Genomic DNA, 46,676 nt, shown 5'->3' with positions numbered 1-46,676 from the left:
GGCATGAAGGTAACACCCGTTCCCATACCGAACACGAAGGTTAAGCTTCAATGCGCCGATGGTACTGCAGGGGTGACCTTGTGGAAGAGTAGGTTGTCGCCAGGTAATAATCCGCGATAGCTCAACGGTGGAGCACTCGGCTGTTAACCGATAGGTTGAAGGTTCAAATCCTTTTCGCGGAGCCATTATATTTAAAACAAAAAAGCTAATATTTAGCTTTTTTTTGTTTTGTAGAAAATAATAATATCACATAGTTTATTCATAACAAGGCATAAGTATTAATAATTTTAGATTATTAATGTTTATGTCTTATTTTATTGATGTTTATGCCTTGTTTAAAAAATTAAAAGATATATAAAGAATATTAAAATAAATACGTATATTATAACTAAAGTTACAAAAACTAATACTAAATATAGGAAAAGGGGGAGAATTAATGTCGGATTATACATTAGATATTTCAGGGGATATTAACTTAAGTGATTATAGTAGTATACATGATTATATGGGTTTAATTAAGCAAAATGATAAATTCACAATTACTTCAAAAATAAACGACCCTGAGGAAATGAAGATACTCTGTAAAATGCTAGAGAATAATTATTTTGACGTTGTAACACAAGGAGATATGAAAAATGGAGAGTATTATATAACATCCCAAAAGAAAAAATAAAGCTAAGTAGTAATAAGAATTTCAGCTTGTTACTGGTATTAAATATATATTACAATATAAAGCTTGAGTATAATTAGATATTAAATATTGAAATTATTTGGAGTGAGTGTTATGTTATAAATAGAAATAGAAAATTAAATGGAGTGTTTTGGTCTAAACTTATAAACGCTTATTGGGGGATTGGGATGGAAAATTTATTATTTACAAAGAATAGAAAAAGATTGTGGGATAAATTAGAGGAAAAGTCTATAACATTGATGTTCGCAGGTCAAGCTCCATATAAATCAGGGGACGAAACATACGCATTTACGCCGAATAGGAATTTTTATTATCTAACAGGAATAAATAGAGAGAAGATAGTTTTAATGTTAGTAAAAATAAGGGGTAAGGTTGAAGAAACTTTATTTATAGAAAAAAATGATCCGTTTATGGCTAGATGGATAGGGGCGAAAATTAGTGAGGATGAAGTAAAAGAAATTTCTGGTATTGAAAATATTAAATTTATAGAAAAATTCGAAGAAACATTTGCATCTATTTTAGATAGAGAGAAAATAAAAGATTTATGTTTAGATCTTGAAAGACAAGAATTTCATATATCAACCACCTCGTCACAAAGATTTGCTAAAGCAGCGTTGGAAAGATATCCTTATTTAAGAATAAAAAATGTGTATCATCAAATTGCGGATCTTAGAGTTATAAAATCAGAAGAAGAAATTGGATTAATTAGAGAAGCTATAGATATAACTGATAAGGGTATAAAATCATTGATGGAAAATGCAAAAGTAGGCATGAAAGAATATCAACTAGAGGCTTATTTTAATTTTACACTAAAAAGTAGCGGGGTAACTGATTACGCTTTCAAAACCATAGCAGCTTCCGGTAAGAATGCGACAATACTGCATTACGTTGAAAACAATAGTGAACTTGAAGAGGGTAAGTTAATTTTATTTGATTTGGGAGCTCAATATAAATATTATAATGCAGACATAAGCCGTACTTTTCCTATAAACGGAAAGTTTACAGAAAGACAAAAACAGGTTTATAACGTAGTATTGAGAGCTCAGGAAGCTGTTGTAGCAATTGCCAGACCTGGTATAATGTTTTCTGTTTTAAATGAAGCGGCTAAAAAGGTGCTTGTGTGTGGATGTATTGAATTAGGCCTTATTAAAGAGGCTAGTGAACTACCTAAGTATTATTTTCATGGTGTAAGTCATTATTTAGGGTTAGATACCCATGATGTAGGAAGTCGTGATGTAGAATTAAAGCCAGGAATGATATTGACTAATGAGCCAGGTCTCTATATAGAAGAGGAAAATATTGGAATTAGAATAGAAGATAATCTATTAATTACAGAGAGTGGATGTGAAAATCTTTCAAAACAGATTATTAAAACAGTAGAAGAAATTGAGAAGTTTATGGAAAAATAATTTTTTGACGTAAATTAATATCTTATAAATTTTGATTTAAAAGGGCTTATCTTAAGATTTAAGGGGGATAAGCCTTTCTATTATTCTGAAAAATTATTAGAATAATTTTATGAAAAACACTTTACTTTAGATTTATTAAATAATTTTATGATGTTATGTAAGAATTGCAACAAAATTGGGCATAATTAAAGGTAAAAGTAAATTGATTGCAAGTGAGGTATTATAATATGATGTTTAATAAATTTACGGAAAGAGCACAAAAGGTTTTAGTATATGCCCAAGAAGAAGCACAACAATTAAGGCATGGGTATGTAGGTACTGAACATATACTTCTCGGAGTTTTAAGGGAACAAGATGGATTATGTAAAAAATCATTAAATGATATGAAAATTTCCTCTGAGGCAGTAAAAAAATTAATAATAGAGTATGAAGGCGAAGGTGACGTAGAAATGCGTAGGAATGAAATACCCCTAACGCCGAGAACGAAAAGGTTACTGGAACTTAGTCTTTTAGAAGCAAGGAATTTAAGTCATAACTATATTAGTCCAGAACATATTTTACTTGCATTGATTAAAGAATCAGAGGGTGTTGCGTATACAATTTTGGCTAACTTAGGAGTGGACTTTAATAAACTTAGAAATGATATATTGAATAATTGGTGCTCAGAGGACAATCCAAAGGGAAGCACATCAAAAGGGAAACAAAAGAGTACTACGCCAAGTTTAGATCAATTTGGTAAAGACTTAACTGAAATGGCAAGAGAAGGAAAACTTGATCCGGTTATAGGGAGGGATAATGAAACTCAAAGGCTTTTAGAAATTTTGTGCAGAAGAATGAAAAATAACCCATGCCTTATTGGAGAACCCGGTGTAGGGAAAACAGCTATAGCAGAAGGACTTGCACAAAGAATAGCAACAGGCAGTATCCCTGAGATTTTAAAGGATAAAAGAGTTATAACTTTGGATATATCATCAATGGTCGCAGGTTCAAAATACCGAGGTGAGTTTGAAGAGAGGCTTAAGTCGGTTATGAAAGAGATATTAGTAGAAGGCAATGTTATTATATTCATAGATGAAATTCATACTATAATTGGAGCAGGAGGAGCAGAGGGAGCAATTGATGCATCTAATATATTAAAGCCAGCCCTTGCCCGCGGAGAGCTACAATGCATTGGTGCGACAACTATAGATGAATATAGAAAACATATTGAAAAAGATTCAGCACTTGAGCGAAGATTTCAACCTATAATTGTTGGAGAGCCAAGTAAAGAAGAGGCTATTCAAATACTAAAAGGATTAAGAGATAAGTATGAAGCACATCATAGAGTGAAAATTACTGATGCTGCTATTGAGGCCGCTGTTAGTTTATCACACAGGTATATAGCAGATAGGTATTTACCTGATAAAGCAATAGATCTTATAGATGAGGCTGGCGCAAAAGTAAGAATTCAGAATTTGACCACTCCTCCGAATTTGAAGAATTTGGAGGACGAAATAGATAAAATATCTAAAGAAAAAGCCGATGCTATATCAGTACAAGATTTTGAAAAAGCAGCTAGAATAAGAGATACTGAGAAACAATTGAAGGATAAATTATATGATTTCAAAAATAATTGGAAAACACAGAATCAGGCAGATGAACTAATTGTCTCGGAAATTGAAATCGCTAATGTTGTGTCTAGATGGATTCATATTCCTATAGAGAGATTGACACAAAAGGAATCAGAGCGGTTACTAAAATTAGAAGAATCGCTCCACGCGAGGGTAGTAGGACAGAGCGAAGCAGTCAAATCTATTTCAAAGGCTATAAGACGAGCGAGAGTAGGTCTAAATGACCCTAAAAGGCCTATAGGTTCCTTTATATTCTTAGGACCAACTGGTGTTGGAAAAACTGAATTATCTAAGGCTTTAGCAGACGCTATGTTTGGCGATGAAAATAATATGATAAGAATAGATATGTCAGAATACATGGATAAGCATACTGTTTCAAGAATGATGGGTTCACCACCAGGATATGTGGGGTTTGATGAGGGTGGTCAATTAACAGAGAAGGTTAGGAGAAATCCATATTCGGTTATACTATTTGATGAAATCGAAAAAGCACATCCAGATGTAGTTAATATTTTATTACAAATATTAGAGGATGGAAGGCTAACAGATGGTAGCGGCAAGACAATAGATTTTAAAAATACAGTTATTATAATGACATCAAATGTTGGGGCATCTACCCTAAAAAAGCAAAAATATTTAGGGTTTGATATAAAAGAGAATGATGAAAACTCAGAATATGAAAAAATGAAAGAGAATATAATGGATGAGTTAAAGCTTTCATTTAGACCTGAATTCTTGAATAGAATAGATGATATAATTGTATTTCATTCACTAGAGCAGGATGATTTATATAAAATAGTTGAAATAATGCTTAAGGTCGTTACCAAGCGCCTTAAGGAACTTGAAATTAATATTACCTTTGATGAGGAAACTAAAAAACATTTAGCTAAATCTGGACTTAATACTACTTATGGAGCTAGACCACTTAGACGAGAAATCACTAAGTTAGTGGAAGATAAGTTATCTGAAGAAATACTTAATGGTAATATTTTAAAAGGTGATAATGTAACTGTTATAATGGAAAATAGCAAATTGATTTTTAAGACTTTGCACGTTTAATGTTGTTTATATACATTTAAAAGTATATAATTATAATGGAATAATTATTAAAAAACCACTCTTGAGTGGTTTTTTAATTTATAGAAAATGACAATATTATAATAGAATGATTTTAAAATAATATTGTTTAGAATAAATATACATAGGAGTTCTAATATTATTATTAAGTAGGGAGAATATATGAGAGAAGAGAAAAGTAAGGAACTTATGGGAATATTAAAAATAATGGCACCAGGAACAACACTTAGAGAAGGGCTTGAAAATATTTTAAAGGCTAAAACTGGTGGACTTATTGTTTTGGGCGACGGTAAAGAAATATTAGATATTGTAGACGGGGGTTTTGGAATAAATGCAGAATATAGTCCTGCGTATATATATGAGCTAGCAAAAATGGATGGGGCTATAGTAATAAGCACGGATTTGAAGAAAATACTGTATGCCAATACCCAACTTATGCCAAGTTCTACAATACCAACATTTGAAACTGGAACAAGACATAGAACAGCTCAGAGAATAGCTAAGCAAACGGGGTATATTGTTGTTGCAATATCACAGAGAAGAACTATTATAACAGTATATAAAGATGATATAAAATATGTTTTAAGGGATAGTAGTATTATTTTAGCAAAAGCAAATCAAGCTGTTCAGACATTAGAAAAATATGTTTCTGTTCTTGAACGAGTAGTAAGTAATTTAAATCTGTTAGAGTTTCAAGATCTAGCTACCCTCTTTGATGTTATATCAGCAATTCAAAGAACGGAGATGGTTATGAGAATAGTAAGTGAAATTGAGAGACATATATGTGAACTTGGAAATGAAGGAAGATTAATTTCGATGCAACTAAATGAATTAATTAGAAGTGTTGAAGAGGATGGAATATTATTAATAAGAGATTATTGTCAAAGTGGTATGAGTTATACTCAAATGTATGGTCAAATTGAAAAGATGAGTTCAGTCGAATTACTAGACTTAGACTTTATATCTAAAATCATTGGATATGTAGGTGTCCCATTGGTTGATACTCTCATTTCTCCAAGAGGATATAGGATGCTCAATAAAATAGCTAGGATACCTGTAAATGTTATAGAAAATCTAGTTAAGCACTTTAGAGAATTGAAAGCGATAATGGAAGCTTCCTATCAGCAACTTGATAGTGTGGAAGGTATTGGTGAAGCAAGAGCAAAAACTATTAAAAATGGATTAAGAAGGTTAAAAGAGCAACTTACGCTAGACAAACAAATATAGCACAAAATGAGTTTTAACTTATCTTGTGCTATATTTGCTACCTCATAGTATATTTACCTAAAGTACTAATCTTGTTATATTCCTTTAAAAGAACATCATACAAATTTAAGTCCACAAGGTTACATAGAGAAGCAATATAAAAAAGATTGTTACCGAGTTCTTTTTCTATAACTTCTCTGCAGTTCTCGCAAAGACTACCTTGCATGTGATTATCGATTGAAGAACTAAGGGTGTCTAAATCCAAATCATCTACAGTGGCAGGAGTATTTTGCTTTTTTGCTTCAACGTTAATGCATCCACAATTGGTAACAGATTTTGCAACAGCGCGATTGACTCTTGCCCCAGACTCTTGAAGTTTAGTAACTATATCTAAAATACTTCTATGCCTTATCAGAGACTCATCTACGGAATTTTGAAAATTATCAAATATACAATCTTTCATTAAGTTCAACTCCTTGTAAAGATTTATCTAACTATACTATCTTAATTATAGGTTTTATATTATGTTTTTGTCAATATATTAAGTACGTATTTCACCCTATGAATATATAATAAATCAACAAGAGATTTATTGATAGGGGGACTGTTATGTTAAATATTGGCCAAAAAGTATTTCTAGCTGACTATGGTGCAGGTTATATTCAGGATATAGATATGAAGGAACACTCTAATATAAATAATAAATATATAAATATATATCTTTTGCTTGATGATATGAATTTTATGATTCCAATAGACAAAATTGTGAACCATAAAATAAGAAATGTTTTAAATGAAGTAGAGCTCCAAGAAGTTTTAAGTACAATATCAAATCATACTCAAGGAATAGAAAGTAATTGGAATAATAGATATAGAAGTAATAAGAAAAAAATCCAAAGTGGGGACACTTTAAAAATGTGTCAGGTAATTACAGATTTATATTATTTAAAGGGTCAAGATATGCTTCCACCAGGAGAAGTAAAGATTCTAGAAAGAGTTGAAGGAATGGTTGCAAGTGAAATAATGCTAGTGCTAGGGATAGATATGGAGCAAGCATTACGTAGAATAAGAGATTTAGTTTAACAAATTGTTAATTGTGTGACATATTTTATTGAAATACACAACTTTATAGTATATATTAGATAATAACAGGATATAAATTCAAATAAGTGTTAATAATTTAAAGGGAGGTGAAGTTTTTGTTAAAAAATATATTAAGAGGACTGTTTACGATCATAGGACTAATTTTAGGGTATTTAATAGGAGGTATGCTTCTAAGCACAAAATATTTAGGTGATCTTAATTATTTTAAAAATGGGATTCAGGGAATAATATTAGTAATTTTTTCTACTTTAGTTTTTGGGGTTATTCTATTTCTATTATCCCCTGTACTAGTATCTTTAATAATGAAATTCATGGATTATGTGGAAAAAAGCACACAAAAAATGCCGACTTCGCAAATTATATTTGGAACTGGTGGGGCAATAATTGGGCTTGTAATTGCATCTTTAGTTGCTGGATTATTTAAATATCAATCACCTATATGGAACATTATTGCGGTTATTTTTACAGTTATAATGGCGGCCTTAGGGGCAGATTTCTGTGCTAGAAAAAGAGATGAAATACAATCTTTCTTCACAAGCACTAAAAAAAGTAATGGTTATAAAGATAAGAAAGCCAAGGGATTTACTAATGAAAATCCAAAGGTATTAGATACATCAGTAATAATTGATGGTAGAATATTTGATATTTGTCAAACGGGCTTTGTTGAAGGGCCACTTGTAATTCCTACATTTGTATTAGAAGAGCTTAGACACATAGCAGATTCGTCAGATGGGCTTAAGAGGAATAGAGGAAGAAGAGGTCTTGACATATTGAATAAAATTCAAAAGGAACTAAATATTGAAGTTGAAATTTGGGAAAAGGATTTTCCTGAGATTGCAGAAGTGGATAGCAAACTTTTAAAGTTAGCTCAAGTATTGAATGGTAAAGTAATTACAAACGATTTCAACCTTAACAAGGTAGCTGAATTCCAAGGCGTTCCAGTTTTAAATATTAATGAACTTGCAAATGCAGTAAAACCAGTAGTTTTACCTGGAGAAGAAATGAAGATTCAAGTGATGAAAGATGGAAAAGAATCTGGGCAAGGAATAGCGTATTTAGATGATGGAACAATGATTGTTGTTGAAGGTGGAAGACGTTATATTGGTGAGAATATAGTTGTTATTGTAACATCAGTACTTCAGACCGCTGCAGGCAGAATGATTTTTGCTAAAAATAAGGATTCTTTAGTAAAAAGCTAAACATATTACGTAAGCGAGGGTTTTGATGAGTAGAAACTGTGCCATAGTTTTGGCAGCTGGAAAAGGAAAACGGATGGGTGAATCTATTAATAAACAATACTTACATATTAAAGGGTATCCCGTTTTATACTATACGTTAAAGGCTTTTACGCAGAGCGATTGTATTGATGATATTATTTTAGTGGTGGCAGATGGTGAAGATGACTACTGCAGAGAAGAAATAGTTAAAAAATATAATTTTTTGAAAGTTAAAAATGTAGTTATCGGTGGCAAAGAAAGACAACATTCTGTGTTAAATGGTCTGAGGGCCGTAACAAATTGTGATATTGTACTAATTCATGATGGGGCTAGGCCATTTATAAATGAATCTATTATTCAAAATGCAGTCCGTTATGCTAATTTATATGGAGCAACTGCTTGTGGAGTGATGCCTAAGGATACTATTAAGATGAAAGATGCTTCAGGGTTTTCTATGAAATCACCCAATAGAGAAATGTTTTTCTGTGTTCAAACACCTCAAGCGTTTAGGTATGAACTTATATTAGATTGTCATAATAGAATTAATAATGAAGATATTATGGTAACCGATGATACAATGGTGGTAGAGAGATATGGTAATAAAGTATATCTTTACGAGGGAAGCTACAATAATATAAAGGTGACAACACCAGAAGACTTAGAAATTGGAAAACAAATATTAGAAAAGGTAACATAGTTTAATAGTGGGAGTTGCTAATGAATGTTGACACAATCATATTTAATGTGTATGTTTATTAGTAACTATAAAGAATATTTTATACAAATAAATATAAGGCAATGATGAAGAATAGTAGAGACCAATTTACAGAGAGAAAATATTAAGCTGAGAGATTTTCAAAGGTTTTGAACCAGCTTTTGAGCTGTAGAAAAACTATCGGTACTATATATCGGTAAAGAATGAGTGTAGATTTAGGTGGTACAGCGAAGAATTCGCCCTAAAACGGGGTGAATTCTTTGTTTTTTTGCTGTATACTGATTCGTTTTTTATTGAATGTGTCTAAAATATATAAGGAGGAATAATCATGAAGTTATCTAAAATGCTAATTAGTACTTTAAGAGAAGTACCGGCTGAGTCAGAGATAGCAAGTCATCAGTTAATGTTAAGAGCTGGGATGATAAGGAAAATGGCCTCAGGAGTATATAATTATTTGCCATTTGGAATAAAAGTTATAAAAAAGATCGAAGACGTTGTTAGACAGGGAATGGATGCTGCTGATGCACAAGAGTTTTTAGCATCAGCTCTAATTCCGTCAGAACTATGGGTAGAGTCGGGAAGATGGGATGTTTATGGAGCAGAGTTATTTAGATTAAAAGATAGAAATGAAAGAGAATTCTGTTTAGGACCTACACATGAAGAAGTATTTACAGATATAGCTAGAAATGAAATTAAATCTTATAAACAACTACCATTAAATCTATATCAAATTCAAACGAAGTATAGAGATGAACGAAGACCAAGATTTGGTGTTATGAGGTCAAGAGAGTTTATAATGAAAGATGCTTATAGTTTTGATGCTAGCAATGAGGCGTTGGATAAGTCTTATAATAAAATGTATGATGCCTACAATAATATTTTCAAAAAATGTGGACTTACATGTAAGGCAGTAGAAGCCGATTCTGGAGCAATGGGTGGGTCAGGTTCAGCAGAATTTATGGTTAAATCTGAAGTTGGTGAAGATGAGGTGGTCTTCTGCACTTCATGTAGTTATGCAGCTAATATGGAGAAGGCACCAGGAACTCCAGAGATTATGGAAAAAAAGGAGTTTAAGGAACTTAACAAAATATTAACCCCAAATGTAAAAACTATTGAGGACCTAGAGAAGTTCTTTAATACCACATCTAAAGGATTTGCAAAGACTCTTATATACAAAGCTGATAAGAGAGTAATTGCTATTGTGCTACGTGGAGACAGGCAATTAAATGAGACTAAAGTAAAAAACAAAATAGGTGGAGCGCTAGAGTTCGAAATGGCAGATGCAGAGACTGTAATGACATCAACTTCCGCAGCAGTTGGATTTGCTGGGCCAATTGGAATTGTGGCCGATATATTATTAGTAGATGAAGAAATAGTAAATATGTATAATTTTATAGTTGGCGCAAATGATACAGGATACCACTATGAAAATGTTAATTACGGAAAAGATTTTAATGGCATAGTAGGGGATTATAGAAATGTTAATGAGGGAGATAAATGCACTAAATGTGGGTCCGCGCTCACAATTGCTAGAGGTGTAGAGGTAGGACATATATTTAAACTCGGAACAAAGTATTCGAAGGCTATGAATGCAACATTTATTGGTCAAGATGGAAAAAATAAACCCCTAGTTATGGGATGTTATGGGATAGGTATCAATAGAACCATGGCAGCTATTATAGAGCAGAATCACGACGAGAATGGTATAAAATGGCCTTTGTCTGTAGCTCCATATCAGGTTGTAGTAGTACCAGTGTCTACAAAAGATGAAGGGCAGATGGAAATTGCTCAAGAAATTTATGATAACCTAAAGAAGATAGGAGTTGAGGTTCTTATGGATGATAGAAATGAGCGAGTTGGAGTTAAATTTAAGGATTTAGATTTAATTGGAATTCCAATTAGAATTACGGTAGGCAAAAGGATTTCTGAAGGTAATGTTGAGTTTAAATTGAGAAGCGAGCAAGAAAATGAAATAATTCAAATAGGTTCAGTTATTAATAGAGTCAAAGAAGAATTTAATAATAATAACATAATATTATAGATAGAATAATTGATAGTTTAAAGGAGAATAAACATGGAGTTTAATATTCTAAAAGGTAAATTTACAATCCAGCAAGTAAAACAATTAAATCCGCTAGTTCTTGCAATAGTTGGGGATGCTATTTATGAGGTGTTTATCAGAACCTATCTTGTAGAAAGAAATAGAGATATGAATGCGCACAAGATTCATGTAAAAGCAATTGAGTACGTAAAAGCTCATGCACAAAGCGAGTATATGAAGATTATTATAGATGATTTGGATGAAGAAGAGCTCACCATGTTTAAAAGAGGTAGGAACGCCAAAAGTGCCACAACACCCAAAAATGCTGATTTGAATGATTATAAGTGGGCAACGGGATTTGAGGCGTTAATGGGGTTCTTATACTTAAGTGAGAAAAATGATAGGTTGAACGAAATTTTCGAGAGAATTATAAACCACAACTTAGGGGATAAATAATTTTTCTTAGGGTTAAATTATAGAACATATGTATAAGACTGAAAAAAATATAGCATCATTAGCTAAACTTTGTTATAGTCAAGTAGATATATGATAAGAAAACTTTATAATGTATATGAATCTTGTTTAAGTCTTAATAATCAGTTATAGGTATGATTTATAAAATAAATTATAAAAAATATAAAATATATTAAATATATTAAATGAGAGAGGTATTAAAAATGAGTGATAATAAAAAATATCAAGGAAATAGACCTAGTAATAAGTTTTCAAATAGCCGGGAAGATAAAACTGGAACAGATTCTAAAAGAAGTAGAACTGGGGAACGCGGTGCTAAAACGAGTAGAGAATTTACAAGTAGTCGAGAAGATAAAGCTAGAGTAAGTCCTAGAAAAAGCAGACAAAGTGATGAAGGGGTAGCAGATAATAGAAAGTTTACTCGCGAGAGATCAGTAGCGATTCCTAAAAATAGTGGTGGAAATGAAGAAGTAGAACCTAAAATTATTAGAGAAGACCTAATTGAAGGAAGAAATGCGGTTATAGAGGCACTTAAATCTGATAGAACTGTAGAATATATTCTTATTGCAAAAGGGGATCTGGTTGGGTCTATAAGCGTAGTACTAGCTCTAGCCAAAGAAAAAGGAATTGTTACAAAAGAAGTAGACAGAAGAAAGCTTGATCAAATGGCTCAAACTTCATCACACCAAGGAGTTATAGCTGTAGTAACACCTTACAAATACTTTGATATAAATGACATATTTAAGTGCGCAGAAGAAAGAGGAGAGAAGCCTTTTATTATTATATTAGATGAAATAGAAGATCCACATAATTTTGGTTCTATAATAAGAACTGCTGAGGTATGTGGAGCTCACGGAATAATAATACCTAAGAGGAAGAATGTTGGAGCTACTCCGACAGTATACAAAACATCAGCTGGTGCAATTGAACATATGAAAATAGCAAAAGTAACAAATATAAATGCGGCAATAGAGGAAATTAAAAAACGTGGAGTATGGGTTTATGGTGCGGATATGGAAGCAAAAGATTACATTTTCAATACAGATTTAACTGGTTCGGTGGCCCTTGTTATTGGAAGTGAAGGTAGAGGAATATCTAAACTTACAAAAGAAAAATGTGATGTGCTAGTAAAAATACCTATGGTTGGAAAAATAACATCTTTAAATGCATCTGTTGCTGGCGGCATAATAATGTATGAAATTATGAAACAAAAAATAAGATGAGTTAAAAGTGAAAACAATTTTTGTTGATGGGTATAATGTTATAAATAGCTGGCCGAATCTTAAAAATATAAAAGATTTTAGTTATGGGTCTTCTCGCCAAGAACTTATTGACTCACTTCAAAACTACTCAGGATTTAAAGGGTATAAGGTGTTTATAGTTTTCGATGCACAACTGGTTAAAGGTAGCCTTCAAAAAAAAGAAACGCAAGGGAATTTAATTGTGGTTTTTACAAAAGAGGGCGAAACAGCTGATGATTACATTGAAAGAATGGTTAACAACATAGGACGAAAATCTGAAGTCTGTGTTGTTACATCAGACTCATTAGAGCAGCAAGTTACATTTCAAAGAGGTGCTATTCGAATGTCTTCAATTGAATTTTACCATGAAGTAATTAGTACTCAGAAAAAAATCCGGATTAATATTGAAAAAAATCAATTGGATAAACGAAATAGGTTGGATGAGCGAATAGATAATGAAACATTACAAAAACTTGAAAAAATTCGAAGGAGCCGTTGAATATGCTTGACTATACAAATTGCTCTAAGGTATAATAATCTATATGTCACATGGTTGGTTTGGAGGGGATATTGTTGGAGAAAATCATTAGAGCTAGTATGAGTAGTTCAAGCTTTGAGGAAAGATTGGATGAAGAAGTAGTTATTGAAGCACAAAATAACAATGTTCGAGCACAAGAGTATTTGATTAATAAATACAAAAACTTTGTAAAAGCAAAAGCTAAATCATATTTTTTGATTGGAGCTGATAAAGAAGATATCTATCAAGAGGGAATGATTGGTCTCTATAAGGGTATTAGAGACTTTAAGGCAGATAGATTATCCTCATTTAGGGCTTTTGCAGAGATTTGTGTTACAAGGCAGATAATTACGGCAATAAAAACAGCAACCCGCCAAAAACATATTCCCCTTAATACATATATATCTTTAAACAAACCGATATATGACGAGGAATCAGACAGAACATTATTAGATGTGCTATCGGGTGCTAAGATTACTGATCCGGAAGAATTAGTTATAAGTCGCGAGGAAGTAATTAGTATTCAAAATGAAATTGGCCAAGTTTTGTCAGAACTTGAAATGGAAGTACTTATGTCATACTTAGATGGTAAATCTTATCAAGAGATTGCATGCGATTTAGATAGGCATGCGAAGTCCATTGATAATGCCCTTCAAAGAGTTAAAAGAAAATTAGAAAAATGTCTAAGTAAAAGATGAAAATGTATTGACAAAAAAAACAATCAATAGTAAAATTAATAACTGGTGTATAGCTTTAAGTTGTACGTCAGCGGGAGTAGCTCAGTGGTAGAGCACCAGCTTCCCAAGCTGGGTGTCGCGGGTTCAAGCCCCGTTTCCCGCTCCAAAATTAAATGCCCATATAGCTCAGTCGGCAGAGCGTCACCTTGGTAAGGTGGAGGTCACCGGTTCAATCCCGGTTATGGGCTCCATAGCTATTAGGGTCGTACAGTACACTAGGATGAGTTTACGAACGCGAAAGTGTTATTATTCAAATAAGGAGGAATTTAAAATGGCAAAGGTAAAATTTGAAAGAAACAAGCCACATGTAAATATTGGAACAGTAGGACACGTGGATCACGGCAAGACAACATTAACAGCTGCAATAACAGCAGTACTAGCAACTAAGGGTTTAGCAGAAGCTTCAAGATTTGACATGATTGATAAAGCACCAGAGGAAAGAGAAAGAGGAATTACAATTAACACTGCACATGTTGAATATGAAACAGAAAATAGACATTATGCACATGTTGATTGCCCAGGACATGCAGATTATGTAAAGAACATGATCACAGGAGCAGCACAAATGGACGGAGCAATCCTAGTAGTTAGTGCAGCAGATGGTCCAATGCCTCAAACAAGAGAACATATATTACTTGCAAGCAGAGTTGGAGTAGGTTATATAGTAGTATTCTTGAACAAAGCAGATATGGTAGATGATCCAGAATTATTAGAACTTGTTGAAATGGAAGTAAGAGAATTATTAAGTGAGTATGACTTCCCAGGAGACGATATTCCAGTAATAATAGGATCAGCATTAAAAGCATTAGAAAACCCAACAGATCCAGAAGCATCAAAATGCATATTTGAATTGATGGAAGCAGTAGATACTTACATTCCAACACCAGCAAGAGCAACAGACAAACCATTCTTAATGCCAATAGAAGATGTATTCACAATCACAGGTAGAGGAACAGTTGCAACAGGAAGAGTTGAAACTGGGATACTTAAAGTTGGAGAAGAAGTTGAAATCGTTGGACTTAGCGAAGATAAGAGAAAAGTTGTATGTACAGGAGTTGAAATGTTTAGAAAACTTCTAGATCAAGCAATGGCAGGAGATAATATTGGAGCTTTATTAAGAGGAGTACAAAGAGCAGATATTCAAAGAGGTCAAGTACTTTCAAAACCAGGTTCAATACATCCACATGCTAAATTTGTAGGTCAAGTATATGTACTTAAAAAAGAAGAAGGCGGAAGACATACTCCATTCTTCGACGGATACAGACCACAATTTTATTTCAGAACAACTGATGTAACAGGATCAATAAAATTACCAGACGGAATGGAAATGGTAATGCCAGGAGATCACATAGACATGAATGTTGAATTAATAACTCAAGTAGCAATGGATGAGGGATTAAGATTTGCAATCAGAGAAGGTGGAAGAACGGTAGGATCAGGAGTTGTTACTTCAATAGTTAAATAATATAAACAAAAAAATCATAGCAAAGCAAAGATATGTTGTGGATTAGGAGCAAAAGGTTGTTAAATAAAATCACCTTTAACTAATCCATTGACATATGTGTTGAATTGTGATAGATTATTTAAGTAAAACAAAAAAATGCTAAAGATGGCTTAGCGCTTAATAAGCATGAGCTTTCTTAAATAAATGTAAAACCGGGAGGTGTAGATTGTGAGAGTAAAAGTAACTTTAGCTTGCAATGATTGCAAACAAAGAAATTACAATACAATGAAAAACAAAAAGAATAACCCAGACAGAATAGAAATGAAGAAATACTGTAAGTTCTGCCACAAACATACACTTCATAAAGAAACAAAATAATACAGCATAAACACAAAACAGTGGGGATGTGAATAGAATGGCTGTTACTGGGAATGTTAAAGTAAAGAAAAATTCAAACCAAAAAGGTTTAGGAAAGTTTTTCAGGGAACTTAAGGCAGAAGCGAAAAGAATAACGTGGTCTTCAAAACAAGATGTTAAAAAGGCAACTTTGGCAGTGGCAACTTTTTCTTTCCTTTTTGTAATCTTTGTAGGTTTGTTGGATTATGGGTTTAATAACCTCTATAAACTAATCTTTAAATAAGGTAAAGGAAGGAGGGCGGGGACGGAGAACTCCACCCCTTGAGCTATGGCAGATAAAGCTAAATGGTATGTTGTACATACATATTCTGGTTATGAAAATAAAGTTAAAGTCAACCTAGAAAAGGCAATTGAAAATAGAAACCTAGAAGAATTTGTTCACGATATTCAGGTTCCTATGGAAGAAGTAGTTGAAGTAAAGGATGGAAAGCAGAAAATAACTTTTAAAAAAGTATTTCCAGGTTATGTTATGGTTAAAATGCTTATGACAGATGAATCTTGGTATATAGTTAGAAATACCAGAGGTGTAACAGGGTTCGTAGGACCTGGTTCTAAACCAGTTGCTCTTACAGAAGATGAAGTTAGAACTATGGGAATAGCAGAAAAATCTATAGTTGTTGACTACGTTGTAGGTGAGAACATTCAGGTAACATTTGGACCACTAGAAGGATTTGTTGCTTTAATACAAGAAATTCATTTGGAAAAGCAAAAAGTAAAAGCACTTATAAACATGTTTGGCAGGGAAACACCTGTTGAATTAGAATTCAATCAGATACAAAAATTAGACTAAGCACTAAATAAAACGAAAGTTTTAGTAAGTGGGAGGATTTTTAATCCGATTACCACAATATAGGAGGTATATATTCATGGCTAAGAAAATAACAGGAATGATAAAACTTCAACTTCCAGCAGGGAAAGCTACTCCGGCACCACCAGTTGGACCAGCACTTGGACAACACGGAGTTAATATCATGGGATTCTGTAAAGAATTTAATGCAAAAACTTCTGATCAAGCAGGTATGATAATACCAGTAGTTATTACTGTATATCAAGATAGATCTTTTAGTTTTATACTTAAAACTCCACCAGCAGCTATATTATTAAAGAAAGCAGTTGGTTTAGAAAGCGGTTCTGGTGTTCCAAACAAAACTAAGATCGCTACAGTTTCTAAGGCTAAAGTAAGAGAAATAGCTGAACTTAAAATGCCAGACTTAAATGCAGCATCAATTGAAGCTGCAATGAGTATGATAGCTGGAACAGCAAGAAGTATGGGAATAGTTGTAGAAGAATAATTTTGAATTAATTACGTGGGAGGCAAATACCGTTAGTACCACGAAGGAGGATATTATTATGGGAAAGAATTACATAGAAAGCGCTAAGCTTATAGATAAAGCGGCTTTATATACACCAGCAGAAGCTATGGATCTTGTGGTGAAAACATCTAAAGCTAAATTTGATGAAACAATAGAACTTGCTGTAAGCCTTGGAGTTGATCCAAGACATGCAGATCAACAAGTTAGAGGTGCAGTAGTACTTCCTCACGGAACTGGTAAAACAGTTAGAGTTTTAGTTTTTGCTAAAGGCGATAAAGCTAAGGAAGCAGAACTTGCAGGAGCAGATTTCGTTGGAAATGATGAATTAGTTGATAAAATCCAAAAAGAAAACTGGTTTGAATTTGATGTAGTTGTTGCTACTCCAGACATGATGGGTGTTGTTGGTAAATTAGGTAGAGTACTTGGACCTAAGGGATTAATGCCAAATCCGAAGTCAGGAACTGTTACATTTGATGTTACTAGAGCAATTAATGAAATCAAAGCTGGTAAAGTTGAATACAGAGTTGATAAGACTTCTATAATTCATGTACCACTTGGTAAAAAATCATTTGGCGCTGAAAAATTAATTGAAAACTTCCATGCTTTAATGGAAGCAGTAGTTAAAGCTAAACCGGCAGCAGCTAAGGGACAATACTTAAAATCAGTATCAGTTTCAAGTACTATGGGACCTGGAATAAAGGTTAACCAAGCTAAGGTATTAGACTAGTATTGACAAACAGGATTAAACATGTTACAATGTTTAAAGTTAAATGAATAATATTCCGTAGATAGTGGGTGCGAAAGCGTAAAAGACAACATGCCTGCCGAGGATTCCAATAAATGTACTTATGTACGGATATTTGGTCTCTTCGCGTCTGCGGAGAGACTTTAATTTTTCATAATGCAGTTTAAAAACTGGTAGGAGGTGGATATACAATGTTAAGCAATAACAGACAATTAAAAGAAGTGAAAGTAGCAGAAATAAAAGAAAAATTAGCTAAAGCTAAAGGTGTAGTACTTAGTCAATATCAAGGTCTTAATGTAGAAGAAGATACTGAGCTAAGAAAAAATCTTAGAGAAGCTGGGGTAGAATATAAAGTTTATAAAAATACTTTAGTTATTCTAGCAGCTAAGGAATTAGGAATTGAAGGCATAGCAACTCACCTACAAGGATCTATTTCATTAGCATTTGGATATGAAGACGCAACTGTTGCAGCTAGAGTTTTAAAAGAGTTTGCAAAAACTCATAAAAAATTAGAACTTAGAGCAGCTATAATCGAAGGCAAAATATTCGATGGTGCCCAGGTTAACGAGCTTGCATCAATACCATCAAGAGATGTACTTATTGCAAAATTACTTGGAAGCTTCAAAGCTCCATTATCAAATCTTGCATACTTATTGAATTCAATTAAAGAACAAAAACAATCTGTAGAATAATATTTTAATATTAGACTTAGATACATATTAGTTTTTAATTGATTCAGATCATGACTTTATCATTTGTGATAGAGTTATTCTAAAGGTAAAACAAAACATAGATATGAAAAAAATTCGGAGGTGCATTTATAATGACAAGAGAAGAAATTATTCAAGCTATAAAAGATATGAGTGTTTTAGAATTAAATGAACTAGTAAAAACTTGTGAAGAAGAATTTGGAGTAAGTGCTTCAGCACCAGTTGCTGCTGCAGGAGCTGCTACAGCTGTAGCAGAAGAAAAAACTGAGTTTGATGTTGTTTTAACTAGTGCAGGCCCTAACAAAATTAAAGTTATTAAAGTTGTTAGAGAATTAACTGGATTAGGACTTAAAGAAGCTAAAGATATAGTTGATGGTGCTCCAAAAACTATTAAAGAAGCTGTAAGTAAAGATGATGCAGAAGCTATAAAAGCTAAACTTGAAGAAGTTGGCGGCGGAGCAGAAATAAAATAATCTCAGTATAAAACAGGGTACTTTTATATAAGAGTGCCCTTTTTTAAAACGTTATGTTGACATAGAATTAAAATTATGATAATATAGCGTAATGCATTGAAAATTAGTAGTTTGTCATTAAAAATAATGAAATTACTGGTTAAAGTGAATTAAATATACAAAAATGGTTATAATAACATGAAGAATGTGTGAATCCAGAAGCATAATGTCCTAGGGGAAAGTGTGTTTTTGGTTATTTTAGTTTATGCAAGGGGTGAAAGCTGATGGTACATCCTGTCCAGTTAGGTAAAAGAACAAGAATGAGTTTCTCAAAAATAAGTGAAGTAACTGATATGCCAAATTTAATTGAAATACAGTTAGACTCTTATGATTGGTTTCTAAAAGAAGGACTTCAAGAGGTTTTTGACGACATAAATCCTATACAAGATTATACGGGAAATCTTGTTTTAGAGTTCGTAGGTTATAAACTTGATATAGATAATATTAAGTATACTGAGGAACAGTGTAAAGAAAGAGATACAACTTACGCAGCACCGCTCAAAGTAAAGGTTAGATTGCGTAATAATGAAACTGGTGAAATCAAAGAGCAAGAAGTCTTTATGGGAGATTTCCCACTTATGACACCACAAGGGACATTTGTAATTAATGGAGCAGAAAGAGTTATAGTAAGTCAATTGGTTAGATCTCCAGGTGTTTACTACAATTACTCCGTTGATAAAACAGGAAAAAAACTTTACTCGGCTACTGTAATTCCAAACAGAGGAGCATGGCTTGAGTATGAAACAGATTCTAATGATATTGTATACATTAGAATTGACAAAACAAGGAAACTACCTATAAGTGTTTTGGCTAGAGCTATGATGGATAATGGTAGCGATTTAGACTTACATGAGTTATTAGGTGAAGAAGAAAGACTAAAAGCTACAATAGAAAAAGATAACACTAAAACAAGAGAAGAAGCCTTAATAGAAATATATAAGAGATTAAGACCAGGCGAACCACCTACAGTGGATAGTGCGGTATCTCTTATTGATTCGTTATTCTTTGATGCAAAGAGGTACGATCTGTCAAGAGTTGGTAGATATAAATTCAATAAAAAGCTATCAATTAATCACAGAATTGCAAACCAAATTGCTGCTGAGAATATTGTAAATCCTGTTACAGGTGAAGTTATAGTTGAAAAAGATCAAAAAATAGACAGAGAAGTTGCTTTAGAAATTCAGAATTTAGGAATTAATGTAGTGGATCTTCAAGTAGAGGATAAAGTTTTAAGAGTTATAGGAAATCATTTTGTCAACCTTAATAAGGTAGTTAATTTTGATGTTTCTGATCTTAATATTAGGGAAATGGTTCATTATCCAACACTTAAAGAGATATTAGATAATTTTAGTGATGAAGAATCTATTAAAGAGCAGATTAAAGCAAATAGAACTAGATTAATACCAAAACATATAATTAAAGATGATATGTATGCTACAGTGAGCTACGAGTTAGGACTAACTTACGATATCGGTTATATTGATGATATTGATCATTTAGGTAATAGAAGAATTAGATCTGTAGGAGAACTTTTACAGAATCAATTCAGAATAGGGTTATCAAGAATGGAAAGAGTTGTAAAAGAAAGAATGACAATTCAAGACCAGGAAGGAATAACACCACAAGCACTTATCAACATAAGGCCTGTAGCTGCAGCTATTAAAGAATTCTTTGGAAGTTCTCAACTTTCTCAATTCATGGATCAAACAAATCCATTATCAGAACTTACAAACAAAAGAAGATTATCTGCACTAGGACCAGGTGGACTTTCAAGAGAGAGAGCTGGATTTGAGGTTAGAGATGTTCATTACTCACATTACGGCAGAATGTGTCCTATAGAAACTCCAGAAGGACCTAATATAGGACTTATTAACTCACTTGCAAGTTACGCTAAAGTTAATGAATATGGATTTATTGAAACACCTTATAGAGTTGTAGATAAAAAAACATCAGTAGTCACAAATGAAATTATATACATGACTGCAGATGAAGAAGATGCTTATTTAGTAGCACAGGCAAGTGAACCAATTAGTGAGGATGGTACTTTTGTAGATAAAAAAATTACTGTAAGAGCTAAACAAGAAGTATTAGTTGTTCCAAAAGAAGAAGTTGACCTTATGGATATATCCCCAAGGCAAATAGTTTCTGTTGCTACTGCTATGATCCCATTTCTTGAGAATGATGATGCCAGTCGTGCGCTAATGGGTTCTAATATGCAACGTCAAGCAGTTCCACTACTTAAATCACAGGCTCCAATTGTTGGTACAGGAATAGAATACAGAGCCGCAGTAGATTCTGGTGTTCTTCCTAAAGCTAAAAATGCAGGCGTGGTTGAGTATGTAAGTGCTAATGAAATTAAGGTAAGAAGAGAATCAGACAATGGATTAGATGTTTATAAAATACTTAAATTTAAAAGATCCAATCAAGGTACTTGTATAAATCAGAGACCTATAGTTAACAAAGGCGAAAAAGTTGAAGTAAATACAGTACTTGCAGATGGACCTTCAACAGACCTTGGAGAAATAGCTTTAGGGAAAAACATCCGTATTGGGTTTGTAACTTGGGAAGGTTATAACTATGAGGATGCAATGCTAATATCTGAAGAACTTGTTCGCGATGACATATTTACTTCAGTTCATATTGAAGAGTACGAGTCAGAAGCAAGAGATACTAAGCTTGGACCAGAAGAAATAACTAGAGACATCCCTAATGTTGGAGAAGATGCACTTAAAGACATAGATGAGGGTGGAATAATAAGAATTGGTGCTGAGATAAGATCTGGAGATATTCTAGTGGGTAAAGTAACTCCTAAGGGTGAAACAGAACTTACCGCAGAGGAAAGATTATTAAGAGCAATATTTGGTGAAAAGGCAAGAGAAGTAAGAGACACTTCACTTAGAGTACCACATGGCGAAGCTGGAATAATAGTTGACGTTAAGGTGTTCACTAGGGAAAATGGCGATGAACTTCCACCAGGTGTTAATGAACTAGTTAGATGTTATATAGCACAAAAGAGAAAAATATCTGTAGGCGATAAAATGGCAGGAAGACATGGTAATAAAGGAGTTATATCAAGAGTATTACCAGTAGAGGATATGCCGTTTTTACCTGATGGAAGAGCACTTCAAATATGCTTAAATCCACTTGGTGTTCCTTCACGTATGAATATAGGTCAAGTATTAGAAGTTCATTTAGGATGGGCAGCTAGCGAACTTGGTTGGCACATCGCAACACCAGTATTTGATGGTGCGCTTGAGGAAGAAATTGAAGCGTGCTTAATAAAAGCCGGATATGATGCAGATGGAAAAACTGATTTGTATGATGGAAGAACAGGAGAAGCATTAGACAGCAGAGTTACTGTTGGATATATGTATATCTTAAAACTTCATCATCTAGTAGATGATAAGATACATGCTAGATCCACAGGACCTTATTCTCTAGTAACTCAGCAACCATTAGGTGGTAAAGCACAGTTTGGTGGCCAAAGATTCGGAGAAATGGAAGTATGGGCGTTAGAAGCATATGGTTCAGCCCACACACTACAAGAGATTCTAACAGTTAAATCTGATGATGTTGTTGGTAGAGTTAAAACATATGAGGCAATTGTAAAAGGTGAGAATATTCCAGAGCCAGGAGTACCGGAGTCATTTAAGGTTCTTATAAAGGAATTACAAGCGTTATGTCTTAATGTTAAAGTTCTTACTGATGATTTAGAAGAAATTAAACTTAAAGAATCAGTTGATGATGAAATGGAAGAATTAAATTTAAATGTTAATATAGAAGGTTCAGAAGATGTAGTGCCTGAATCACCAACTGAAGAGTACATTGAACTCATCGATGAAGATGAGGAAGTAGATGTTGATATAAATTATGATGAAGTACCATTAGAAGATTTTGGTGAAGACTTAGAACTTAATGATTTTAATGATGAACATTAATATGAAGGGAGGCTGTACCCTTGTTTGAATTTAATAATTTTGATGCTATTCAAATAGGATTGGCATCACCGGAGCAAATCAGAGAATGGTCAAAAGGTGAAGTTAAAAAACCTGAGACTATAAATTATAGAACTTTAAAACCTGAAAGAGATGGACTATTTTGCGAAAGAATATTTGGTCCAATTAAAGATTGGGAATGTCATTGTGGTAAATATAAGAGAGTAAGATATAAGGGAATAGTTTGTGATAGATGTGGCGTTGAAGTTACAAAATCTAAAGTAAGACGTGAAAGAATGGGGCATATTGAACTTGCTGCTCCAGTATCTCACATTTGGTATTTCAAAGGAATACCATCTCGTATGGGACTTATTTTAGACATGTCACCTAGATCCCTGGAAAAAATTCTATATTTCGCTTCTTATGTAGTGTTGGATCCAAAAGAAACATCACTATTAACAAAACAGATTCTTAGTGAAAAAGAATATAGAGAAGCCATAGATAAATTTGGAGCTGATAGTTTTGTAGCTGGTATGGGTGCAGAATCTGTAAAGGTACTACTACAAAACATAAACTTAGAAGAATTATCTAAGGAGTTAAAGGAAGATCTAAAAACAAGTACAGGACAAAAAAGAATTAGAAGTATAAGAAGATTAGATGTTTCTGAATCTTTTAGAAAATCAAAAAACAAACCTGAGTGGATTATAATTGACGTAATTCCAGTAATACCACCTGATTTAAGACCGATGGTACAATTGGATGGAGGAAGATTTGCTACTTCTGATTTGAATGATTTATATAGAAGGGTAATAAACAGAAACAATAGACTTAAAAAACTTCTAGATTTAGGCGCTCCAGATATAATAGTTAGAAACGAAAAAAGAATGCTTCAAGAAGCTGTTGATGCATTAATTGATAATGGAAGAAGAGGAAGGCCAGTTACTGGACCAGGAAACAGACCTTTAAAATCTCTTTCTGACATGTTAAAAGGAAAGCAAGGAAGATTCAGACAGAATTTACTTGGAAAGCGTGTTGATTACTCAGGCCGTTCAGTTATAGTTGTTGGGCCGGAATTACAAATGTATCAATGTGGACTTCCAAAAGAAATGGCTTTAGAATTATTTAAGCCTTTTGTTATGAAAAAACTAGTTGGAAGTGGAGTAGCACATAACATTAAGAGTGCTAAGAGGATGGTAGAGAGAGTTATGCCTCAAGTATGGGATGTACTTGAAGAAGTAATAGCAGATCATCCAGTACTGTTAAATCGTGCACCTACGCTTCATAGACTAGGAATACAAGCTTTCCAACCAATACTTGTAGAAGGTAGGGCTATTAAACTACATCCACTTGTATGTACAGCATATAACGCTGATTTCGATGGAGATCAGATGGCGGTACATGTACCTCTATCTGTTGAAGCTCAAGCTGAAGCAAGGTTCTTAATGCTTGCAGCCCATAATATTATGAAACCATCAGATGGTAAACCAGTTTGTGTACCTACTCAAGATATGGTATTAGGTGCCTACTATTTAACTATTGATAAAGATGGTGCTAAGGGCGAGGGAAGATCATTCTCATCACCTGATGAAGTAATAATGGCTTATCAAGTAAAAGATATTGAGATTCATGCTAAAATCAAAGTCAAGATGTTTGGTGTTGTTAATGGTGTTAAAATATCTGCAATTATAGATACTACACCTGGTAAATTAATTTTTAATGAAACAATACCTCAGGATTTAGGATTCATTGATAGAAGCATTCCTGGAAATGAACTTAAATTTGAGATAGATTTCCTAGTAAGTAAAAAGAATCTTGGTAGTATTATTGATAAATGCTACTTGAAATATGGTCCATCAGAAACTTCTAAGATGTTAGATAAGATAAAGGCTAAAGGATATCATTACTCTACAATTGGAGCAATTACCGTTGCTACATCTGATATGCAAGTTCCAGAGGCTAAAAAAGGATTATTAAAAGATGCTGATGAAACTGTTGATAAAATAGAGAAAATGTATCGTAGAGGTTTTATATCTGAGGAAGAAAGATACCAAAGAGTAATAGAAAAATGGACTAAGACTACTGAAGATGTTGCAAATGCACTTATGGATAGTTTGGATAAATTCAATCCAATATTTATGATGGCGGATTCAGGAGCCAGAGGGTCTAAGAGTCAAATTAAACAATTAGCTGGTATGAGAGGCCTGATGGCTAATCCATCTGGTAAAATAATTGAATTACCTATCAGAGCATCTTTTAGAGATGGACTTAATGTATTAGAGTACTTTATTTCAACACATGGAGCTAGAAAAGGTAACGCGGATACAGCACTTAAGACTGCCGATTCAGGTTATCTAACAAGAAGACTTGTTGATGTATGTCAAGACGTTATAGTAAGACATGAAGATTGTGGAACAAATGAAGGCTTTGAAGTTTCTGAAATTTGTGATGGTAGTGAAGTAATTGAACAGTTAGTTGAAAGACTTACTGGAAGATATTCTGCAGAAGATATTATTCATCCAAAAACAGGAAAGGTAATAGTTCCTAAAGATGAGTATATGGATATTAAGTTAGCAGAAGAAGTTCAAAAGTCTGGTGTAAAGAAAGTTATGATTAGATCAGTATTTACATGTAAGGCTAAAATCGGAGTTTGCGCTAAATGTTATGGAATGAACATGGCAACTTCTCAAAAGATTAATATTGGAGAAGCAGTAGGAATAATTGCAGCTCAATCCATAGGTGAACCAGGAACACAGCTTACAATGAGAACATTCCATACAGGTGGAGTAGCAGGATCAGATATAACTCAAGGTCTTCCAAGAGTTGAGGAATTATTTGAAGCTAGAAAGCCAAAAGGACTTGCAATAGTAAGTGATGTTTGTGGTACAGTCAAAATGGAAGATACTAAGAAAAAGAGAATTGTTATTGTAATTAGTGATGCAGGGGAAGAAATAAGTTATGACATACCTTTTGGATCAAGATTAAAAGTTGCAAATGGCGATAGAATTGAAGCTGGAGACGAAATAATTGAGGGTTCAGTTAATCCGCATGATATTTTAAGAATCAAAGGCGTTCAAGGAGTTAAGAATTATTTATCTTCAGAGGTACAAAAAGTTTATAGACTTCAAGGTGTTGATATCAATGATAAGCATTTAGAGGTTGTTGTAAGGCAGATGACAAGGAAAGTGAAAATTGAGGAATCTGGAGATACTGAATTACTTCCAGGAAACTTAGTAGATATATTTGCTTTTGAAGATGCTAATGCAAAAATTGAATCTGAAGGTGGCGTACCTGCTGTTGGAAAGATCTCATTGCTAGGTATAACAAAAGCAGCACTTGCTACAGAGTCATTCTTGTCAGCAGCATCATTCCAAGAAACAACAAGGGTACTTACTGATGCAGCTATTAAAGGTAAAATTGATCCATTACTTGGATTAAAAGAAAATGTAATAATTGGTAAGCTAATACCTGCTGGTACTGGAATGACAAGATATAGAACTATAAAGATCAATACTGAAGATGAAGAAAAAGTAGAAATTGAAAATGATTTAGAAGTATAAGTTGTAATTAGTTGACAGGGTGTTGCTAAAATGATAAAATACACCTTGTGTGTGATTTAAATCGACTAGATACATCTTAAATAGATAAATCTTGTGATTATAATTATAAAGGGGAGTTAGAAATGGTATGTAAAATTGTAGGTCAGAAAGTCGTTGGAGTCAAACAAACCCTAAAAGCATTAAAGAATAATAAGGGTAAGGTTTTGTATATTGCCAAGGATGCTGAGAGTAGTATTACTGATCCTATTGTGAAACTAGCCAATATTAATACCCTGCAAATAATATTTGTAGACACAATGAAAGAACTAGGAAATCTTTGTGATATAGATGTTGCCTCAGCGACAGCATTGAGTCTAGAAGATTAATTAAAGCTAGCAACTAAAAAATATAGATATATCATGCAGTAACGTAGCCATTGGTTATGTTACGCGGCATTGATATAAATGAGAATCAGCTTATAAAAATGAGGAGGTGAAATCATGCCAACTATTAATCAATTAGTAAGAAAAGGCAGAAAGACACTAGTAACAAAATCAGCTTCACCAGCACTAAAAAACTGCCCACAAAAAAGAGGTGTTTGTACAGTAGTTAAAACAACAACTCCTAAGAAGCCAAACTCAGCATTAAGAAAAGTTGCAAGAGTTAGACTTACAAACGGATTTGAAGTTACTGCTTACATACCAGGTGTAGGACACAATTTACAAGAACATAGTGTTGTTCTTATAAGAGGTGGAAAAGTTAAAGATTTACCAGGAGTTAGATACCACATCATCAGAGGAACATTAGATTCAGCTGGAGTTGCTGGAAGACTACAAAGTAGATCTAAATATGGTACTAAGAAACCAAAGGCTAAAAAATAATGCTTTGAATTAAGGTACAATGTCTTCAGCATTTATATATATGATAATTTAATTTTATATTTACATACAATTGCAGAAGTACAAAGTGCTTTGCGGTAGAGATATCGAGTACCTATGAGTTAATTAAAATTGTTAAGGAGGGAAGTAAAGTGCCGAGAAAAGGATATATTGCAAAACGAGATGTATTACCTGATCCAATGTACAACAGCAAGGTCGTTACAAAGTTAATAAACAATGTAATGGAAGATGGAAAAAGAGGAGTAGCACAAAAAATATGCTATGAGGCTTTCGACATAATTAAAGAAAAAACTGGTAAAGAACCTTTAGAGGTTTTTGAGGCTGCATTAGCTAATGTTATGCCATTACTTGAAGTTAAAGCTAGAAGAATAGGTGGAGCTAATTATCAAGTGCCTATCGAAGTTAGACCTGAGAGAAGACAAACATTAGGATTAAGATGGTTACTTATTGCTGCAGATAAAAGAGGCGAGAAATATGCAAGAGAAAAACTTGCTAATGAATTGCTTGAAGCTGCAAACAATACTGGAGCTGCAGTAAAGAAGAGAGAAGATATTCATAAAATGGCTGAAGCTAATAAAGCTTTTGCTCATTACAGGTATTAATATTAAAACTGTTTTGGCTTTGCCAAGACAGTTTTGTCAAATTTAAAATCATCGTTGAGAGGAGGAACTAATAGTGGGTAGAGAATATTCTTTAGATAAATTCCGAAATATAGGTATTATGGCTCATATAGATGCTGGTAAAACAACAACAACTGAGCGTATATTATTCTATACAGGAAAAACACACAAAATTGGTGAAGTTCATGATGGCGGAGCTACTATGGATTGGATGGTACAAGAGCAAGAAAGAGGTATAACAATAACTTCTGCGGCTACAACTTGTTTTTGGAAGGGTTATAACATAAATATCATTGATACACCTGGTCACGTAGATTTCACAATTGAAGTTCAAAGAGCTTTAAGAGTACTTGATGGTGCAGTTGCTGTATTTGCAGCAAAAGGTGGAGTTGAACCACAATCTGAAACGGTGTGGAGACAAGCTGCTAAGTATAACGTTCCAAGAATGGCGTATGTAAATAAAATGGATATAATGGGTGCAGATTTTTATAGAGTTGTTGAGATGATGCGTGAAAGACTAAGCGCTAATGCAGTTCCAATACAACTTCCAATAGGTAAAGAAGAAGGATTCCTAGGAATTATAGATTTAATTAGAAATATTGCAGAGGTCTATAAGGATGATTTAGGAACACAAATAGAAGAGATAGAAATTCCAGAAGATATGAAAGATTTAGCACAAGAATATAGAGCGGCTATGGTAGAAGCAATAGCTGAACTAGATGAAGATCTTATGATGAAGTATCTTGATGGAGAAGAAATAAGTGAAGAAGAATTAAAAGCAGTATTAAGAAAAGGTGTTCTTAATAATGAAATAGTACCTGTAATCTGTGGTTCTTCATACAAAAATAAAGGTGTTCAAATGATGATAGATGCTGTTATAGAATACATGCCATCACCACTTGATATACCATCTACAAAAGGTCAAGACATTGATACTGGTGAAGAAATGGAAAGACATCCAGATGATAATGAACCAATGTCAGCATTAGCATTTAAAATAGCCACAGACCCATTTGTTGGTAGACTTTGTTTTACAAGAGTTTACTCAGGCATAATGAAAACTGGTACTTATGTTTTAAATGCGAACAAAGGTAAAAAAGAGAGAGTTGCTAGACTAGTTAAAATGCATGCTAATCACAGAGAAGAAGTTGATGAATTACGTGCAGGAGAATTAGGTGCAATAATTGGACTTAAAAATACAACTACTGGTGAAACATTATGTGACGAAGATCATCCAATAATGTTTGAAACTATGGACTTCCCAGATCCAGTTATTCATGTAGCTATTGAGCCGAAAACTAAAGTAGGCCAAGAAAAAATGGGAATGGCTTTATCAAAACTTTCTGAAGAAGATCCAACATTCCAAACTTACACTGATCAAGAAACTGGTCAAACAATAATTGGTGGTATGGGCGAGCTTCATCTAGAAATTATTGTTGATAGACTTCAACGAGAATTTAAAGTTGAATGTAATGTAGGTAAACCACAAGTAGCTTACAAAGAAACAATAAGAAAACAAGTTAAAGCAGAAGGTAAATACATTAAACAATCTGGTGGACGTGGACAATACGGTCACTGTTGGATAGAATTAATACCAACTACTGAAGCTTACTCATTTGAAAATGCTACTGTAGGTGGATCTATTCCGAAAGAATTTATTTCTCCAATTGAGAACGGAATTAAAGAAGCATCTAAGAGTGGTATTCTTGGTGGATTCCCAGTTCTTAACTTTAAAGTTAAGGTAGTTGATGGATCATACCATGATGTTGACTCAAACGAAATGGCATTTAAGGTTGCTGGTTCTATGGCGTTTAAAGCTGGTATGGCAAAAGCAGATCCAGTACTTTTAGAACCAATAATGAAGGTTGAAGTAACAGTTCCAGAAGAGTACATGGGAGATGTTATAGGAGATCTTAATTCAAGAAGAGGTAGAATAGAAGGAATGGACGCTGAATCTGGTGCTCAAGTAATTAGAGCAATGGTTCCATTGTCAGAGATGTTTGGTTATTCTACAACACTTAGATCAAGAACTCAAGGTAGAGGAGTATACAGTATGGAATTTGCTGCATATGAACCAGCACCAAAGAGCGTTCAAGAACAAGTTATAGGTGTTAAATAATTAAAAGATTATAGGATAATATGTAAATATAAGGAGGAATTTAAAATGGCAAAGGTAAAATTCGAAAGAAACAAGCCACATGTAAACATTGGAACAGTAGGACACGTGGATCACGGCAAGACTACATTAACAGCTGCAATAACAGCAGTATTAGCAACTAAGGGTTTAGCAGAAGCTTCAAGATTTGACATGATTGATAAAGCACCAGAGGAAAGAGAAAGAGGAATTACAATTAACACTGCACATGTTGAATATGAAACAGAAAATAGACATTATGCACATGTTGATTGCCCAGGACATGCAGATTATGTAAAGAACATGATCACAGGAGCAGCACAAATGGACGGAGCAATCCTAGTAGTTAGTGCAGCAGATGGTCCAATGCCTCAAACAAGAGAACATATATTACTTGCAAGCAGAGTTGGAGTAGGTTATATAGTAGTATTCTTGAACAAAGCAGATATGGTAGATGATCCAGAATTATTAGAACTTGTTGAAATGGAAGTAAGAGAATTATTAAGTGAGTATGACTTCCCAGGAGACGATATTCCAGTAATAATAGGATCAGCATTAAAAGCATTAGAAAACCCAACAGATCCAGAAGCATCAAAATGCATATTTGAATTGATGGAAGCAGTAGATACTTACATTCCAACACCAGCAAGAGCAACAGACAAACCATTCTTAATGCCAATAGAAGATGTATTCACAATCACAGGTAGAGGAACAGTTGCAACAGGAAGAGTTGAAACTGGGATACTTAAAGTTGGAGAAGAAGTTGAAATCGTTGGACTTAGCGAAGATAAGAGAAAAGTTGTATGTACAGGAGTTGAAATGTTTAGAAAACTTCTAGATCAAGCAATGGCAGGAGATAATATTGGAGCTTTATTAAGAGGAGTACAAAGAGCAGATATTCAAAGAGGTCAAGTACTTTCAAAACCAGGTTCAATACATCCACATGCTAAATTTGTAGGTCAAGTATATGTACTTAAAAAAGAAGAAGGCGGAAGACATACTCCATTCTTCGACGGATACAGACCACAATTTTATTTCAGAACAACTGATGTAACAGGATCAATAAAATTACCAGACGGAATGGAAATGGTAATGCCAGGAGATCACATAGACATGAATGTTGAATTAATAACTCAAGTAGCAATGGATGAGGGATTAAGATTTGCAATCAGAGAAGGTGGAAGAACAGTAGGATCAGGAGTTGTTACTTCAATAGTTAAATAATAATTTTCTAAACAATAATCAAAAAATCATATGATGTTTTTAAAATAATAAAAGCTTTTATTATTAAGGAGAAGGGGACGCTCTTCTCCTTTTGAATGCAATAAAACTTTTGTGTAATTACAAGTTTAAATTGTAAATATTAAAATTAAAAATTAATATTAAAAAATACTTGTCAAAGCAAAAGTTATGTTGTATACTTTAATAGTTGTATTGTGGTAACAGCGATGAGGTAAGAGGTTGCCGGACTTCCGGGTAATTCTTCACCGAGCATGCCCTGATCTAGAATCGGGCGACGGAGTTCCTGCGGTTTGTTCCATTCACTTATTGCATGCAACACCCGGAACAGTTTACAGAACATCCGATGTTGTACGCAAGAAGTAGAGCGTGCAATGAAAAGGAGGAAATAATAATGATTAAGCAAAAAATTAGAATTAGATTAAAGGCTTTTGATCACAACATATTAGATCAATCTGCTGAGAAAATTGTTCAAACAGCAAAAAGCACAGGAGCTAAAGTAGCTGGTCCAGTACCACTACCTACTGAAAAAGACATAATTACAGTATTAAGAGCTCCACACAAATATAAAGATTCAAGAGAGCAATTTGAGATAAGAACTCATAAGAGACTAATAGACATCATTAGTCCATCACCTAAAACAGTTGATGCATTAATGAGATTAGACTTACCAGCTGGTGTTGATATCGAGATAAAACTATAAGCGTACATAGAAGTGCGATGAAGCGTACAGTTAATTTGACTGTTCGTAAGTAATAGATTACTATTACTAACTGTTATGATCACTTTTGTGGTCCGCTAATAAGTAGGAGGTGTATTTTCATGAAAAAAGGTATAATGGGTAAAAAACTTGGAATGACTCAAATATTCGATGAGAATAGAAAAGTAGTTCCAGTAACAGTAGTTGAAGCAGGTCCATGTGTTGTTGTTCAAATCAAGACTGTTGAAAATGATGGTTACAGTGCAATAAAAGTTGGTTTTGGAGATATAAGAGAAAAATTAGTCAACAAACCAATGCAAGGACAATTCGCTAAAGCAGGAACATCTTTAAAAAGATTCGTAAAAGAATTTAGAATGGAAGATACAAGTGCTTATGTTGTAGGTCAAGAATTTACAGCAGATATATTTGCTGCTGGGGATAAAATTGACGTTTCAGGAATTTCCAAAGGAAAGGGATTCCAAGGCGTTATAAAAAGATGGAATGCATCAAGAGGACCTATGAGTCATGGATCTAAGTTCCATAGAGCTCCAGGATCAATGGGAGCATCTTCTGATCCATCAAAAACATTTAAAAACAAACATATGCCAGGTCATATGGGTAATGTTAATACAACAGTAATAAACCTTGAAATAGTTAAAGTAATGGCTGAAAAGAACATTATATTAATTAGAGGTGGAATACCAGGACCTAAAAAAGGTACAGTTGTAATAAGAAACGCTGTCAAAGCGTAATTTTATAGAAAGGAGGATGCAGAATGCTTACATTAGATTTATTTAATAAAGAAGGAAAAAAAGTTGGCGATATTGAGCTAAACGAAAGTATATTTGGAGTGGAAATCAACACAGATGCTTTACACCAAGTTGTAGTAGCACAACTCGCAAATAAAAGACAAGGAACTCAATCAGCTAAAACAAGAGCTGAAGTTCGAGGCGGTGGTATTAAGCCTTGGAGACAAAAAGGAACTGGTAGAGCAAGACAAGGTTCAATTAGAGCACCACAATGGATACATGGTGGTATAGTATTTGCTCCAAAGCCAAGAGATTACCGTATGTCAGTACCTAAATCAATGAGAAGAGTTGCTTTCAAATCAGCTTTATCAGCTAAAGTTGCTGAAAATGAAATGATAGTAATCGATAGTTTAGAATTTGACTCACCTAAAACTAAGGCAATGTTAGAGGTTTTAAAAGCTTTTGATGCTAAGAAAACTTTAATAGTTGTTGAAAAGTCAGATGAAAATGTTTATAAATCAGGAAGAAATATACCTGGAGTACGAGTTACACCAGTAAATAATTTGAATGTTTATGACATACTAAAATATGAGAAATTCATAGTTACAAAGGATGCTGTATCTAAAATAGAGGAGGTGTATATATAATGAAGCTAACAAGCCATGATATTATAAGAAAACCAGTAATTACTGAAAAAAGTATGGCGGTAATGGCTGATAAAAAATACACCTTTATAGTTGATATTCACGCAAATAAAACTCAAGTTAAAAAAGCAGTAGAAGAAGTATTTGGAGTTAAGGTTGAAAATGTTAGAACACTAAGGAATATAGGTAAAACTAAAAGAGTTGGAGTTCACATTGGTAAAAGAGCTGACTTCAAAAAAGCTATTGTTACTTTAACAACAGAAAGCAAAACAATTGAGTTTTTTGACGGAATGTAATTATTAAGCAGGTATTGGCAGAGGCCAGATAAGCGAAAATAAGGAGGGAAATCACATGGCGATTAAGAAATTTAGACCCACCACACCTTCTAGAAGAAATATGACTATGTCTGATTTTGCAGAAATAACAACAGATAAGCCATTAAAATCACTTCTTAGAAGCACAAAAAGATCAGGTGGAAGAAATAATCAAGGTAAAATAACTGTTCGTCACCGAGGTGGTGGAGCAAAACAAGCTTACAGAATAATTGATTTTAAAAGAATTAAAGATGGTATTCCAGCAAAAGTTTCAACAATTGAGTATGATCCGAATAGATCTGCTTACATAGCTCTTGTTGTATATGCTGATGGTGATAAGAGATACATAATAGCTCCAGTTGGATTGAAAGTTGGAGATGTAATAGTATCAGGAGCCGATGCAGATATAAAGGTAGGAAACACTCTTCCAATAGCTAATATTCCACTTGGTTCTACTATTCATAATATAGAACTTCAGGTTGGTAAAGGTGCTCAATTGGTAAGATCAGCAGGTTCTTCAGCTCAGCTTATGGCTAAAGAAGGAGAATATGCTCAGGTAAGACTTCCAAGTGGAGAAGTAAGATATATTAGATTAAACTGTAGAGCTACTATAGGAACAGTTTCTAATTTAACTCATGACATTGTTAACATAGGTAAAGCAGGAAGAAAAAGACACCTAGGATTTAGACCTACAGTCAGAGGATCAGTAATGAATCCAAATGACCATCCACATGGTGGTGGAGAAGGTAAGTCACCAGTTGGTCACGCTAGTCCGATGACTCCTTGGGGTAAACCAGCTTTAGGTTATAAAACTAGAAAAACTAAGAAATACTCTGATAAATTTATTGTTAAGGGTAAAAATAGAAAATAGTTTCAAGAGAATTTAATTTCTCTTCGAAATTATGTTCATTGTGTATGAAGGGAGGCCACTAAAGTGAGTAGATCAGTAAAAAAAGGACCTTATGTGCAAGAAGTTCTGTTAAACAGAATAAATGAAATGAACAAAAATGGCGAGAAAAAAGTAATAAAGACTTGGTCAAGAAGTTCTACTATTTTTCCGCAAATGATAGGGCATACTATCGCAGTACATGATGGAAGAAAACATGTGCCAGTTTATGTTTTAGAAGATATGGTTGGACATAAATTAGGAGAATTCGCATTAACTAGAACATTTAAAGGACACATTGTTAGAGAGAAAACAAGCAAAGTAAGATAGTGTGGGAAGGAGGAAACAAACATGGAGGCTAAAGCTATAGCTAAATATGTGAGAACGTCCTCAATGAAAATCGGGATTGTTCTTGATTTAATAAGAGGAAAAAATGTAAATGAAGCTTTTGCTATATTACAGTACACTCCAAAGAATGCAGCTGAAGTAGTAACTAAAGTTCTTAAATCTGCTGTAGCAAATGCAGAAAACAACTTGAACTTAGATATCAATAGATTATATGTTGCACAAACTTATGCATGTCAAGGTCCAACACTTAAGAGATTTAGACCGCGTGCACAAGGAAGAGCATATAGAATAAGAAAAAGATCTAGCCATGTAACTATAATAGTTACAGAGAGATTATAAGAAGGAGGAATATAGCGTGGGACAAAAAGTACATCCACACGGCTTTAGGGTTGGTGTAATAAAAGACTGGAGTTCTAAATGGTATGCAGATAAAAAGAATTTCGCAGATAATCTTGTTGAAGATTTTAAGATTAGAGAATTCTTAAAAAGCAAACTTTACACAGCTGGAATTTCCAAAATCGAAATTGAAAGAGCTGCTAAAAGAGTTAAAATCAATATACACACTGCTAAACCAGGAATGGTTATTGGTAGAGGCGGCTCTGGTATTGAAGTTATAAAACTTGATATGAAAAAACTTGTAGCTGACAAAAATGTTTTAATTAATATTGTTGAAGTTAAACAAGCAGAGAACAATGCTCAATTAATGGCAGAAAATGTTGCTTCTCAATTAGAAAAGAGAATTTCTTTTAGAAGAGCGATGAAACAAACTATTCAAAGAGCTATGAGATCTGGAGTTAAGGGAGTTAAGATTGCTTGCGCAGGAAGACTTGGCGGAGCAGAAATAGCTAGAACTGAACATTATCATGAAGGTACAATACCACTACAAACAATGAGAGCTGATATAGACTATGGATTTGCAGAAGCAGATACAGTATATGGTAAGATCGGTGTAAAAGTTTGGGTATATAGAGGCGAAGTTCTTCCTACAAAGAAAATCGTTAAGGAAGAAGTAAGCGCATAGAAGTGTAAGGAAGGAGGAATAAGACATGTTAATGCCTAAAAGATCTAAACATCGTAAGGTTCAACGTGGTAGAATGAGAGGAAAAGCAACAAGAGGAAATTTCATTGCATACGGTGATTTCGCATTACAAGCTATGGAATGTGGTTGGGTCAAAAGTAATCAAATAGAAGCAGCCAGAGTTGCAATTAATAGAGAAGTTAAAAGAGGCGGAAAGGTTTGGATTAAAATCTTCCCTGATAAGCCAGTAACTGAAAAACCGGCTGAAACTCGTATGGGTTCTGGTAAAGGATCTGTAGAATATTGGGTAGCAGTTGTTAAACCAGGTAGAGTCTTATTCGAGATTGCAGGAGTAACAGAAGAAGCGGCTAGAGAAGCAATGAGACTTGCTTCACACAAACTTCCAATTAAAACTAAGTTTGTATCTAGAAAAGATTTTGAGGAAATGGGTGGTGAAGTCATTGAAGGCTAATGAATTAAATGAATTAAGACAAAGTAATCCTCAAGACTTGCTAGTAAAAATGTCTGATTTAAAGGCAGAATTATTTAACCTTAGATTTCAGTTAGCTACAGGGCAATTAGAAAACCCTATGAGAATTAAACAGGTTAAAAAATCTATAGCCCAAATTAAGACGATCATTAGGCAAGAAGAAATAAAGGCTTTTGAACAGTAAAACTGAAGGGAGGTTGCTCTTGTGGAAAGAAATAACAGGAAAACAAGAACAGGTAGAGTAGTATCTGATAAAATGGATAAGACAGTAGTTGTTGCAATTGAGACAAAAGTTCGTCATCCATTATACGGAAAGATAATTAATAAAACAACAAAATTTAAAGCTCATGATGAAAATAATGAAGCTAAAATAAATGATAAAGTTTCAATTATGGAAACTAGACCACTATCTAAAGATAAAAGATGGAGAATTACTGGAATAGTTGAAAAAGCTAAATAATGTTTCAGTTCAACGACTGAAAGGAGGGTATTGGATATGATACAACAGCAATCAAGATTAAAAGTTGCAGACAATTCTGGCGCAAAAGAGATTATGTGTATTAGAGTTTTAGGTGGTTCTAAGAGAAAATGGGGAAACATCAGTGATACAATTGTTGCCAGCGTAAAAAGTGCAACACCAGGTGGAGTTGTTAAAAAGGGTGAAGTTGTAAAAGCAGTTATAGTTAGATCTGTAAAAGGTTTAAGAAGAGCTGATGGAACATACCTAAAATTTGATGATAATGCAGCTGTTATCATAAAAGACGATAAAACCCCAAAGGGTACTCGTATATTCGGACCTGTTGCAAGGGAGTTAAGGGATAAAGACTTCACTAAGATCTTATCACTAGCGCCTGAAGTTCTATAAGATAGGAGGTGTCTAACATGGCAGTACAAAAAGTGCACGTAAGAAAAAAAGATACAGTAATGGTTATTTCAGGTAAAGACAAAGGCAAAATAAGCGAAGTCTTAGCTGTATATCCTAAAAAAGGTAAAGTTTTAGTGAAAGATGTTAGTGTTATTACAAAACATCAGAAACCTAGCAAACAAAATATGCAAGGTGGAATAACTCACAGAGAAGCGGCTATAAATAGCGCTAAAGTTATGTTATATTGCACAAAATGCAAAAACGTAACAAGAATAAACAGTAAGATATTAGAAGATGGAACTAAAGTAAGAGTATGTAAGAAATGCAACGAAACATTTTAATCCCTGAAAGGAGGTTTAACATATGAGTACAAGACTACAAGAAAAATATAATAATGAAGTAGTTCAAGCGTTAATGGAAAAATTCGGTTATAAAAATATAATGGAAGTACCAAAGCTTGAAAAGATAGTTTTAAATATGGGAGTTGGAGAAGCTAAAGACAATTCTAAGGTTTTAGATGCAGCTGTTAGTGACATGCAAATTATCGCAGGTCAAAAACCAGTTATAACAAGGTCTAAGAAGTCTATAGCTAACTTTAAACTAAGAGAAAATACGCCAATCGGCTGTAAAGTTACATTAAGAAAAGCTCAGATGTTCGAATTTGCTGATAAATTAATGAATGTTGCATTACCTAGAGTTAGAGATTTTAGAGGAGCTTCTTCTAAATCATTTGACGGCAGAGGAAATTATGCTATCGGTATTAAGGAACAACTTATATTCCCTGAAATTGAATATGATAAAATAGACAAGATCAGAGGAATGGATATAATATTTGTTACTACTGCGAAGACAGACGAGGAAGCAAGAGCGTTGTTAAGATTCCTTGGAATGCCATTTGCTCAATAATAGGGAGGTAAACATATGGCACGTAAGGCTTTAATAGAGAAATGGAAAAAAGAACCTAAATATTCAACTAGAGCTTATACAAGATGCAGACTATGTGGAAGACCACATTCTGTATTACAAAAATTTGGTATATGCCGTATCTGTTTTAGAGAACTTGCACACAAGGGAGAAATTCCTGGTTGCAGAAAAGCAAGTTGGTAATTAGAACATTCTAATGAAAGGAGGCACGAAAAATGGTTATGACTGACCCAATCGCAGACTTGCTAACACGTATAAGAAATGCTAATGTTGTTAGACACGAAATAGTAGAAGTACCTTCTTCAACAATAAAGAAGGAAATTGCAAATATATTGCTTCAAGAGGGATACCTTAAAAATATAGAAGAATATAACGATGGCGTTGTTCCTATGATGAGACTAGCTATGAAATATGGTCAAAACAAGGAAAGAGTTATCACTGGACTTAAGAGAATATCTAAGCCAGGTTTAAGAGTATATTCTAAAAATGAAGATATTCCAAAAGTATTGAATGGACTAGGAGTTGCTATAATATCAACTTCAAAAGGACTAGTAGCTGATAGAGAAGCAAGAAAATTAGGCCTTGGCGGAGAAGTTATTTGTTATATTTGGTAGTCTAATAATTCTAAAGCATAACGGTATTTACTTGTTATGTACATAGTAATAATAGATAATTTAAAGAAAAACAAATCTAGTATGTGCTAAAGTAAAATAAAGACTAAACAATTAATAATTGGATAGTATTTAAAATGAATATATGAGGCATAGCAATTAGTTGTTATGTGCCCTGAAAAGAATACAGGAGGTGTAAGTATGTCAAGAATCGGAAGACTTCCAGTAGTTATACCTAATGGAGTAACTGTTACAGTTTCACCAACTAATGTTGTTAATGTAAAAGGACCAAAAGGTGAGCTAACTCAAAACATGAGTACTAAAATGAATATAGCTATGGAAGACAATACTGTGGTAGTTACAAGACCAAGTGATGTAAAAGAGCATAGAGCTCTTCATGGACTTACAAGATCATTAATCAATAATATGGTTATTGGAGTTACAGAGGGATATGAGAAAACACTTGAGTTAGTTGGCGTTGGTTACAGAGCTCAACTAAAAGGATCTAAAATAACATTAAATCTTGGATATTCACATCCAGTTGAAATAGATGCAGTTGCAGGAATCCAATTTATATTACCTGATGCTAACAAGATAATAGTAAAAGGTATAGATAAACAATTAGTTGGAGCTGTTGCAGCAGAAATTAGAACTTGGAGAAAACCAGAACCTTACAAAGGCAAAGGAATCAGATATTCTGGTGAAATTGTTAGACGTAAGGAAGGTAAAACAGGTAAATAAAGTAGGAAGGAGTGAATGATGTGTTCAAGAAAGAAGATAGACAAAAGGCAAGAGTTAAGCGTCATCTTAGAGTTCGAAAGAAAATTTCTGGTACAGCGCAAAGACCAAGATTAGCTGTATATAGAAGTGAAAAGAACATATATGCTCAAATAATAGATGATGTAGCAAAAATCACATTAGTTTCTGCTTCAAGCGTTGATAAAGCTTTCGAACAAAAAATTGGAAGTAATAAAGATGCTGCAAAATTAGTAGGAAAAATGATTGCTGAAAGAGCACTTGAAAAAGGAATAGAAGAAGTTGTATTTGACAGAGGCGGATATGTATATCACGGTAGAGTACAAATCCTCGCTGAAGGAGCAAGAGAAGCTGGACTTAAATTCTAAGAGAAGGAGGGAAACACATGAAAATTGATCCTAGCACATTAGACCTTAAAGAAAAAGTAGTTAATATAAACAGAGTTGCTAAGGTTGTTAAAGGTGGAAGAAACTTCAGATTCAGCGCATTAGTTGTTGTTGGAGACGAAAACGGACACGTTGGCGTTGGAATGGGCAAATCTGTAGAAATTCCTGAAGCAATTAGAAAAGGAATAGAAGATGCTAAGAAGAATTTAGTAAACGTAGCTATGGTTGGATCAACTATTCCACATACTATTGATGGTAAGTTTGGTACTTCAGTTATTCACATAATGCCTGGTGCAGAAGGTACTGGAGTTTTAGCTGGCGGTCCAGTTAGAGCGGTTCTAGAATTATCAGGATTAAAAGATGTTAGAGCTAAATCTTTAGGCTCTAGTAATGCAAGAAATGTAGTTAATGCTACTATTGATGGTTTAGCGAGACTAAGAACAGTAGAAGACGTTGCTAAATTAAGAGGCAAAACTGTAGAAGAAATTTTAAGATAGGAGGGGAAAACCTTGGCTAAAGTTAAAATAACATTGGTAAAAAGCTTAATAGGTAGAAAGAAAGAACATATTGCTACAGTTAATGCTTTAGGATTAAGAAAAATAGGAAAAGATGTTGAGCACGAGGAAACTCCTCAGATCAGAGGTATGATTAACAAAGTTATATATCTAATAAAAGTAGAAGAAGTATAAACGAGGAGGTGTTGACATGAAACTTCATGAGTTAAGACCTGCGGAAGGTTCAAAAAAATCTCCAAAGAGAATCGGTAGAGGTACTGGTTCAGGCTGGGGAAAAACTGCAGGAAGAGGTCAGGATGGACAAAACTCTAGATCAGGTGGTGGAACAAGACCAGGATTCGAAGGAGGCCAAATGCCTTTATACAGAAGATTACCTAAAAGAGGTTTTACAAATATTTTTGCAAAGAAATATTCTTGTATAAATGTTGATAGGTTGAATGTATTCGAAGATGGTACAGTAGTTACACCAGAATTGCTCTTAGAGAGAAGAATTATAAGAAAAGTGTATGATGGAGTTAAGATACTTGGTAATGGTAAATTAGAAAAGAACTTAACGGTTAATGTAAAAAGTTTCTCTAAAGGAGCAGCTGAGAAAATTGAAGCTGCTGGAGGAAAAGCTGAGGTGATATAAGTGTTATCAACCCTACGTAATGCCTGGAAAGTCCCTGATTTAAAAAAACGTATGATATTCACACTACTTATGGTTGTAATTATGCGGGTAGGAATTTTTATTCCTGTTCCTGGTGTAGATGCTAGCAAACTTGGAAGCTTAACAAGTAATGGAGGTACATTACTTAGTTTTTATGATATGCTTTCAGGCGGTGCATTTGGAAAGTTTAGTATTTTTGCTATGGGCGTTGGTCCATACATAAATGCATCGATTATAATGCAATTACTTGTAATAGCAATTCCATATTTAGAGCAACTTTCTAAAGAAGGTCTTGAAGGACGCAAGCGGATACAAGATTTTACTAGATATGCTTCAATAGTACTTGGAGCTTTGCAAGCTTTTGGTATGTATGCAATTATTTCAGGTACTGGAGCATTTTCGGATACATCTAGTTTGACCATATTTTTAGTGATACTAACGATGACAACCGCATCAACATTCTTGGTGTGGATAGGTGAACAAATTACGGGTAAAGGTATTGGTAATGGTGTTTCATTAATAATATTTATTAATATTATATCAGGATTACCTGAAACAGTTTATAAAGTTGCTGCGCTTCAAAAGGCCGGTACTGTAAATTTGGTAGAGGTTATAATGCTTGTTGTAGTTGCTATTGCACTATTAGTTGCAGTAGTAATTGCAAGTTTAGGTGAAAGAAGAATTCCAGTTCAATATGCTGGAAAAGCTGTTGGAAACAAGGTTTTTAAAGGGCAATCAACTCATATTCCTATTAATGTAAATGCATCTGGAGTTATCGGTATAATTTTTGCGATGTCAGTAATGACATTCCCAGAAACTATAGCACAGCTTAAACCGACATCTGCAATTGCAAAGTTCATTACAGGAAGCCCTTGGAGCATATTTGAAAGAAATAGTTGGAAGTACTCAGTGGTGTATGCTATATTAATAATATTCTTTACATGGTTTTATACTCAGGTAACATTTAAACCTGATGAAATGGCTGAAAATATGCATAAGTCATCAGGATTTATACCAGGGATCAGACCAGGAGAGAATACAGCAACATATATCGATATGGTACTTACAAAGATTTCAATAATCGGAGGAACTTTCGCCGCTGTTATAGCATTGTTCCCTATTGTTGTAGAGGCATATACTCAGTTTAAAGGAATATACTTTGGTGGTACAATGTTATTAATTATGGTAAATGTTGCTCTTGAAACATTAAGACAACTCGAGTCACAATTAGTAATGAGGCATTACCATGGATTCCTTAAATAAATAATACCAGGAGATGATTCTATGAGAATAATCTTGTTAGGTCCTCCGGGAGCCGGAAAAGGAACGCAAGCAAAATCCATAAGCAATAAGTTCGCCATACCACATATATCAACGGGGGATATATTCAGAAAGAATATTTCTGAAAAAACCCCACTTGGAATTGAAGCTAAGAAACATATTGATAAGGGACATTTAGTTCCTGATCAATTGACTATAGACTTAATCAAGGATAGGTTAAATAATGAAGATTGCAAAAATGGATTTTTACTAGATGGCTATCCAAGAACTGTTAACCAAGGTGAGGCATTAAAAACTTTATTAGACGAAAAGGGTCACTCCCTTGATACAGCGTTATTAATAGAGATTCCTAGAGAGTTTATTCTTAATAGAATGACCGGTCGAAGAGTTTGTCTTACTTGTGGTGCTAGCTACCATATTAAATTCAATCCATCGAAAGTTGATGGAAAATGTGATGTGTGTGGGAGCGAGCTTGTGCAAAGAGCTGATGACGCTGAGGAGACCGTTAGTGAACGGTTAGACATATATGAGGCTCAAACACAACCATTAATTCGGTATTATGATGATAAGAAATTGTTATCAGTAGTTGATGGAACGAAAGCAATTGATAGTGTATTTGAAAGTGTCTGTGGTATCTTAGGAGAGATTGAAGAGTGATAAACATAAAAAGTGATATGGAAGTTCAATTTATGAGATGTGCGGGTAAGGTGGTTGCAGATGCTCTTGCAATAATTGAAAGGGCAATAAAACCTGGAATTACAACTGCAGAACTGAATAAATTAGCTGAAGAGTTCATAGTACAACAGGGTGCTAAACCATCTTTTAAGGGATATTGTGGATTTCCAGCTTCCATTTGTACATCTGTTAATGATGAAGTGGTTCATGGGATTCCAAGTAACCGGATTTTACTTGAAGGTGACATAATTAGCATAGATTGTGGTGCCATATTAAATGGATATCATGGAGATGCTGCTAGAACTTTTCCGGTAGGCAAAATATCGAGTGAAGCTTCAATGCTCATTGAGGTCACTAAAAATAGTTTCTTTAAGGGTGTTGAAAAAGCTATAATCGGTAATAGATTATCAGATATATCTGCTGCAATTCAGTGTTATGCTGAAGGCCATGGATACTCTGTAGTTAGGGATTTTGTAGGTCATGGAATTGGTACTTCAATGCATGAAGATCCTGAAATTCCTAATTATGGTGCTCCAAACAAAGGTCCTAAGTTAGTCCATGGTATGGTACTTGCAATTGAACCTATGATAAATATAGGAAAACATTATGTCAAAGTAAAGTCTAATAAGTGGACAGTAGTTACAAGAGATGGCAGTTTATCTGCACATTATGAAAATACTGTTGCTGTTTTAAGAAATGGTCCTGAAATATTAACTTTGGACTAATAGAGGTGAATGATTTGGAGAAAAATAACCTTGTAGGTAAGGTAGTAAATTCTAAGGCAGGAAGAGATATGCATAGAAATTTTATTGTGGTAGGTATACTAAATGAAGAATATGTGTTTATTTCTGATGGAGAGTTGAGACGGATTGAGAAACCTAAAAAGAAAAAGGTTAAACATCTGAATTTTACTAGTACTGTTGCTGAAGAAATTAGAAATAAAATTTTATCTAAAAATGAGGTCACTAATTCTAAAATTAAAATATTTTTGCAGTCTGCAGAGAATGGTAAGGAGGTTTGATTACCTTATGTCAAAAGATGATATAATAGAAATGCAAGGTGTTGTGCTTGAAACTTTGCCCAATGCAATATTTCAAGTTGAACTTGAGAGTGGGCATAAAATACTAGCTCATATTTCGGGAAAGTTAAGAATGAATTTTATAAGAATATTACCAGGCGATAAGGTTACAGTAGAACTTTCCCCATATGATTTAACTCGTGGGAGAATAACTTGGAGAGACAAGTAATAAGGAGGGTTAGCTATGAAAGTAAGACCATCAGTTAAACCTATGTGTGAAAAATGTAAAGTTATAAAGAGAAAAGGAAGAGTAATGGTTATCTGTGAAAATCCTAAACATAAACAAAAACAAGGTTAATAGGTTTAGTTGCAAATTAATATAATAATAATTAGTTATTACATCGTTTTTAAGTAATAGATGTGATAAAATGTAACAACAAGAACGTGGGAGGTGTAAACAGTAAATGGCAAGAATAGCAGGTATTGACCTACCAAGGGAAAAAAGAGTAGAAATAGGTTTAACATATATATTTGGTATTGGTTTAACTAAATCACAGGGAATTCTTAAATCTACAGGCGTAAATCCTGATACAAGGGTTAAAGATTTAACTGAAGAAGAAGTTAATGAACTTAGAACATTCATTCAAAAGAATTTTTTAATCGAGGGTGACTTAAGAAGAAGAGTTGCTTTAGACATAAAAAGATTAATGGAGATCGGATGTTATAGGGGAATAAGACATAGAAAAGGTCTTCCAGTAAGAGGACAAAAAACTAAGACTAACGCTAGAACAAGAAAAGGCCCTAAAAAAACAATGGCGGGTAAGAAGAAATAGTAAGGAGGGAATAAAATGGCTCAAAAAGTTAAAAGAAGTAGAAGAAAAAAAGAAAGAAAAAATGTTGAGCACGGTTGTGCACACATTAAGTCTACTTTCAATAATTCCATCGTTACACTTACAGATGCATCAGGAAATGCTTTAGCATGGTCTAGTGCAGGTGGATTAGGTTTTAGAGGATCAAGAAAGAGTACACCATTTGCAGCTCAAATGGCAGCAGAAGCTGCTACAAAAGCTGCTATGGAACACGGTTTGAAGAGTGTTGATGTATTTGTTAAAGGACCAGGCGGCGGTAGAGAAGCGGCAATTAGATCACTTCAAGCAGCTGGACTAGAAATAACATTAATCAAAGACGTTACTCCAATTCCACATAATGGTTGTAGACCACCAAAGAGAAGAAGAGTATAATTAACCAGATGCTAAATAGGATAGTAAATAGGAGGTGTAATTTGAATGGCAAGATATACTGGAGCTACTTGTAGACTTTGCAGAAGAGAAGGTATGAAGCTAAACCTTAAGGGTGATAGATGCTTTACAGATAAATGTGCATTTGCCAGAAGAGGCTATGCACCAGGACAACATGGACAGAGTAAGAAGAAAATGTCCAATTACGGATTACAATTGAGAGAAAAACAAAAAGCTAAGAGAATATACGGAATACTTGAAAGCCAATTTAGAAGATACTATGAAAAAGCTGACAAGTTAAGGGGAATAACAGGTGAAAACCTATTAAAACTTCTAGAAGTGAGACTTGATAACGTAGTTTATAGATTAGGATACGGTAATTCAAGACAAGAAGCTAGGCAACTAGTAACTCACGGACATTTCTTAGTTAACGGTAAAAAGGTGGATATTCCTTCTTACAGTTTAACTGCAAACGAAGTAGTATCTGCATGTGAAAAGAGCAGAGCTACTGAGAAATTTAAGGTTTTCCTTGAAAACCCTAAAACTTTACCAAATTGGTTAGAAGCTAACTTAGAGAAATTCGAAGGAAAAGTTTTATCACAACCAACTAGGGAAGATATAGATGTTCCTGTTAACGAAACGTTAATCGTCGAGTTATACAGCAAATAATCATTAATATAGAATCAGTTGCCCTCATAATAAGTTGCCAATAAAAAAAAGGAGGGTTTATTATGTTAGAAATTGAAAAGCCAAAAATAGAATGTGTAGAAACAGCTGAAGATGGGTCTTATGGTAAGTTTATAATTGAACCACTAGAAAGAGGTTATGGTATAACTTTAGGTAATGCATTAAGAAGAATTCTTCTTTCTTCATTACCAGGAGTTGCTACTAGTGCAGTTAAGATTGATACAGTACTTCACGAATTTTCTACAGTTAAAGGTGTTAAAGAAGATGTTACAGAATTAATTCTAAACATCAAAAGCTTAGCATTAAAAATGACTGGAGAAGGTCCTAGAACAATTTATATTGATGCTAAAGGACCTGGTGTTGTTACTGGAGCAGATAT

At 33.8% G+C, this 46,676-nt stretch carries 59 protein-coding genes, 3 tRNA genes, 1 rRNA gene and 1 other annotated feature (1 of these 64 only partly in view); of the genes, 62 read left to right on the top strand and 1 reads right to left on the bottom strand.

The window, feature by feature from the left end; translation table 11 throughout:
* The 6 genes from rrf to disA form a co-directional block, all read left to right on the top strand.
* Nucleotides 1-105 (top strand): 5S ribosomal RNA (gene rrf / locus KPL55_RS09410); the annotation flags it as partial.
* A gap of 5 nt (nucleotides 106-110) precedes the next feature.
* Nucleotides 111-185: transfer RNA gene (locus KPL55_RS09405), tRNA-Asn, on the top strand.
* A 251-nt stretch (nucleotides 186-436) separates the two neighbouring features.
* A complete protein-coding gene (locus KPL55_RS09400; protein WP_216306450.1) occupies nucleotides 437-673 on the top strand; it encodes a hypothetical protein in 237 nt (78 codons plus the stop codon).
* A gap of 185 nt (nucleotides 674-858) precedes the next feature.
* Entirely contained in the window at nucleotides 859-2,100 is a 1,242-nt protein-coding gene (locus KPL55_RS09395) for an aminopeptidase P family protein (RefSeq protein WP_216306449.1), read from the top strand.
* 227 nt (nucleotides 2,101-2,327) lie between these two features.
* Entirely contained in the window at nucleotides 2,328-4,769 is a 2,442-nt protein-coding gene (locus tag KPL55_RS09390; protein ID WP_216306448.1) for an ATP-dependent Clp protease ATP-binding subunit, read from the top strand.
* Nucleotides 4,770-4,949: 180 nt separating this feature from the next.
* Entirely contained in the window at nucleotides 4,950-6,014 is a 1,065-nt protein-coding gene (gene disA, locus KPL55_RS09385) for a DNA integrity scanning diadenylate cyclase DisA (RefSeq protein WP_216306447.1), read from the top strand.
* Between the two features lie 37 nt (nucleotides 6,015-6,051).
* On the opposite strand, the gene KPL55_RS09380 is transcribed toward disA, so the two are convergent.
* Nucleotides 6,052-6,456 (bottom strand): nucleoside triphosphate pyrophosphohydrolase family protein, encoded by a 405-nt coding sequence (locus KPL55_RS09380; RefSeq protein ID WP_216306446.1) that lies wholly within the window; start codon nucleotides 6,454-6,456, stop codon nucleotides 6,052-6,054.
* Nucleotides 6,457-6,602: 146 nt separating this feature from the next.
* Between KPL55_RS09380 and KPL55_RS09375 the strand changes: the two genes are divergently transcribed.
* From KPL55_RS09375 to KPL55_RS09100, 56 genes are all read left to right on the top strand, one after another.
* Entirely contained in the window at nucleotides 6,603-7,076 is a 474-nt protein-coding gene (locus KPL55_RS09375; RefSeq protein WP_216306445.1) for a CarD family transcriptional regulator, read from the top strand.
* Between the two features lie 116 nt (nucleotides 7,077-7,192).
* A complete protein-coding gene (locus tag KPL55_RS09370; RefSeq protein ID WP_216306444.1) occupies nucleotides 7,193-8,296 on the top strand; it encodes a PIN/TRAM domain-containing protein in 1,104 nt (367 codons plus the stop codon).
* Between the two features lie 25 nt (nucleotides 8,297-8,321).
* On the top strand, nucleotides 8,322-9,011 hold the full coding sequence (gene ispD / locus KPL55_RS09365) for a 2-C-methyl-D-erythritol 4-phosphate cytidylyltransferase (RefSeq protein ID WP_216306443.1): 690 nt from the start codon (nucleotides 8,322-8,324) through the stop codon (nucleotides 9,009-9,011).
* 346 nt (nucleotides 9,012-9,357) lie between these two features.
* On the top strand, nucleotides 9,358-11,070 hold the full coding sequence (locus tag KPL55_RS09360; RefSeq protein ID WP_216306442.1) for a proline--tRNA ligase: 1,713 nt from the start codon (nucleotides 9,358-9,360) through the stop codon (nucleotides 11,068-11,070).
* A 33-nt stretch (nucleotides 11,071-11,103) separates the two neighbouring features.
* On the top strand, nucleotides 11,104-11,526 hold the full coding sequence (locus KPL55_RS09355) for a Mini-ribonuclease 3 (protein ID WP_216306441.1): 423 nt from the start codon (nucleotides 11,104-11,106) through the stop codon (nucleotides 11,524-11,526).
* 458 nt (nucleotides 11,527-11,984) lie between these two features.
* The gene (gene rlmB / locus KPL55_RS09350; RefSeq protein ID WP_312887261.1) at nucleotides 11,985-12,767 is read left to right on the top strand and encodes a 23S rRNA (guanosine(2251)-2'-O)-methyltransferase RlmB; all 783 of its coding nucleotides are present in this window, start codon (nucleotides 11,985-11,987) and stop codon (nucleotides 12,765-12,767) included.
* A 7-nt stretch (nucleotides 12,768-12,774) separates the two neighbouring features.
* Entirely contained in the window at nucleotides 12,775-13,284 is a 510-nt protein-coding gene (locus KPL55_RS09345; protein WP_216306439.1) for an NYN domain-containing protein, read from the top strand.
* A gap of 98 nt (nucleotides 13,285-13,382) precedes the next feature.
* The gene (gene sigH / locus KPL55_RS09340) at nucleotides 13,383-14,000 is read left to right on the top strand and encodes an RNA polymerase sporulation sigma factor SigH (RefSeq protein WP_376770433.1); all 618 of its coding nucleotides are present in this window, start codon (nucleotides 13,383-13,385) and stop codon (nucleotides 13,998-14,000) included.
* A 70-nt stretch (nucleotides 14,001-14,070) separates the two neighbouring features.
* Nucleotides 14,071-14,145: transfer RNA gene (locus tag KPL55_RS09335), tRNA-Gly, on the top strand.
* Nucleotides 14,146-14,154: 9 nt separating this feature from the next.
* A tRNA-Thr gene (locus tag KPL55_RS09330) sits at nucleotides 14,155-14,230 on the top strand.
* Nucleotides 14,231-14,310: 80 nt separating this feature from the next.
* Nucleotides 14,311-15,504 (top strand): elongation factor Tu, encoded by a 1,194-nt coding sequence (tuf, locus tag KPL55_RS09325; RefSeq protein ID WP_216306425.1) that lies wholly within the window; start codon nucleotides 14,311-14,313, stop codon nucleotides 15,502-15,504.
* Between the two features lie 207 nt (nucleotides 15,505-15,711).
* Complete coding sequence (rpmG, locus tag KPL55_RS09320; RefSeq protein ID WP_071614647.1) at nucleotides 15,712-15,861, top strand: 50S ribosomal protein L33; 150 nt, start codon at nucleotides 15,712-15,714, stop codon at nucleotides 15,859-15,861.
* Nucleotides 15,862-15,898: 37 nt separating this feature from the next.
* Complete coding sequence (gene secE / locus KPL55_RS09315) at nucleotides 15,899-16,123, top strand: preprotein translocase subunit SecE (RefSeq protein WP_216306437.1); 225 nt, start codon at nucleotides 15,899-15,901, stop codon at nucleotides 16,121-16,123.
* 45 nt (nucleotides 16,124-16,168) lie between these two features.
* Nucleotides 16,169-16,690, top strand: a complete 522-nt coding sequence (gene nusG, locus KPL55_RS09310; RefSeq protein ID WP_216306436.1) for a transcription termination/antitermination protein NusG — start codon at nucleotides 16,169-16,171, stop codon at nucleotides 16,688-16,690.
* Nucleotides 16,691-16,766: 76 nt separating this feature from the next.
* Nucleotides 16,767-17,192: a 50S ribosomal protein L11 gene (rplK, locus tag KPL55_RS09305; RefSeq protein ID WP_216306435.1), complete on the top strand. Its 426-nt coding sequence runs from the start codon at nucleotides 16,767-16,769 to the stop codon at nucleotides 17,190-17,192.
* A gap of 58 nt (nucleotides 17,193-17,250) precedes the next feature.
* On the top strand, nucleotides 17,251-17,940 hold the full coding sequence (rplA, locus tag KPL55_RS09300; RefSeq protein ID WP_216306434.1) for a 50S ribosomal protein L1: 690 nt from the start codon (nucleotides 17,251-17,253) through the stop codon (nucleotides 17,938-17,940).
* Nucleotides 17,941-17,977: 37 nt separating this feature from the next.
* Nucleotides 17,978-18,115, top strand: a sequence feature (ribosomal protein L10 leader region).
* Nucleotides 18,116-18,149: 34 nt separating this feature from the next.
* Nucleotides 18,150-18,650 carry a 50S ribosomal protein L10 gene (gene rplJ / locus KPL55_RS09295; RefSeq protein WP_216306433.1) on the top strand — a complete coding sequence of 167 codons (501 nt, stop codon included), beginning with the start codon at nucleotides 18,150-18,152 and terminating at the stop codon, nucleotides 18,648-18,650.
* 131 nt (nucleotides 18,651-18,781) lie between these two features.
* A complete protein-coding gene (gene rplL / locus KPL55_RS09290; protein ID WP_216306432.1) occupies nucleotides 18,782-19,141 on the top strand; it encodes a 50S ribosomal protein L7/L12 in 360 nt (119 codons plus the stop codon).
* A gap of 263 nt (nucleotides 19,142-19,404) precedes the next feature.
* Nucleotides 19,405-23,118: a DNA-directed RNA polymerase subunit beta gene (gene rpoB / locus KPL55_RS09285; protein WP_216306431.1), complete on the top strand. Its 3,714-nt coding sequence runs from the start codon at nucleotides 19,405-19,407 to the stop codon at nucleotides 23,116-23,118.
* A 20-nt stretch (nucleotides 23,119-23,138) separates the two neighbouring features.
* Nucleotides 23,139-26,672 carry a DNA-directed RNA polymerase subunit beta' gene (gene rpoC / locus KPL55_RS09280; protein WP_216306430.1) on the top strand — a complete coding sequence of 1,178 codons (3,534 nt, stop codon included), beginning with the start codon at nucleotides 23,139-23,141 and terminating at the stop codon, nucleotides 26,670-26,672.
* A gap of 122 nt (nucleotides 26,673-26,794) precedes the next feature.
* Nucleotides 26,795-27,037, top strand: coding sequence for a ribosomal L7Ae/L30e/S12e/Gadd45 family protein (locus tag KPL55_RS09275; RefSeq protein ID WP_216306429.1), 243 nt, complete (start codon nucleotides 26,795-26,797; stop codon nucleotides 27,035-27,037).
* A gap of 114 nt (nucleotides 27,038-27,151) precedes the next feature.
* Nucleotides 27,152-27,532: a 30S ribosomal protein S12 gene (gene rpsL / locus KPL55_RS09270; RefSeq protein WP_216306428.1), complete on the top strand. Its 381-nt coding sequence runs from the start codon at nucleotides 27,152-27,154 to the stop codon at nucleotides 27,530-27,532.
* 149 nt (nucleotides 27,533-27,681) lie between these two features.
* The gene (gene rpsG / locus KPL55_RS09265; protein WP_216306427.1) at nucleotides 27,682-28,152 is read left to right on the top strand and encodes a 30S ribosomal protein S7; all 471 of its coding nucleotides are present in this window, start codon (nucleotides 27,682-27,684) and stop codon (nucleotides 28,150-28,152) included.
* A 73-nt stretch (nucleotides 28,153-28,225) separates the two neighbouring features.
* Nucleotides 28,226-30,289 carry an elongation factor G gene (gene fusA, locus KPL55_RS09260; RefSeq protein WP_216306426.1) on the top strand — a complete coding sequence of 688 codons (2,064 nt, stop codon included), beginning with the start codon at nucleotides 28,226-28,228 and terminating at the stop codon, nucleotides 30,287-30,289.
* A gap of 45 nt (nucleotides 30,290-30,334) precedes the next feature.
* A complete protein-coding gene (gene tuf / locus KPL55_RS09255; RefSeq protein ID WP_216306425.1) occupies nucleotides 30,335-31,528 on the top strand; it encodes an elongation factor Tu in 1,194 nt (397 codons plus the stop codon).
* A gap of 409 nt (nucleotides 31,529-31,937) precedes the next feature.
* On the top strand, nucleotides 31,938-32,246 hold the full coding sequence (gene rpsJ / locus KPL55_RS09250) for a 30S ribosomal protein S10 (RefSeq protein ID WP_216306424.1): 309 nt from the start codon (nucleotides 31,938-31,940) through the stop codon (nucleotides 32,244-32,246).
* 119 nt (nucleotides 32,247-32,365) lie between these two features.
* Nucleotides 32,366-32,995, top strand: a complete 630-nt coding sequence (rplC, locus tag KPL55_RS09245) for a 50S ribosomal protein L3 (RefSeq protein WP_216306423.1) — start codon at nucleotides 32,366-32,368, stop codon at nucleotides 32,993-32,995.
* A gap of 23 nt (nucleotides 32,996-33,018) precedes the next feature.
* Nucleotides 33,019-33,639, top strand: a complete 621-nt coding sequence (rplD, locus tag KPL55_RS09240) for a 50S ribosomal protein L4 (protein WP_216306422.1) — start codon at nucleotides 33,019-33,021, stop codon at nucleotides 33,637-33,639.
* Nucleotides 33,639-33,932 carry a 50S ribosomal protein L23 gene (rplW, locus tag KPL55_RS09235; protein WP_216306421.1) on the top strand — a complete coding sequence of 98 codons (294 nt, stop codon included), beginning with the start codon at nucleotides 33,639-33,641 and terminating at the stop codon, nucleotides 33,930-33,932. The genes rplD and rplW overlap by 1 nt, the downstream gene beginning before the upstream one ends.
* 55 nt (nucleotides 33,933-33,987) lie before the next feature.
* A complete protein-coding gene (gene rplB / locus KPL55_RS09230) occupies nucleotides 33,988-34,821 on the top strand; it encodes a 50S ribosomal protein L2 (protein ID WP_216306420.1) in 834 nt (277 codons plus the stop codon).
* Between the two features lie 63 nt (nucleotides 34,822-34,884).
* Nucleotides 34,885-35,166: a 30S ribosomal protein S19 gene (gene rpsS / locus KPL55_RS09225; RefSeq protein ID WP_216306419.1), complete on the top strand. Its 282-nt coding sequence runs from the start codon at nucleotides 34,885-34,887 to the stop codon at nucleotides 35,164-35,166.
* A gap of 21 nt (nucleotides 35,167-35,187) precedes the next feature.
* Nucleotides 35,188-35,523, top strand: coding sequence for a 50S ribosomal protein L22 (gene rplV / locus KPL55_RS09220; protein WP_216306418.1), 336 nt, complete (start codon nucleotides 35,188-35,190; stop codon nucleotides 35,521-35,523).
* A gap of 16 nt (nucleotides 35,524-35,539) precedes the next feature.
* Complete coding sequence (rpsC, locus tag KPL55_RS09215; protein WP_216306417.1) at nucleotides 35,540-36,205, top strand: 30S ribosomal protein S3; 666 nt, start codon at nucleotides 35,540-35,542, stop codon at nucleotides 36,203-36,205.
* Nucleotides 36,206-36,230: 25 nt separating this feature from the next.
* Nucleotides 36,231-36,674, top strand: coding sequence for a 50S ribosomal protein L16 (gene rplP / locus KPL55_RS09210; protein WP_216306416.1), 444 nt, complete (start codon nucleotides 36,231-36,233; stop codon nucleotides 36,672-36,674).
* The gene (gene rpmC / locus KPL55_RS09205; RefSeq protein ID WP_216306415.1) at nucleotides 36,664-36,876 is read left to right on the top strand and encodes a 50S ribosomal protein L29; all 213 of its coding nucleotides are present in this window, start codon (nucleotides 36,664-36,666) and stop codon (nucleotides 36,874-36,876) included. The genes rplP and rpmC overlap by 11 nt, the downstream gene beginning before the upstream one ends.
* A 21-nt stretch (nucleotides 36,877-36,897) precedes the next feature.
* A complete protein-coding gene (gene rpsQ, locus KPL55_RS09200) occupies nucleotides 36,898-37,152 on the top strand; it encodes a 30S ribosomal protein S17 (protein WP_216306414.1) in 255 nt (84 codons plus the stop codon).
* Nucleotides 37,153-37,188: 36 nt separating this feature from the next.
* Entirely contained in the window at nucleotides 37,189-37,557 is a 369-nt protein-coding gene (gene rplN, locus KPL55_RS09195) for a 50S ribosomal protein L14 (protein ID WP_216306413.1), read from the top strand.
* A 17-nt stretch (nucleotides 37,558-37,574) separates the two neighbouring features.
* Nucleotides 37,575-37,898 (top strand): 50S ribosomal protein L24, encoded by a 324-nt coding sequence (gene rplX, locus KPL55_RS09190; RefSeq protein ID WP_216306412.1) that lies wholly within the window; start codon nucleotides 37,575-37,577, stop codon nucleotides 37,896-37,898.
* Between the two features lie 22 nt (nucleotides 37,899-37,920).
* Nucleotides 37,921-38,463: a 50S ribosomal protein L5 gene (gene rplE / locus KPL55_RS09185; protein WP_216306411.1), complete on the top strand. Its 543-nt coding sequence runs from the start codon at nucleotides 37,921-37,923 to the stop codon at nucleotides 38,461-38,463.
* 15 nt (nucleotides 38,464-38,478) lie between these two features.
* Nucleotides 38,479-38,664: a type Z 30S ribosomal protein S14 gene (locus KPL55_RS09180; RefSeq protein ID WP_071614619.1), complete on the top strand. Its 186-nt coding sequence runs from the start codon at nucleotides 38,479-38,481 to the stop codon at nucleotides 38,662-38,664.
* A 32-nt stretch (nucleotides 38,665-38,696) separates the two neighbouring features.
* Nucleotides 38,697-39,095 carry a 30S ribosomal protein S8 gene (rpsH, locus tag KPL55_RS09175; protein WP_071614618.1) on the top strand — a complete coding sequence of 133 codons (399 nt, stop codon included), beginning with the start codon at nucleotides 38,697-38,699 and terminating at the stop codon, nucleotides 39,093-39,095.
* A 198-nt stretch (nucleotides 39,096-39,293) separates the two neighbouring features.
* A complete protein-coding gene (gene rplF / locus KPL55_RS09170; RefSeq protein ID WP_216306410.1) occupies nucleotides 39,294-39,833 on the top strand; it encodes a 50S ribosomal protein L6 in 540 nt (179 codons plus the stop codon).
* A 20-nt stretch (nucleotides 39,834-39,853) separates the two neighbouring features.
* Complete coding sequence (gene rplR / locus KPL55_RS09165) at nucleotides 39,854-40,216, top strand: 50S ribosomal protein L18 (protein ID WP_216306409.1); 363 nt, start codon at nucleotides 39,854-39,856, stop codon at nucleotides 40,214-40,216.
* Between the two features lie 17 nt (nucleotides 40,217-40,233).
* Entirely contained in the window at nucleotides 40,234-40,731 is a 498-nt protein-coding gene (rpsE, locus tag KPL55_RS09160) for a 30S ribosomal protein S5 (RefSeq protein WP_216306408.1), read from the top strand.
* A 12-nt stretch (nucleotides 40,732-40,743) separates the two neighbouring features.
* Nucleotides 40,744-40,923 carry a 50S ribosomal protein L30 gene (gene rpmD, locus KPL55_RS09155; RefSeq protein WP_216306407.1) on the top strand — a complete coding sequence of 60 codons (180 nt, stop codon included), beginning with the start codon at nucleotides 40,744-40,746 and terminating at the stop codon, nucleotides 40,921-40,923.
* A 16-nt stretch (nucleotides 40,924-40,939) separates the two neighbouring features.
* Nucleotides 40,940-41,380 carry a 50S ribosomal protein L15 gene (rplO, locus tag KPL55_RS09150; protein ID WP_216306406.1) on the top strand — a complete coding sequence of 147 codons (441 nt, stop codon included), beginning with the start codon at nucleotides 40,940-40,942 and terminating at the stop codon, nucleotides 41,378-41,380.
* The gene (secY, locus tag KPL55_RS09145) at nucleotides 41,381-42,661 is read left to right on the top strand and encodes a preprotein translocase subunit SecY (protein ID WP_216306405.1); all 1,281 of its coding nucleotides are present in this window, start codon (nucleotides 41,381-41,383) and stop codon (nucleotides 42,659-42,661) included.
* Nucleotides 42,662-42,682: 21 nt separating this feature from the next.
* The gene (locus tag KPL55_RS09140) at nucleotides 42,683-43,336 is read left to right on the top strand and encodes an adenylate kinase (protein WP_216306404.1); all 654 of its coding nucleotides are present in this window, start codon (nucleotides 42,683-42,685) and stop codon (nucleotides 43,334-43,336) included.
* Entirely contained in the window at nucleotides 43,333-44,079 is a 747-nt protein-coding gene (map, locus tag KPL55_RS09135; RefSeq protein WP_216306403.1) for a type I methionyl aminopeptidase, read from the top strand. Before KPL55_RS09140 ends, map begins: the two co-directional genes overlap by 4 nt.
* A 14-nt stretch (nucleotides 44,080-44,093) precedes the next feature.
* Nucleotides 44,094-44,375, top strand: a complete 282-nt coding sequence (locus tag KPL55_RS09130; RefSeq protein WP_246599365.1) for a KOW domain-containing RNA-binding protein — start codon at nucleotides 44,094-44,096, stop codon at nucleotides 44,373-44,375.
* A gap of 7 nt (nucleotides 44,376-44,382) precedes the next feature.
* On the top strand, nucleotides 44,383-44,601 hold the full coding sequence (gene infA, locus KPL55_RS09125; RefSeq protein ID WP_125002904.1) for a translation initiation factor IF-1: 219 nt from the start codon (nucleotides 44,383-44,385) through the stop codon (nucleotides 44,599-44,601).
* Nucleotides 44,602-44,616: 15 nt separating this feature from the next.
* Nucleotides 44,617-44,730, top strand: a complete 114-nt coding sequence (gene rpmJ, locus KPL55_RS09120; protein ID WP_021122033.1) for a 50S ribosomal protein L36 — start codon at nucleotides 44,617-44,619, stop codon at nucleotides 44,728-44,730.
* Between the two features lie 106 nt (nucleotides 44,731-44,836).
* The gene (gene rpsM, locus KPL55_RS09115; RefSeq protein WP_216306402.1) at nucleotides 44,837-45,205 is read left to right on the top strand and encodes a 30S ribosomal protein S13; all 369 of its coding nucleotides are present in this window, start codon (nucleotides 44,837-44,839) and stop codon (nucleotides 45,203-45,205) included.
* A gap of 15 nt (nucleotides 45,206-45,220) precedes the next feature.
* On the top strand, nucleotides 45,221-45,613 hold the full coding sequence (rpsK, locus tag KPL55_RS09110; RefSeq protein ID WP_216306401.1) for a 30S ribosomal protein S11: 393 nt from the start codon (nucleotides 45,221-45,223) through the stop codon (nucleotides 45,611-45,613).
* Between the two features lie 45 nt (nucleotides 45,614-45,658).
* The gene (gene rpsD, locus KPL55_RS09105; protein WP_216306400.1) at nucleotides 45,659-46,279 is read left to right on the top strand and encodes a 30S ribosomal protein S4; all 621 of its coding nucleotides are present in this window, start codon (nucleotides 45,659-45,661) and stop codon (nucleotides 46,277-46,279) included.
* Nucleotides 46,280-46,341: 62 nt separating this feature from the next.
* Nucleotides 46,342-46,676, top strand: partial view of a DNA-directed RNA polymerase subunit alpha gene (locus KPL55_RS09100; protein WP_216306399.1) — the 5' end (the start) only. Its footprint extends 613 nt past the window's final position; the window shows 335 of its 948 coding nt (coding positions 1-335); the start codon lies at nucleotides 46,342-46,344; its stop codon lies beyond the right edge, outside the window.

It is taken from the genome of Clostridium lacusfryxellense (genome assembly GCF_018861735.1).
Taxonomy (GTDB): domain Bacteria; phylum Bacillota; class Clostridia; order Clostridiales; family Clostridiaceae; genus Clostridium_AD; species Clostridium_AD lacusfryxellense.
The sequence above is the reverse complement of the archived record's forward strand: the minus strand, read 5'-3'. Positions and strand labels throughout refer to the sequence as shown.

What these genes read in the sequence shown, in the direction of transcription:
- KPL55_RS09400 (WP_216306450.1), top strand. Translation starts at nt 437, where the DNA reads ATGTCGGATTATACATTAGATATTTCAGGGGATATTAACTTAAGTGAT.
- KPL55_RS09395 (WP_216306449.1), top strand. Translation starts at nt 859, where the DNA reads ATGGAAAATTTATTATTTACAAAGAATAGAAAAAGATTGTGGGATAAA.
- KPL55_RS09390 (WP_216306448.1), top strand. Translation starts at nt 2,328, where the DNA reads ATGATGTTTAATAAATTTACGGAAAGAGCACAAAAGGTTTTAGTATAT.
- disA (WP_216306447.1), top strand. Translation starts at nt 4,950, where the DNA reads ATGAGAGAAGAGAAAAGTAAGGAACTTATGGGAATATTAAAAATAATG.
- KPL55_RS09380 (WP_216306446.1), bottom strand. Translation starts at nt 6,456, where the DNA reads ATGAAAGATTGTATATTTGATAATTTTCAAAATTCCGTAGATGAGTCT.
- KPL55_RS09375 (WP_216306445.1), top strand. Translation starts at nt 6,603, where the DNA reads ATGTTAAATATTGGCCAAAAAGTATTTCTAGCTGACTATGGTGCAGGT.
- ispD (WP_216306443.1), top strand. Translation starts at nt 8,322, where the DNA reads ATGAGTAGAAACTGTGCCATAGTTTTGGCAGCTGGAAAAGGAAAACGG.
- KPL55_RS09360 (WP_216306442.1), top strand. Translation starts at nt 9,358, where the DNA reads ATGAAGTTATCTAAAATGCTAATTAGTACTTTAAGAGAAGTACCGGCT.
- KPL55_RS09355 (WP_216306441.1), top strand. Translation starts at nt 11,104, where the DNA reads ATGGAGTTTAATATTCTAAAAGGTAAATTTACAATCCAGCAAGTAAAA.
- sigH (WP_376770433.1), top strand. Translation starts at nt 13,383, where the DNA reads ATGAGTAGTTCAAGCTTTGAGGAAAGATTGGATGAAGAAGTAGTTATT.
- tuf (WP_216306425.1), top strand. Translation starts at nt 14,311, where the DNA reads ATGGCAAAGGTAAAATTTGAAAGAAACAAGCCACATGTAAATATTGGA.
- secE (WP_216306437.1), top strand. Translation starts at nt 15,899, where the DNA reads ATGGCTGTTACTGGGAATGTTAAAGTAAAGAAAAATTCAAACCAAAAA.
- nusG (WP_216306436.1), top strand. Translation starts at nt 16,169, where the DNA reads ATGGCAGATAAAGCTAAATGGTATGTTGTACATACATATTCTGGTTAT.
- rplK (WP_216306435.1), top strand. Translation starts at nt 16,767, where the DNA reads ATGGCTAAGAAAATAACAGGAATGATAAAACTTCAACTTCCAGCAGGG.
- rplA (WP_216306434.1), top strand. Translation starts at nt 17,251, where the DNA reads ATGGGAAAGAATTACATAGAAAGCGCTAAGCTTATAGATAAAGCGGCT.
- rplJ (WP_216306433.1), top strand. Translation starts at nt 18,150, where the DNA reads ATGTTAAGCAATAACAGACAATTAAAAGAAGTGAAAGTAGCAGAAATA.
- rplL (WP_216306432.1), top strand. Translation starts at nt 18,782, where the DNA reads ATGACAAGAGAAGAAATTATTCAAGCTATAAAAGATATGAGTGTTTTA.
- rpoB (WP_216306431.1), top strand. Translation starts at nt 19,405, where the DNA reads ATGGTACATCCTGTCCAGTTAGGTAAAAGAACAAGAATGAGTTTCTCA.
- KPL55_RS09275 (WP_216306429.1), top strand. Translation starts at nt 26,795, where the DNA reads ATGGTATGTAAAATTGTAGGTCAGAAAGTCGTTGGAGTCAAACAAACC.
- rpsL (WP_216306428.1), top strand. Translation starts at nt 27,152, where the DNA reads ATGCCAACTATTAATCAATTAGTAAGAAAAGGCAGAAAGACACTAGTA.
- tuf (WP_216306425.1), top strand. Translation starts at nt 30,335, where the DNA reads ATGGCAAAGGTAAAATTCGAAAGAAACAAGCCACATGTAAACATTGGA.
- rpsJ (WP_216306424.1), top strand. Translation starts at nt 31,938, where the DNA reads ATGATTAAGCAAAAAATTAGAATTAGATTAAAGGCTTTTGATCACAAC.
- rplC (WP_216306423.1), top strand. Translation starts at nt 32,366, where the DNA reads ATGAAAAAAGGTATAATGGGTAAAAAACTTGGAATGACTCAAATATTC.
- rplD (WP_216306422.1), top strand. Translation starts at nt 33,019, where the DNA reads ATGCTTACATTAGATTTATTTAATAAAGAAGGAAAAAAAGTTGGCGAT.
- rplW (WP_216306421.1), top strand. Translation starts at nt 33,639, where the DNA reads ATGAAGCTAACAAGCCATGATATTATAAGAAAACCAGTAATTACTGAA.
- rplB (WP_216306420.1), top strand. Translation starts at nt 33,988, where the DNA reads ATGGCGATTAAGAAATTTAGACCCACCACACCTTCTAGAAGAAATATG.
- rplV (WP_216306418.1), top strand. Translation starts at nt 35,188, where the DNA reads ATGGAGGCTAAAGCTATAGCTAAATATGTGAGAACGTCCTCAATGAAA.
- rplP (WP_216306416.1), top strand. Translation starts at nt 36,231, where the DNA reads ATGTTAATGCCTAAAAGATCTAAACATCGTAAGGTTCAACGTGGTAGA.
- rplN (WP_216306413.1), top strand. Translation starts at nt 37,189, where the DNA reads ATGATACAACAGCAATCAAGATTAAAAGTTGCAGACAATTCTGGCGCA.
- rplX (WP_216306412.1), top strand. Translation starts at nt 37,575, where the DNA reads ATGGCAGTACAAAAAGTGCACGTAAGAAAAAAAGATACAGTAATGGTT.
- rplE (WP_216306411.1), top strand. Translation starts at nt 37,921, where the DNA reads ATGAGTACAAGACTACAAGAAAAATATAATAATGAAGTAGTTCAAGCG.
- KPL55_RS09180 (WP_071614619.1), top strand. Translation starts at nt 38,479, where the DNA reads ATGGCACGTAAGGCTTTAATAGAGAAATGGAAAAAAGAACCTAAATAT.
- rpsH (WP_071614618.1), top strand. Translation starts at nt 38,697, where the DNA reads ATGGTTATGACTGACCCAATCGCAGACTTGCTAACACGTATAAGAAAT.
- rplF (WP_216306410.1), top strand. Translation starts at nt 39,294, where the DNA reads ATGTCAAGAATCGGAAGACTTCCAGTAGTTATACCTAATGGAGTAACT.
- rpsE (WP_216306408.1), top strand. Translation starts at nt 40,234, where the DNA reads ATGAAAATTGATCCTAGCACATTAGACCTTAAAGAAAAAGTAGTTAAT.
- rplO (WP_216306406.1), top strand. Translation starts at nt 40,940, where the DNA reads ATGAAACTTCATGAGTTAAGACCTGCGGAAGGTTCAAAAAAATCTCCA.
- KPL55_RS09140 (WP_216306404.1), top strand. Translation starts at nt 42,683, where the DNA reads ATGAGAATAATCTTGTTAGGTCCTCCGGGAGCCGGAAAAGGAACGCAA.
- infA (WP_125002904.1), top strand. Translation starts at nt 44,383, where the DNA reads ATGTCAAAAGATGATATAATAGAAATGCAAGGTGTTGTGCTTGAAACT.
- rpmJ (WP_021122033.1), top strand. Translation starts at nt 44,617, where the DNA reads ATGAAAGTAAGACCATCAGTTAAACCTATGTGTGAAAAATGTAAAGTT.
- rpsM (WP_216306402.1), top strand. Translation starts at nt 44,837, where the DNA reads ATGGCAAGAATAGCAGGTATTGACCTACCAAGGGAAAAAAGAGTAGAA.
- rpsK (WP_216306401.1), top strand. Translation starts at nt 45,221, where the DNA reads ATGGCTCAAAAAGTTAAAAGAAGTAGAAGAAAAAAAGAAAGAAAAAAT.
- rpsD (WP_216306400.1), top strand. Translation starts at nt 45,659, where the DNA reads ATGGCAAGATATACTGGAGCTACTTGTAGACTTTGCAGAAGAGAAGGT.